This window comes from Streptomyces hokutonensis (genome assembly GCF_042751305.1).
Taxonomy (GTDB): domain Bacteria; phylum Actinomycetota; class Actinomycetes; order Streptomycetales; family Streptomycetaceae; genus Streptomyces; species Streptomyces hokutonensis_A.
On record NZ_JBHYWD010000003.1, the window covers coordinates 233,328 to 290,998 of the forward strand.

Below are 57,671 nucleotides of genomic sequence, written 5' to 3' on the forward strand. Positions count from 1 at the left end.
GCGCGGTCCGGCGGGGTCGGCCGCCTGGAGCGCTCGCGCGGGCGCGACGCCGCGAGACCGCCCACGCCCCCCCCCCCCCCCCCCCCCCCCGGCTGGAGCGCCCCGGAGGCGAACGGCAAATCAAATCGAGGTCCGGGGGCTGTCCCGTACCTTCCACACAACTGTCCGGCGCCCGGGCTTCGTCGGTGGCCTGCGCTCTCTCGTCAACCCGGAGCGCGTACCCAAGCACGCGGTCTCCGACGTCACGTTCGATGTCGCCCCGGGTGAACTCCTCGCCCTGCTGGGCCCGAACGGCGCCGGCAAGTCCACCACCATCAAGATCCTCACCGGGATTCTCACGCCCACCTCCGGGGAGGCCAGGGTCGCGGGCGTGGTGCCGTACCAGGAGCGGGAGCGCAACGCCCGTAACATCGGGGCGGTGTTCGGGCAGCGCACCCAGTTGTGGTGGGACCTGCCGGTGCGGGAGTCGTTCTCGATCCTGCGGGACATCTACGAGGTGCCGAAGGCCCAACACGCGGCCCGGCTGCGGGAGTTCGACGACCTCCTCGAACTGTCCAGCTTCTGGGACACCCGGGTCCGCCACCTCTCCCTCGGCCAGCGCGTCCGCTGCGACCTGGCCGCCGCGCTGCTGCACGACCCGCCGGTCGTCTTCCTCGACGAGCCGACCATCGGCATGGACGTGGTCGTGAAGGAACAGGTGCGCGAGTTCCTGCGGCATCAGGTGGAGGAGCGCGGCCGTACGGTCCTGCTGACCACGCACGACATGACCGAGGTGGCCCGGCTCGCCGAGCGGGTCGTCCTCATCAACCACGGCCGGCTGGTGCTCGACGGCACCCTCGACGAGATCCGCCGCAAGTTCGGCTCGACCTGGCAGATCCGCGCGACGCTGGCCGACGCGCACGCCGAGGTCGTACCGCTGCCCGGCATCGCGCTGGTGCGGCGGGACGGACCGCAGGTGGTCTTCGGCCCGGAGGGGACCGAGGGGCCGACCGTCCATCAGGCGCTGAAGCAGGTCATCGAGCGGTACGAGGTGACCGAAGTCGCCATGGACGAGGCGGAGTTGGAGGACGTGATGCGGGCCGCGTACGTCCAGGCCGGACCGCGCACCGAGGAGACCTGAGATGGCCGCCCTGCACGCCTGGCGCGCCGCCCGTGTCACCCCGCTCGGCGAACTCCTCGCCCCGCCCCGCATCACCGCCGCCCTGCTCCGGCTGACGGTGCAGATCGTGCTGGTGGCGTCCCTGTGGCGCGGCCTGTACTCCCAGACCGGCACCACCGCGGGACTCACCCGCGACCAGGCGGTGACGTACGCCGTACTGGCCGTACTCGCCTCCCGCCTGCGGGAGTTGGACCAGTACGCGGGCCGGGACACGGTCCTGCAGCACATGCACTTCGGCACGATCATCTACTGGTATCTGCGTCCGCTGCCACCCCAGCGCTACTACGCGCTGCGGGCGTTCGGCGAGCAGCTGTACGGGCTGGCCTGGGCACTTACCGGGTACGTCGTCTGCCTCGCTGCCGGTGTGGTGGAACCGCCCAAGTCCCTTTCCGTGGGAGGGGTGTTCGCGCTCAGCATGCTGCTGGGCCAGCTCGTCCTCTACTACGTCATGCTCCTCATCGACCAGTTGTGCTTCTGGACGCTCCGCAACGGGGCCGCGATGCTCATCCTGATCTTCGCGCAGAACCTGCTGTCCGGTGTGTACGCGCCGCTGTGGTTCTTCCCGGACTGGTTCATCACGATGAGCCGCTTCCTGCCGTTCCAGGCGACGCTCAGTGTGCCGCTCTCGATCTATGTGGGCCGTATCCCGCTGTCCGACGCGGGGGTCCAACTCGCCCTGCAGGCCGGCTGGGTGGCGGTCCTGTCCCTGTTCACCCGGTTCCTGTGGCGGCGCGCCGCCCGCCGGGTCGTGGCCCAAGGAGGTTGATGCGTGTGAAAGCCGTCCGGATCGCGTGGCGTATCACGCGCCTCAACTTCCGTGCCCAGCTGGAATATCGCACCGAGTTCCTGCTGATGATCGCGATCGGCGCGATCTGGCAGGTGTCGGTGATCGTGTTCGCGACGGTGCTGCTCACCCGGTTCGCCGGAATGGGCGGCTGGGACAGCTCGGACGTGCTGCTGATCCCGGCGACCCGGATGATGGCGCACGGGCTGATGGTGCTGTTCCTGGGCCGTATGCACGGCCTCGGCCGGTTCATCCAGGAAGGCCGTATCGACATCTATCTGGTGCGGCCGATGCCGGTCCACCGCCAGGCGCAGCTGGAGTACTTCCCCACCAACGCGATCGGCGACCTCACGGTGGCGGGCGGCCTCATGGTCGGCGCGCTCAGCCGCAGCCACCTGGACTGGACCGCGGGCCGCATCGCGTATCTGATCGCCGCGCTCATCGGCGGCATGCTGCTGGAGGCGGCCCTCTTCACCACCGTGGCCTCCGCCTCCCTCCGCTTCCCGTCCGCGGACTACTGGAGCCGCTGGATCGAGGACCTCCTCGGCACCTTCGGCAACTACCCGCTCAACGTCCTGCCCCGCGCGGTGGGCGGCTTCCTCACCTACGGCCTTCCGCTCGCGTTCGTCGCCTTCCTCCCGGCCGCCGTGCTGACCGGGCACGGCCACGACATCGGGGTGCCGTACTGGCTCGCGGCGAGCTCACCCCTCGTGGGCCTGCTGACGTATCTCGGGGCGCGGCTGCTGTGGCGGTGGAGCCTCAGCAACTACACGGGGGTGAACGGGTGACTTCGACGGCGGCACGGCGCTGGTCGAACTCACCCCGCACAGCCCGAAGATCGCGCTCAAGCTGAGAACCGGGTCCTGGGCGTGCGCGCGCGAGCCGCTCAGGACCGGCCGGAGCGCCGTATCGGCGTCAGCAGGGCGACGACGGCGATCAGTACGCAGCACGCGCCCGCCACGACGGCGACCGGTGCGGTGCCCCGGCGTTCGGCGGCCCAGGTGAGGACGGCGGCGCCGACAGGGGCCGCCGCGTAGTGGAGGGTCCAGAAGGCGGAGGTGACCCGGCCGAGCAGCTGTTCCGGCGTCACCTCCTGCCGCAGGGACATGGAGCACGTACCGGCCATCTGGTCGCAGCCCAGGAACGCGGCGCTCACCAGCGCCACGGTCGCCACGTCGTTCGCCCGGCTCAACCAGGCGAAGGCCGCCCCGCACACGGCCACGCCTCCGATCCAGGTCGCCCCGAAGCCGAGCCGGCGCCGCACCCGGGCCACCAGCAGGGCCCCGGCGATCGTGCCGAGCGCGCCGACCGCCATGACCGTGCCCACGGTGCCGTCGTCGTGCCCGAGGTCGTGCTTGAGGTGGTAGATCACCAGGTCGTTGAGGCCGAGGGTGAGAAAGCTGAAGCAGAAGAGGAGCGCGGTGAGAGCGCGGAGCACCGGGTGTCCGCGCAGAAAGGCGACTCCGGTACGGAGGTCCCGCCACAACCCGCCCCGCTCCGCCCGCTGTTCGAGGTCGGGGCGGCCGCGGAACCGTACGAACACCAGACAGGCGGCCGACACCCCGAAGCTGGCCGCGTCCACCCCGACGGCGGCGGCCGGCCCGCTCCAGGCCGCGACGATGCCGGCACCGAGCGGCCCGAGTACCCCCGCTGCGGCGGCACTGGCGTTCAACCGCCCGTTGGCCTCGGTGAGTTGCTCGATACCGACCAGCCCACGGACCACCGTCACATACCCGACGGAGAACAGCATGCCGACGGCTTCACACAACGGCAGCACCACGTACAGCAGCCATATCCGCGGCCCGAACACCCACACCAGCGGAATGACCCCGTACAGCACCATCCGCACGAGGTCGCACCAGATGAGCAGCCTGCGCCGGTCGACCCGGTCCACCACGACCCCCGCGAACACCGCCGCGACGACCGAGGCCGCCCCACCCACCGCCGTGAGCAGCCCCATCCGCGCGACCGATCCGGTGGCCTGAAGCACCAGCAGCGGCAGCGCGATCAACGCGAAGGAGTCACCGAGCACGGAGAGGGTCTGGGCGGTCCAGAAGGTGGCGAAGTCCCGTTGTCGCCAGAGGGGTTGGGCCATTCCGGCAACTCTAGGCAGCCAGGCGGCGACTCAGAAACGATATTCCTCACGCGTGATCTCGGCGTCGGCGTCCGGGCCCTCCCCCAGCACCCGTGTCCCCGGTATCGGCGAGGGCAGCAGCCACAGCACGCACAGCGCCCCGCCGACGGCCGCGGCGACGAGGGTCGCCCTGAGGCCGACCAGCGTGGCGAGCCCGCCTCCGACCAGGGCGCCCAGCGGCCGTACGCCGTAGTTGACCGTGTTGTACGCCCCGGCCACCCGGCTCCGCAGTCCGTCCGGAACGACCGATGTCTGGAGCGAGTTGAGGTTGATGTCGAGCAGCATGACGCCGAAGGCGGAGAGGAACTCGGACGCGCCCAGGGTGCCGAGGCGGGCCCAGGTCGGGCCGGTCGCCGCCGCGATGAGGGCGATGGGGGCCGGGTACAGGACCGCCCCGATGACGATGCTGCGGCCCACGCCGATCCGGCGGGTGATCGCGGGTGCCGTCACGGCCCCCAGGAGGCCGCCCGTCGCACCCACGCCGAACGCCAACCCGATGGCCCCTGGCGACAGTTGGAGGACCCGGTCGGCGAACAGCACCACCAGGCCCGTACTCGACAGGAACGTGAAGAAGTTGACGGTCGTGGCGCAGAGGAGACCGGCCCGCATGACGGGCTCGTGGATCACGAAGGCCAGGCCCTCTCTCGCCCGCCGCAGCAGCGAGGGGCCGGCCGCCCGGGTGCTGTTCACCGGTTCGTCCACGCGGGTGCGTGCGACGAGGATCGCCGACGTGAGGAACGACAGCGCGTCGGCGATCACCGCGACCGGTGCCGTCAGCGCCTGCACCAGACCGCCGCCGATCGCGGGGCCCGCGATGAAGGACACCGATCTGCTCGCGCTGAGCTTGCTGTTGGCGTCGACGTACGCCGTCTGCGGCACGAGGTGCGCGAAGTAGGACGAGTAGGCCGTGTTGAACACGACCGCCGCCGCGCCGGTGAGCAGGGCCACCGCGTAGAGCTGGCCGAGCGTCACCGTGTCGAGTGCGTAGGCGATCGGGAGGGTGAGGAGTACCGCGGCTCGGAACAGGTCGGCGAGCAGCATGAGTTGGCGCTTGCCGGGGCGGTGGTCGACCCAGGCGCCCAGGAACAGGCCGAGGAGGTTCGGGGTCCAGACGAGGGCGGTCAGCCAGGCGACCTGGTTCGCGGAGGCGTGCAGTGCGCCGACCGCCAGGAGGGGCAGGGCCAGTTCGGAGATGCGGTCGCCCAGCTGGGAGACGGTCTGGCCGCACCAGAACCGTACGAAGCGGCGGTCCCGCCACAGCGAGCCGGGCGCGGGCCGAGGTGTCCACCGGCCCTTCACCCGGGTATGTCCGTCTCGCTGTCCTCGTTCGCGGCGCCCTCCGGCAGGGTGTACATCAGCAGGCGGACGCCCCTGCCGTCGGGTGGCCGGCGATCCCGGTTGCGGGCGACGTACGGCGCGATCAGTTCCTCCAACGCGTCCTTCAGCGCGGCCAGTTCCTCCGCCGTCACCATGATCCGTGTGTCGCCCGTCCCGGCGAGCCGGCTCCACTCCGGTTCCAGGCCGGGCGCCGTCCCGGTCAGCCAGCGCAGGGGCACGTCCGCTCTGCGCGCGAACATCTCCCCGGCCAGCTCCTGCGCGGCCGACCGGCCCTCCTCGTCCTGTGCCGCCTCGAACCGGAAGCCCCGCGCCACCGCCGCCCAGCGCCGCTCCCGCCGGTCCGTCCCGCCCTCGGCGTCGCGGACCAGGCCGAAGCCGGCGAGATGGCGCAGATGCCAGCTGGTGACGGACGGGGTGGCGCCCACGTGCGGGGAGAGCCGGGAGGCGGTGGCGGGGCCGTGGCGCTGGAGGCGTTCGAGGATCGCGAGCCTTACGGGGTGCGCCAGTGCGCGCATCGCCTTCGGGTCGGAGATCTCCATGTCGCCGAAGCGATTGCCGGAATCCATGATGTGAGAGTGTTCTCTCAGAAAGTCCGACAGTCAACTCTCGGATCCGGCCACGCAGTTGAGCCTCATCCCATCGGCTGCGGGGTCAGGCGCTTGTGGCCCTTCCTGTCGTAGTACTGGACCATCGCGAAACCGAAGAGCAGGCCGATGGCCGTGCCGACACCGATCATGGTCCAGGCGCGGGTCAGGCCCGCGTCGCCGCGGGCGTCGAAGTAGAGGATCGCCCTTACGCCGTCGCTGAGTTGGCGCATGGGCTCGAAGTGCGAGAGGAACCGGTAGAAGCCGGGGACCGCCTGGAGGGGGACGGTCGCGCCGGAGGACGGCAGGCCCAGGACGATGAACACGAACATGGAGACCAGCTGGCCGATCCCGCCGAACGCGGCGTTGATGGCCTGCACGCCGAGGCCGACGGCGAGGGCCGCGCAGTAGGAGTAGATCCACAGCAGCGGGATGTGGGTGGCGTCCATGCCGAGGATGCTGACGCTGGCGAGCATGATCAGGGAGACGCTGAGAAGGGTGATGCCGGCCGTCATGACCATCTTCAGGATCAGGGTCTGGGTGCGGTCGATCGGGACCGTGGGGCGGCGGGTGTGCCAGGGGCCGATCTCGTTGTCGGCGTAGCCGAGGGCCGTGTCGACGCCGTTGCTGATGACGTTGCCGCCCATGAATCCGGCCAGGACCAGCAGCAGGGTGTAGTAGAAGGCGGTCAGGCCGATGCCGCTGTTGCTGCCGATGGGGTGGCCGACCTGGGTGACGACGGCGACCGGGTCGGCGAGCAGCAGTTTCTGCGTGGAGTCGGCCTTCGTGGCCGCCGCCGTGAGCTGTCTGCCGATGGTGAGGGAGGCCTGCTGGGCCGCGGTCGTGGAGATCTTGCTCGCCAGGGAGGAGCCGAGGCTGCCCTTGCCGGGGTTGGTGAGCACGGTGATCGTGGGCCGGACGGTGGCCTTCGTGGTGGTGAGCGCGGCGACGGAGTCCGTGAAGCCGGCGGGGATGACAAGAGCGCCGTAGACCTTGCCGGAGTCGAGTTCCCGCTGGGCCTGGACTCTTGTGAGTTGCCGCCAGCCGGCCGCACGGCTGCTGGTGTTCGTCACGATGGCGTGGGCGATCTGGGTGCCGATGTTCTGCTGCTGGCCGGGGAGCGGGTTGCCCGTGTCGCTGTTGACGAGGGCGATGGGCAGGTCGTGCAGCTCGCGGTTGGGGTTGACGATGCCGCCCATGTAGAGGAGGGACAGCAGAAATGCGAGGAGGCCGGTGAGCACGGTGGGGATGAGCCACAGCTTGGGGCGGCCGAGGAGTGCGGTGGCGCGGAGGCCGGTGGGGGCGGGGGTGGAGGAGTTTTCGTCCATGGTGGTCAAGTCTGGTGCCGGAGTCCGGTGGTGGCGGGGTGGAAACACGCGGGGCAGCCTTCTTGTTACTGGCTATTGTCCTGGGGTCTTCAGTTGCCGCAGGCCGGAGGAGAGGTGGAGCGCCGTGCCACGTGCGGGACTCACGGCCGACCGTGTCGTGGCGGCGGCGGCCGACCTCGCCGACGAGGTCGGCTTCGAGAACGTCAGCCTGTCCGCGCTGGCCCGCGGCTTCGGCGTGAAGGACGCGAGCCTGTACTCGCACGTCCGGAACCTCCAGGACCTGCGCACCCGGGTCGCGTTCCTCGCCGGCGGCGAGCTGGTCGACCGGATCGCCGTCGCGGTCGAGGGCCGCTCCGGCCGGGACGCGCTGGGCGCGTTCGCCGACGCCTACCGGGACTACGCCCTGGAGCACCCCGGCCGGTACGCGGCCACCCAGATCCGCGTCGACCAGGCCCTGGTCGCCGCCTCCCCCGCCCTGCGCCGCACCGCCGAGCTCACCTACGGCCTGCTGCGCGCCTACGGCCTGGAGGAGCCCGATCTCACCGACGCCGTAAGGCTGTTGCGCAGTACGTTCCACGGCTACTGCGCGCTGGAGTCCAGCGGCGGTTTCGGGGCGCCGCGTGATGTGCGGCGGTCGTGGGAGCGTGCCGTCGACGCCCTTCATGTGGCGTTGACTCACTGGCCACGTGAAGGGGAAGTGGTGTGACGGAGACGGCGGTTCCGGTCCACGCCCCAGGCGCATCGCTGACCACTTAGACTGGAAGCTTCGCGAATGCCACGTGCCACCCTGGGGGGAGGGAGCGCGACTTGTCTCAACAGCAGCTGGGACGTGGTCCCTTGAGAACGCCGGGAGCCCCGGGAGCGCCCGGTCCGGTGCCGCCCGGCGGGAGTCCGCCGGCCCGGTTCGTGGGCTGGCTGGGCCGGTTCGGGTGCCTGGCCGCCGGATACGCGGTGTTCCAGTTCCTCTTCGAGGTGCTGCCCGACTCGATCGACGGGGCAGCCGCCAAGTATCTGATCTCCGGGCTGAGCGGCCTCGCCACGGCCGGGATGACCTGGCTGGCGGCGGCCCTGCTGCGCGCCCGCACGTCCGGCCCCGCACCGCCGACCGCCCCCGCTCCCCCGGCACCGGCCGTCCCCGGCCCGCTGCCGCAGGTGTTCGGTTCCGCCTACGACACCCTCGTCGCCCAGGTCGCCGAGGTCGACGACCCGGTGCGCGGCCGTCTCATCGGGTGGCCGCACTCCCTCCAGGAGCTGGACGGCCCGGCCCGGCCGACCTCGCTGGCCACGGCGTACGGACTGCACATCGTGCTGGATCTGGGTGTGCAGGACGGACGGCTGCACACCGGCGACCTCATCGACACGCTGTGGCGGCTGCGGTTGCAGGGCGGCGGCTGGTCGGCCCGTTCGCAGGGGGCGGTGGCCCGCCCGGAGGTCACCGCGATGGTGCTGGGCGCGCTGGCGCGGGCGGGGGCCTCCCGGGAGCGGCTGGCCGACGAGGTGGCGCGCTGCGAGGCCGCCTTCACGCCCGAACTCGACAGTACGGGGCGGGCGTTGACCCACGTGGTGACCACCGTGATGCGGGGGCTGCTGCGCGCGGCGCCGGACGCGCCGATCCTTCCCGTGCTGCGGGACGCCCTGGTCGACGGCGCGTTCCCCGACCCGCAGCGCCAGCACCGCCGCTGCTGGAGCCACCGGCTGTCAGTGCTGCCGTGGCCCGCGCACCCGGACCGACCCGTCGTCCGGCAACCCGCCCAGCCCTCCGCGCTGCACACCGCGCAGGCCGTCGTCGCCCTGGACCGGGCGGCCCGGGTGCTGGGCGAGGGACCGGTGGAGCGTGCGGCGCGCGAGGACGGGGTGCGCTGGCTGCTGGCCTGCCCGGCGACCGCGCACGACACCTGCGCCGACCTGGCGAACCTGCGCGAGGAGGTGCGCCGCCGCCACCCGGACGACTCCTCGCACCACGAGGTGCTGAACGTCCGCCATTTCACCGCGAGTTGGATCGTGCGGGCGCTGCTCACCCCGGGCGCACAGGAGATCGCCCGGCAGGACGGCCTGGAGGAGGCCTGGCAGGAGCGGCTGAACGGCGCGGCGGACGCGGTGTGGGCGGCGCAGACCGACGGGATCTGGTCCTGGAGCCGGGACGGGTCGATGTTCACGACGACGGAGGAACTGCGTCAGCCGATCTGGATGACCTATCAGGGGCTTTCGGCGCTGCGCGCACATGCCGTATGGATGTATCAGCCGGATACTCGGACAAGGCCGGTGTGAGGGCGAGTTGGGGAGTGAGTGCATGGGTGGCCGGCAGATCCTGGCGGCGCGACGGCTGCTGACCGAGGCGCTGGACGGCGACCTGTCCGACGACGAGACGGTGACCTCGGCCCGTGCCGTCATCGCCGAACTGGGCTCTCCCGAGCGGCTGTTGGAGCTGGTGGCCGAACTCGCCTCCGGCGAGGGCGATCCCGAGCACTGCGCCGGGCTGTCGTACCGTCATGTCCTGGGCTTCGACAAGCTGTTGCTGATCGACGGCGGTCCCCGGCACATGCTGCGCGCGCACCTGTGGCATCCGGACGTGGCGGCGATCGGCGCGGAGGACATCCACAACCACCGTTCCCCGCTTGCCTCCTACGTGGTCCGGGGACGGCTCGCGATGGAGTTGTACGAGGCGCGCGGCGACGGCGGGATCACGGCGGACCGGTACGAGGAGTCGCTCGCCGAGCGCAGTGCCGACTGGACGCTGCGGCGCACGGGACCGGCGCGGCTGCGGCTGACGCATGTGGGGCAGTACACGGCGGGCAGCGCCTACGCCCTGCCGGCGAACATCCTGCACCGGGCCTGGTGCGACACGGACGTACCGACCGTGACGCTGTTCCTGGAGACGGGGGCCGAACGGCGGCGCCACACCGACGTGTTCACGGCCGCGGGCCCGCATCCGGGCGCGGTGGCGAAGGTGCCGCTCGATGTGAAGGACTATCTGGGCGCGTTGAACGGTCTGGCGGAGTCGCTCAGAAGTTCGTGAGGGCCTGTCGTACGACGTCCAGGTTGTACTCGTCGATGTCGAGGCCGGAGTCGGACAGCTCGGAGGGCCGGAGCCAGCGGTACGCCTGGTCGGGCTCGGGGAGGGTGATGTCCCGGGTCAGGGGCCTGACCAGGAAGTTGTCCTGCCAGTTCTTGGTCTCGCGGCCCTGGTACTCGCTGACGAAGGACGACTCGCCGATCTTGCGGACGATCTCGCCGAGCAGCCCGGTCTCTTCCTTCAGCTCGCGCAGCGCACCGTCCTCGGACCGCTCGTCCGGCTCCAGCTTCCCGCAGGGCACGCCCCACACCCGGGGCAGGAATCGCTCGGTGCCGCTGCGGCGCACGAGAAGTACGCGCCCGTCGTCGTCCATCACGACGGCAGCCGCCAGCCGCTTGTCGCCGGGGTCCATGGTCATGGTTCCTCGGTCCCTCGCCGGAGATGAGTCCAAAAGGTCTGATACCCAGGAAAGCATCCAACGTACCAGGATCGGCCCGCCCGGGCTGTGGAGCCGGTCTCACCCCCACGGCAACCTCCCGGGCGCGGGCGGCGACTTCGGGGCATGACCAACGCAAGACCCACCACTTCGCACCGTCGCCGCGACCCCCGCCGCATCGCCCGCAAGCCGCTCGCGGGCTCGCTCGCCGTCGCGGCCCTGCTGGGCGGCGCGTGGTACGCCACCGCGGCATCGGACAGCGGCGACAGCGGGAGCGGCACCTCGACCGCGGCCGGGACCACCTCGTCGGCGTTCCCGTCCAACGACGACGCCGCCGACGGCTCCGCGTCCACCGCGGCCACGACGACCCCGACCGCCTCCCCCGCGAAATCCACCCCGAAGGCGGTCGCGAAGACCCCGGCCGCCGCCAGGACCGTGACCGGCACGCTCACCCCGACCACTACCACAGTGGCGCTCACCGCCAAGTTCCCCTATCTGACGGCCGGTTACAACAACACCCGCCAGTGGACCCGTACGACCACGGCGGTGGCCCCGAACGGCACCCTGCGCGTGGCGTGGCCCGCCGCGGACGGCGTCCATGTCACCCCGCTGAACGCCGCCGGAGTGCGCTCGGGCGCCGACACGGTCGTCAAGGGTGCCAAAGAGGTCGGCGGTCTGGTCGCGCACAACGACGGGTTCGCGCTGCTCACCCGGGTGGCCGACACCAACAAGTGGAAGGAGACGGCCGCCGCGATCATCCGCTACACGAACGGCAAGCAGACCTTCCGCACCAAGCTCACCGGCACCGCCTCGAACGACACCTCCCCCGGCCTCGACGGCCAACTCGTCTGGAACGGTACGAAGTACGGCGCGTACTTCGTGGTGCACGGCGCGGGCGGCTTCGCGGACGGCCACTTCGGCGACAAGCTGGCGTACATCAGCGCCAAGGGCGCGAAGCTGAGCGGTGGTTGGAGCTGGGGCTGCAGCCACGACGAGGGCATCGCGCTGCACGCGGAGACGACCGGCGCGTTCACCTCGCTCTGCTTCGACGACTGGCGCTCGGGCCTGTTCGTCTCCACCGGGATCGGCGCCCCGGACGTCGCGCCGGTCGTGCAGCGCGAGCAGTGCTGGGCGGGGTACTGCGGTGGTACCTTCCCCGGCCGTACGGGTGACCTGGTGAAGTCGGCGAGCGGACGGTACGCCACGGCCTTCGCCTCCCGTGGCGCCGCTTCGGCCAGGAAGAACTCCGCCGACTCCAGCGGACGCGGCTGGACGGTGACGCCGAGGACGAGCACCCACCAGGTCGCCGTCGCCTTCATGGCGAACCGCAACTCCGGCCCCGGCAAGGCGGTTTACCTCACGAGCGCGGCCGGCACCGAGAACGTCGACGTGCACATCGCGCCCTACGGCAAGGACCGCCTCCTGGTCTCCTGGGAGTCCCTCAAGGTCGCCAAGTGCGCGGCCGGTACCTGCACCGGCACCTTCACGGGCACCCACCTGCGGCTCATCGACTGGAACGGCAGGTTCCAGAGCGCGGACAAGGTGGTGGGCGCCCGGATCGCCGGTGACATAGCGGTCCTGAAGAACGGCTCGCTGACCTGGGCGTACGCACCGGTCACTCCGACCTATGCGACCGCGCTCAACGAGGCGTCGCCGACCGCCACGAGCCTCCGGATCGCCCGGCTGACTCCGTGAACCGGTAGTTCATGCGCCTGCCGCCGGCCCACCGAACGGAGACACCGTGATCCCCGTCGACCTCCACGGACACCAGTTCCGCGAGGGGACGGGGGTCCGGCTCCGCGGTGAGCCGGACCAGGACGACGAACAGGGTGGGCCCGTCACCGACGACACCCTCACCGTCCAACAGCCCGTGCACGGACACGAGTTCGGCGAACTGTCCCTCCTCCGCCGACCAGCCCGTGACCCGCACCGGCGTCCCGGCAGCCGCACCCACCACCAAATGCGCCCGCACCTCCACGGCGCCCTCGGCCATCACCACGCTGGTCACCCGGGCGCCGGAAGCCGCCGTGTGCCGGGAGGCCACCAAGCCGTCCCCCACCCCCAACGGCACGATGTCCGTCCGGCTCGGATCGCCGCCCACGAACACGCTGTTGTCGTACGACGACGAGGGCGTCGTAGCCGTGGAGTAGGCGAGACGCGTGTAGTACGGGTCGTAGCGGACGTCCGCGCTGCCGTGGTTGTGGAGGCGGACCAGGCCGTCCGAACTGGTCGACTGGAGCAGCCAGTTGGCGGGCGTGATCGCGGTGACCGCGTCCGCGCGTTCCGCCGGGCCCGGTTCCTCGACCGCCGTCCACACCTCGTGGTCGGGCGGGAGCAGCAGGCCGAGGAATCCCTTGCTGGCCCAGTACGGGGACGCGGGGCCCGAATAGCCTTGCAGGACGGCCTCGTTGGGGCCGTGCCAGCCGAGGGTCAGCAGGCCTCGGTCGTCGACCGCGCCCCGGTCCAGGAAGTACTTCAGCGCTCCCGACGCCAGCCGCCGCGTCTCGCCCGGCGACAGGGGCGTACGGCCCGTCAGCGCACCGAGCCACAGCGGAGCCGTCGTCGCGAACCGATACGTGAGCGAGCGCCCCTGGTGCATCGGAGCGCCATCGGCGCCGAACAGGCGGGCGTAGTCGGCGAGATGGCGTTCCAGGCGGGTGCCGTAGAGGTCGAGGAGCCGGGGGTCGTCGGCGAGCCAGGCGTGCAGGACCGGGTAGAGGTGCATGGCCCAGCCGTTGTAGTAGTCGAACTTGCGGCCGTCGCCGTCGGTGTACCAGCCGTCGCCGACGTACCACTGCTCGATGCGTTCGAGGCCGTGGTCGATCGCCTTGCGCGAGGCCTCGGGTTCGTGGCCGATCTCCTGGAGGAAGCCGCCGACCGTGACGGGGAACAACTCCCAGTTGCAGGGCCAGGGTTCGGCGGTGAGGGCGTCGGTGAGCCAGGCCGCCGCGCGCTGCCGTACGGGCTCGTCGAGGCGGTCCCAGAGGAGGGGGCGGGTCAGGCGCAGGGCGAGGGCGATCGAGGCCGCCTCGACCAGGGGCTGGCTGCGGTCCTCGATGCGGGGCCAGACGCCCGTGACGCCTGCGGCGAGTCCGTCGGCGTAGCGCTCCAGTGCCGTCTCGTCGCGGCGGAAGGCGGCCAGGAGGAGGGTGCGGGCATAGCCCTCCAGGCCGTCGGAGAGCCTGCCGGACCAGCTGGTGTGCGTGCCGGGGAGGTGGTAAAGCGCGCGGTCCTCGGTGGCGTACGGCTCCACGGCGGCGAGGAGGGCGTCGGCGGCCGTCTCCCAGTGGGCGCGGGTGTAACCGGTACGGGGGCTCGACGCGCGGTCGTCGGCGGGCAGTTGCATCGGCTCACTCTCACGGGCGACGGGTGGAGCCTGGGGCGCCCCGGTTCCGGTCGGGACGCCCCAGGGGTCTTTCGGGTCTCAACCCACCCGTACCCGGTCCTCCGGCAGCAGATGCCGGGCGACGAGTGCGTCGCGGACCAGGCCCGCGTACACCGTGGCACCGTGCACGGAGGTGTGCGTGTTGTCCTTCTTCTCGTTGTACAGATAGATCGACTTGGAGCCTTCCACTCCCAGCGATTCCACCAGCGCCTTGGTCTGCGCCGTGAGATCGATCAGTGTTACCCCCTCGGCGGCGGCGACCGAGCGGATGACGCCCGGCAGGTCGACGCCGAGTCCGTTCACCAGCAGTGCCGTGCCGTTGTTCAGTGTGCCGTCGGCATTGAACCAGCGTCGGACGATCGGTGTCACCAGAACCGGACGACCGCCCATCTTCCGGATACCCGCTATGAGCGTTTCCAAATTCGCGCGGTACGTCGCCTCGTCGGTCGTCTTGTCGTTGTGGGCGAGCTGGACCAGGACGAGGTCACCGGGGTTGATCAGCGGCTGAACCGTCCCCCAGAGCAGGGGATTCGCCAGATAGGTGACCGTACTCTCCCCGGAATCGGCGTAGTTGGCGACGGAAACACCCTTCCGCAGGAACTGCGGGAGCTGTTGGCCCCAGCCGGAATACGGGTCGCCCGGTTGGTCGCAGACCGTGGAATCGCCGATCAGGACGATCTGATGGGCATGGTGGGCGGGGGTCACCCGGATGTCGGCGAGGGCGGGGGCGGTGCCGCCGAGGGTGAGGTCGAGGCCGGGGGTGCCGTCGGGGCCGGTGGGTTCGCCCTCGGGGGTGCGGACGTTCACGGTGAAGCTTCGGGTCACGGTCTGCCCGGCGGCGGTGGCCGTCTCGGGGAGCAGGGAGCGCCGGGTCTCGCCGGTGACGGCCGTGCTCGCCGCGCTCTCGCCGCCGAGGCGGACCGTGACGTCGTAGGTGCCGGGCGGGACGTCGAAGTGGCAGGCGGTCGCTGTGCAGTTGGCGATGCCGAGCGGAGGTGTGCGGTCGTGGGCCTGTGCGGGGGCGGCCGACAGGGCGGTGCTCAGGGTCACCGCGGCCAGCAGGGCGATGTTGAAACGTCTCATCCGTGGCTCCTCCGTCCGACGACAAGGCCTGGCGGTGGACCGTACCGCTCCGGACAAGCGCTTTCTAGACCCGTGCCGAATTTCGCATCATCTCCAGCTCCCGGGCTGCGAAAGCCCTTTCGCGAAATCGATTCAACTGTCACCCTCCAAAGCACCCGCACCCCCACCTCCCGAAGGAGGCACCCCCATGTCCGGTTCTGTGAACAGACCGGTCCGTCGCCGCACCTTCGTCCTCGGCACGGCGGCCGCGGCCGGTACGGCGGCGCTCGCCGGGCCGCTCGCCGGGACCGCCTCGGCCGCGAGCTTCGGCTACACCGACGACGGCTCGAACTACGTCGTCGACACCGGCGCGAGCCTGGTCTTCAAGGTCAGCAAGACGAACGGCGATCTGACCTCGCTGGTCTACAAGGGCACCGAGTACCAGGGCTACGGCGGCAAGAACTCGCACATCGAGTCCGGCCTCGGCACCTCCACCGTGACGATCACCCAGTCCGGCACGACGATCCTGATCTCCGTCGCGTACGGCACGCTGAAGCACTACTACGCGGCCCGCAGCGGCGAGAACAACGTCTACCTCTGGACCAACAAGGCCGACGACTCCGTCAGCGCGACCCGCTACATCGTGCGCGTGAAGGCCGGCCTGTTCCTCAACGACGAGCCGGATTCCTACACTTACGCGCCCACCACTATCGAGTCCGCCGACGTCTTCGAGAAGTCCGACGGCCAGACCCGCTCCAAGCACTACTCGAAGAAGCGGGTCGTCGACTACGACTACATCGGCTGGACCACCGGCAGCGTCGGCCTGTGGGTCGTGCGCAGCAACCACGAGAAGGCGTCCGGCGGCCCGTTCTACCGCTCCCTGCTGCGCCACCAGAGCGCGGACGGCGGCGGGTTGTACGAGATCCTGTACTACGGCGAGAACCAGACGGAGGCGCAGCGCTTCGGTCTCCAGGGCCCGTACGTCATCGCCTTCACGGATGGCGGCGCACCCTCCTCCTCGCTCTACCACGCCAACCTCACGACCTCGTGGGCGGATTCGCTCGGCATCTCCGGGTACGTGGCCTCCGGCGGCCGGGGCCGGGTCGCGGGCGTCGGCATCACCGGGCGGGACACGGCGTACGCGTACACGGTCGGGCTCGCCAACTCGGCGGCACAGTACTGGGGTTCGGCGCGGGCGTCGGACGGCTACTTCTCCATCGTCGGAGTCCTTCCGGGGACCTACACGTTGACCGTCTTCAAGGGCGAACTCGCCGTCTACACAGGGTCGGTGGCGGTCACGGCGGGCGGCACGACGACACTGAACAGCATCGCCGTCCCGTCCTCGAACGACCCGTCCAACGCGAGCGCGATCTGGCGGATCGGCAACTGGGACGGCACGCCCGGCGGGTTCAAGAACGCGGACCTGATGACGTACGCCCACCCGTCGGACGTGCGGGCGGCCTCCTGGACCGGCAATGTCGTCGTCGGCAGCGGGACGGAGACCTCGGCGTTCCCCTGCTACCTCTGGAAGGACGTCAACAGCGGCCTCATCGTGTACTTCAAGCTGACGGCCGCTCAGCTCGCCGCCGCGCACACCCTGCGCATCGGGGTGACGACGGCGTACGCGAACGGCCGGCCGCAGGTCGTCGTCAACGACACCTGGACCTCGGCCGTCCCGTCGCCGCCGACCCAGCCGAGCACCCGGTCGCTGACCGTCGGGTCGTACCGGGGCAACAACTACACGTTCACGTACAGCGTTCCGGCGTCCGCCTGGCTGACGGACAGCAGCGCGTACAACACGCTGAAGATCTATGTGGCGAGCGGGTCGGGATCGACGTCGTTCCTGAGCGCCGGTACGTCCATCGACGCGATCGATCTGCTGGCCTGAGTTGCCGCGACCGCGCCCCGGCCGGGCAGGCCGAGTTTTCGGCAGCGCCGGACGGGGTGCGGTCTGACGTGCCATCATATTTTTTGTCCGCATATGGGGGTGCGGGCGGTTCGGGGGAACGGGGGCTCCGCGATGCTCGGCATCGACTTCGGCACGACCAACTCGGCGGTGGGGGTTTTCCGGGAGGGCAAGGTACGGATCATCCCGAACCGGCACGGTGATCGGACCACACCCAGTGTGGTGGCCTTCGCCGGGGACGGCACCCTCCTCGTGGGCAGGCAGGCCCAGGCACAGGCACTGGTCCACCCGGAAACCGCCGTGCACCGGGTCAAGTTGGAGCTCGGCAACCGCTGGACCTTCCGGCACGGGAACCGGAGCTACTCCGCCGAGGAGGTCGCCTCCTGGATTCTGCGTGATCTGCGCCAGAGCGCCGAGGCTCATCTTGGCGAGGAGGTGAACCAGGCGGTTCTCACCGTGCCCGCCCAGTTCAACCACGTCCAGCGGGCCGCCCTGGCGGAGGCTGCCGGGATGGCGGGCATCGAGGCAGTCAGGATGATCAACGAGCCGACGGCGGCGGCTCTTTCCTACGGATACCTCCATGCGGAGGACGAGACGACCATCCTCGTCTTCGACATGGGCGGAGGCACCCTGGACATCTCCGTGCTGGAGGTCGGCGACGGGGTGGTGGAGACGAAGGGCACCGGCGGGGACGGCACGCTCGGGGGCGGCAACTGGGACCGGCGCATCGTCGAGCATCTCCTGAACGTGTTCGGCCACGAGCACGGCTTCCGGCCCACCGGATGGGCCGCTCTGCGGAGGCTGGAGGTCGCGGCCGAGCAGGCGAAGACCGAGTTGTCAGGGGCCGGCAGCACCCCCGTCCAGCTGCCGTATCTCGCAGAGGGCCCGAGCGGACCGGCGCACCTGGACACCACCCTGACGCGGTCCTGGCTGGAACAGTTGACAGTCGATCTGCTGGGGCGCTGCGAACAGCCCGTGCGGCAGGCGCTGCACACCGCCTTCGGCTCCCACGAGACCACGGACATCGACCACTTCATCCTGGTGGGCGGGGCCACACGAATGCCGGCGATCACCGAGTTCGTACGCCGGCTGGCGGGCGGCCGGGAGCCGAACCGCTCACTCGGACCCGAGGCGGTGGTGACCGGCGCGACAGTGCAGAGCGCGGTACTGACCGGTCGACTCCGCCACGAACTGCTGCTGATGGACGCCACCTCGCTGCCGCTCGGCATCGAGATCGAGGGCGGCGGCATGGCCTGCCTGATCGAGCAGGGCACCACCATCCCGACCCGACGGTCCGAGATCTTCACCACCGTCGAGCACTCTCAGTCCGTCGCCCGGTTCGACATCCGCGAGGGACACCACAAGCTCGCCGCGTACAACAAGAGACTCGGTGTGCTGGAGCTGCCCGTGCCACCGGCCCCGCGCGGGGAGCCAGTGATCGAGTTCAGCTTCGACATCGACGCGAACCACGTGCTGCATGCGACGGCCAAGGACCTGGGCACGGGCCGTGAGCTGACGGTTCGCATGAACCGGGAGAGCGCCGTGCGTGCCGCCCACCAGGAGTCCGACCCGCGCAGAGCGGTGATGCGGCACGAATCCTGAGGGCGGCCACACACTCGTCTCAACTACCCCTGGTCCACTGCTGGTTGGTAGCCCCGCTGCACGCGTACGTGATGATCGCGGCGGAGTTGGCGGTGGACGCTCCGGACACGTCCAGGCATTCGCCGCTGGTCCTGGCCTTCACGAGGACGTAGCTGCCGGAGGTGGTCAGGCTCCACTGCTGGGTGGTGGCGCCGGTGCAGTTCTCCTGGGTGACGTCGGTCGAGTTCTCCTGGAGGCACAACGAGCTGCCGCGGCCCATGAGTTCGTAGTAGCCGGTGCCGAGGTCCTTGAACCACCACTTCTGGTTGGTGCCGCTGTTGCAGGTGTACTGACTGATCGCGATGCCCTGCCACAGGGACTGGTTCGGTACGTCGGCGCACTTGGCGCTGTTGCGGGCGACGAGCGTGTTGTAGATCGCGCTCGTCCCGGTGATCGTGCCGGCGGCCGTGTCGATCGCCACCTCCGGGTACCAGGAGGCCATGGACATCGAGGTGGTGGTCGGGAAGGTCAACGGCAGCCAGACGTAACGGGAGTCGTTGACGGTGCCGCCGAAGGAGTTGCCCCAGCGGTCGCCCATGTAGAGGTACGAGGTGCCCGAAGTCCCCGTGATCGGGAGGACGTACGCCGTCTGCGAGTTGTACGCCGTGGAGTCGCCGACGTTCGTGAACGCCGTCCACGGTCCCGTGATGCTGGTGGCGGTGGCGTACTGCTGCTGGTTGGCGCTCCAGCCGGTGGCGGCCGAAGTCAGCATGAAGTAGACGCCGTTGCGCTTGAAGAGGGCGGGTGCCTCGCGGTGTCCGCCGACCCACGGGTTGGCGACCAGGCTGTCGATGGCGGTGTAGTCGGCGGTGAGCTTGTAGATGTGCAGGTCGTAGTTCTCGTTGGCGGCGGAGACCATGTAGGCGGTGCCGTCGGTGTCGACGAAGGTCGTGATGTCGCGGGACATGTTGTCGCCGAGCGGCTGGAAGCTGCCCTGGTAGGTGTAGCTGCCGTCCACGGTCGAGGAGACGGCGACGGCGGCCTTCGCCTCGCTGTAGTCGACGCCGTTCTCCTTGTGCATCCACATCACGAACTGGCCGGTGGAGGCGTTGTAGATGACCTTCGGCCGCTCGATGTAGGCGGTGCCGAGTTCGGAGGCGCTGGACTGGGTCAGGACGTGGTTGCGGAACTCCCAGTTCTTCAGGTCGGTGGAGCGGTAGGCGTCGACGTACCTGAAGGTGTTGTCGGCGTTGCGGTCCTCGCCGAACCAGTAGTAGTAGCTGCCGACCTTGATCACCCCGCCGCCGTGTGCCTGCAGGGCGTTGCCCGAAGTGTCCGTGAACTGCGTGCCGTTGGTGATGGTCTGGGCAGCGGCCTGGGCCGGGCCCGCCGTCACCAGGGCGGCGGCGAGGGCGCAGACCAGGGCGAGCAGGATGGCGTACACACGTCTCATCTCACACACTCTCCTTCACCGTGTCGGCCACGGGGACGCCGAAGTCGGGGGTGCCGTCGGGGTGCCAGCCGAGGAGCTGGATCCGGGTGTGGCGGTTGGGGTCGTTCAGAGGGTCGCCGGTGATCTCCTTGTACTGGCGCGCGTGGTAGACGAGGACGTCGCCGCGGCCGTCCTCGGCGACCGTGAAGCAGTTGTGGCCGGGGCCGTACTGCCCGGTGGTGTCGTTGCTGGTGAAGACGGGGGTCGGCGACTTGGACCAGTTCGCGGGGTCCATGAGGTCGGCGTCGGCGTCGGCGGTCAGCAGGCCCATGCAGTAGTGCCAGTCGGTGGCGCTTGCCGAGTACGACAGGAACAGGCGGCCGTGGCGGGCGATGACGGCCGGGCCCTCGTTGACCTTGTAGCCGACGGTCTCCCAGTCGTACTCCGGTGTGGACAGGCGTATTTGGGGGCCCGTCAGGGTCCACGGGTTCGCCATCCTCGACAGCCACAGGGCGGTGTTGTTGTCCATGCCGGGCTCGTGCTGGGCCCAGGCGAGATAGCGGGTGCCCCGGTGGGTGAAGGTGGTGGCGTCCAGGGAGAAGGTCTCCCAGGCGGTCCTGACCTGCCCTTTCTCCTCCCAAGTGCCCCGGAAGGGGGCGGGGTTGGCGTTCTCCAGGACCCAGATGCGGATGTCCCAGACGCTCTCGGCGGGCGCGGAGGCGAAGTAGACGTACCACTTGCCGCCGATGCGGTGGATCTCCGGCGCCCAGATGTGGGCGCCCATCGCGCCGGTGGCGTGCTTGGTCCAGATGACCGACTCGGCTGCGGTCGCGAGGCCGCCCAGGGTGCGGGAGCGGCGCAGAATGATGCGGTCGTACTCGGGGACGGTGGCGGTGAAGTAGTAGTGGCCGTCGGTGTGCCGGTGGATGTACGGGTCGGCACGCTGGCGGACGAGCGGGTTCACGAACGGGGCTGCTTTCGGGGACGCGGTCGCCGGGGCCGGGGTGATGGCCAGGGCGCCCGCGGCCAGAGCGGCTCCCTTCAGCACCAGCCTTCGGCCGGGGGCACGGGGCAGTTCGTCGTTGCGGCTCATACGGCTGCCTCTCGGAAACGTTCGAGATGGCGAACACCATCTGTCATTACGAACGACTTCGAACGCCGAAAAGGTAAGGGTGTGCCACCACGAGGTCAACGGGTCCGACGAGACATTGAGAGAGCGCTTTCCGTCCGATCTCGAAATTTCTGTTATCCCAGTGCGCCTCGAACCGTCTCCACTCCCGTGCGCAGCCATATCCACACGACAGCAGCAGCCGCCGGCGCCCTCGCCGCGGTCGCCGCCTTCCTTGTCTCCGCTCCCCCGGCCTCCGCCGCCGGCACCCGCGACGTGACCGCCGACGTCCTCGCCGACCGCGATGTCACGCTCACCGGCGACACGGTGGTCACCGTGCCGGCCGGGACGACGACGTACGACGGGGTGTTCCGCGGCCAGGGGACGCTGACCGTGCGCGGCGGCGGGACGCTGGTCCTCACCAAGGACAGCGACTTCACGCTCCCGGCGGCCCGGCAGCGGCAGAAGGTGACCACCCAGGGCGGCAACCACCCGTACACGACCGTCAGCAACCCGGACCCGCCCGCGATCACGGTCGCGCGCGGCGCGACTCTCCAGTACGGCACGGGCGGTGGCACCGGCCTGATCGGCCACTTCCCGTACAGCACACCGGGTTACCGGCTCAACCAGCTCAACGTCCGGGTCGACGGCACCCTCCGCCTCTCCCTGACCCGCACCTTCAACATCGGCACCATCAGCGGCTCGGGCCTGGTCACCCAGCCCCGCAACATGTGGGGCACGCTCGACCTCGCCGGAACCCACCCTTTCTCAGGGGTGATCGACAACGGCACCGGCATGGCGGTCGGCCGCCCCGAGTACCCGGTCGCGCTGCCCAACGCCCGCGCGATCCTCAACCAGGGCTCCTGGATCATCGACACCCCGCTGTACCAGACGATCACCCTGCACCAGACCTTCTACCAGCGCGAGTACGGCAGCGACGTCAACGTGCACTCCCGGCCGGGCAGCAAGGTCGTCCTCACGGGCCAGTACAGCTACAGCGACCAGGGCGGCGACACCAACCCGTCGCTCGGCGACCCCGGCCTCAACTGGCGGGCGATCGCCCACCAGTTGAACAAGCGCGGCACCAACATCGAGGGCGCGAACGTCCAGTGGGGCGACGGCACCACCCACCAGATCTTCATGCCGGGCACCAAGGACACCGTGTACATCAACCTCCACGCGGCGAGCGGGGTCCGGTCCAGGCTGACCTTCGACTACGACGGTCCGGTCACCCTCGGTGCGCCGATCGGCGGCGGCAAGTACCACGACACGCTGGCCGCGCCCGGCGCCGGTGACATCGTCGTCGCGGGAACACGCGGGAACGACGTGACCTTCGCGGCGCCGCAGTACTACGACGGGTCCACGACCGTGGAGAAGGGGGCGGTACTGCGGCTGGGGTCGGGAAAGCGGGACGGCGACGGCGGGGTGCTGACCGGCACGGTGGGGCGGCGGATCGTGGACGACGGGACGCTTGTCACGCGGAACGTGTCGCTCCCCGTGAAACTGTCGTACCTCTCCGGCAAGGGGTCCCTCGTCCAGTCCGGCGCCGCGACGACGACACTGACGGGCACGGCGGTCACGTACACAGGGACGACGACGGTCTCGAAGGGCACGCTTGCGCTCCGCTCGGGGGCAACTCTCGTGCGCAGCAGGTCGATCCGGCTCACCTCGGCGGGCGCACGGCTGGACGTGGGGACGACCGGCCTGCGTGTGGCGACTGAACTAACCGGTGTGGGCGCGGTGAAGGGTTCGGTGACGAACGACAGCGTGGTGACGACCGGGTTGACCGTGACCGGGAACTACACGCAGAGCGCGAAGGGCGAACTGATCCTGCGCGGCGAACCGTTGAAGGTCGCGGGCAAGGTCGGCCTGGCCGGCGACCTGGACCTCTCGGCCGCCGGTACGCATCCCGCGCGCACCGTGACGATCCTCGATCACACGGGCACCGCCCCAACGACCGGCTCCTTCAAGGGACTTCGCGAGGGCAGCAGGCTCAGGCTCGCCGACACGACGTACCGGATCAGCTACCGGGGCGGCGACGGCAACGACGTCGTCCTGACCGCCGTCACCGCGAGCAGCTCCTCCTCCCCCACCGCCCACCCCAAGTCCTCGTCCGGCACGACGATCGCCGAGGCCCGCACCGAGAACACCGCCCGCGGCGCCGCCTTCGGCTGGTGGCCCTACGCCCTCGGCCTCGGCCTCCTCGGCGCCCTGCTGGTCCCGGCGACCAAGCGCACACGGGGCGGGAGCAGGAGCGGAGGCGGGGGCGGGAGGCACGCGGCCTAGGCCGTGTCCGCAAAATGCCTGCCCCAGAGGGGGTACCCCCAGCGCCGCGGCGCCCGGCACGCTCCCCCACCGCCTCAAGGGCGTGGGAGGTGCCCCACTCGCCGCACCGGGCGAGAGCCCACGTACAACCAGGACGAGGACTTCCGCCCGGCACTCCCCCCAGCCTTCGGCCGGGGGGAACCCCCCAGAGCACGCACCGGACGCCGCGAGGCCCGCCCTCCGGGCGGACGACGTGACTTCGCGGACACGACCTAGAGGCCGACAGGCGCTCGCACGGCCGTATCGACTAGCGTCGAGACATGACCAGCGACACCGCCCCCCTCCTCGCCGACGCCCTCGCCGCCGGAACGCTCGTTCTCGACGGCGGGCTGTCCAATCAGCTCGGGGCGGCCGGGCACGATCTGAGTGACGAGCTCTGGTCGGCGCGGCTGCTCGCGGACGAGCCCGAGGCGATCGCCGAGGCGCATCTCGCGTACTTCGAGGCGGGCGCCGACGTGGCGATCACCGCGAGCTACCAGGCCACCTTCGAGGGCTTCGCGAAACGCGGGATCAAGCGCGAGCGGGCGGCCGAACTCATGGCCGGGAGCGTGGAGTTGGGCGTGGACGCGGCGGTGGAGGCCGGGAAGCGGGGGATCGAGCGGCCGCTCTACGTGGCCGCCTCGGTCGGGCCGTACGGCGCGATGCTCGCGGACGGGTCCGAGTACCGGGGCCGGTACGGGCTGAGCGTGGCCGAGCTGGAGGCCTTCCACCGGCCCCGTCTGGAGGTGCTGGACTTCGTCGGTCCTGACGTGCTGGCCTTCGAGACGATCCCGGACGCCGTCGAGGCCGAGGCGCTGCTGCGGGCGGTGCGCGGGCTGCGGACGCCGGCCTGGCTGTCGTACTCGATCGCGGGCGACCGGACGCGTGCCGGACAGCCGCTGGCGGAGGCGTTCGCCCTGGCCGCCGACGTGGACGAGATCATCGCGGTCGGGGTGAACTGCAGCGCCCCGGAGGACGTCGACGGCGCGGTCGAGATCGCGGCCCGGGTCACCGGGAAGCCCGTCGTCGTCTATCCGAACAGCGGTGAGACCTGGGACGCCGACGCCCGGGCGTGGGCGGGTCGTTCCACCTTCACCGCCGAGCAGGTCGAGGGCTGGCGGGAGGCAGGCGCGCGGCTGATCGGCGGCTGCTGCCGGGTGGGGCCCGAGGCGATCGCGGACATCCGGCGGACGCTCACAGCGTCGTGATCGAGTTCCGTACGACCACGTGTGTGCCCAGCAGCAGGTGCTCGTCCGGGGACTCCGCTGTGCGGCCGAGCGCGGTGCGTACCGCGAGGCGGCCCAGCTCCTCGTAGGGGACGTGGACGGTGGTCAGGGCCGGGTACAGATCGCGGGCGAAGGGGATGTCGTCGTAGCCGGCCAGTGAGACGTCGCCGGGCACGTCGAGGCCCGCCTCGTGCAGCGCGGTCAGGGCGCCCGCCGCGACCATGTCGGTGGCGGCGACCACCGCGGTGAACTCCAGTTTCCGGCTCAGCGCCCGGCGCATCAGCCGGTGGCCCGAGTCGCGGGTGAAGTCGCCGTGGAGCAGGAGTTCGGGGTCGGGTTCGAGGCCGCGGGCGCGATGCGCGGCGAGGTAACCGCGTTCGCGGCCCTGCGCGGTCGCGTGGTCGGGCTTGCCGCCGAGGAACAGGACACGCTGGTGGCCCTGGGCCAGGACGTGCGCGACCAGGGCGTAGGCGCCGCCCTCGTTGTCGTACTCGATGACCGTGACCGGTGCGCCCGGGCCGAGCGGCGGGCGTCCGCACAGCACGAGCCGCGAGCCGGCCGCCGCGAGCGAGTCGGCGATACGGCGGGTGCGGGTGCGGTACTCGGGGGTGTCGGCGGTGCCGCCTACGAGGATCACGGCGGCGGTGCGCTGGGCGCGCATGGTCTCGATGAAGTCCAGTTCGCGCTGGACGTCGCCCTCCGTGCTGCACACCAGGCAGAGATGGCCGAGCCGGGTCGCCTCGCGCTCCACACCGTGTGCCATCAGGGCGAACGACGGTCCCGTGATGTCCTCCAGGACGAAGGCGAGGGTCGGTGTCCCGACGCCCGCCACGGCCTTGGCGCGGGCGTCGGCGACGTAGTCCAGCTCGCGTACGGCCCGCAGCACGCGGGTGCGGGTCGCCGTGCTCACCGGGTACTCGCCGCCGAGCACCCGCGACACCGTGGAGGCGGACACCCCTGCGCGGGCCGCCACGTCCCGGATGGTGCTCCCGTTCGCGTCCTGGCTCTTCCTGGTCATGCGCCGCCCCGCCCCTCCCCTGCCTGCGGGAACACGTCCGGCAACCGGTTCCCTGCGCGGAGGTTAGCAGCGAGCGGCGGTCGGGAGGAGGGGCACGGTTCGGCCAATTCACCTACGTCAGTACGGCGGTCGTCGGCGAACCGCGTTGAGCAACCGGTTTCCGCCCCGTATCCGCCCGCTCACGACGACTTCGGCACATCCCCGGTCCGCCGCAACCGCCTTACGACCGACCGCAGTTCCACGGCACCGCGTGCGGGTGTGCCCACGACCGGGACCGCCGGCTCGCGGGTCGCCGTGTCGGCCGCCCAGAGGGCGAACTCGGGGTCGCGGGGGCCGTCGGCGACGTAGGGCGGGCCCTCGCCGAAGATCCGGACCGGGTGCGAGTCGTCCCAGGCGCGCCAGCCCGGGTCGCCGTCCACGGCGAACCGGACCCAGGCCGCGTGCATGGTGTCGGCGAGTTCCTGGGGCGCGCCCTCGCCCGCGAGTTTGGCGGCCTCGGGGATGTCGCCGGTGTCGAAGACGAAGCCGAGTTCGAGGGCGTGGCAGGAGCCGAGGTCGGGGAGGTTGGAGGGCCAGGCGAACTCGTAGAGGTAGGAGCTTCCGGGGCGGGCGTCGGCGAGGCGGTGCAGCGGGTAGCGCAGCAGGTGGTCGGTGACGAGCTGGCCGACGGTCTCGGCGGTGCCGGCTGCGGGGTGCAGGGCGCGGTAGCCGCGCGGGACCTCGACTCCGCAGTGGCAGCGGGCCATCGCGCCGGCCAGGGCGACCGCGCCGAGCCGGTCCACGCGCTCGTGGAGGCCGCCGGGGACCAGCCACAGCCGGTACTCGTCGCGGGTCCAGCCCATCAACAGGTCGACGTCCTGGGCGACTTGACCGTCGATGAGCGCCTCCAGCGGGTCGCGGGGCACCAGTTCGCCGTCGATGACGATGCCGAACGTGGGCCCGCCGAGCACCGGGCTGCTGAGCCTGCCGACTTCGGCCTGGGTGCGCAGCAGCAGTTCGCGGTCGACGGCGGCGAAGGCCTCGGCGGTGGCGGGAACCTTCAGCCGGGTCGCCATCCGGCGCACCATCCGCCGTACCTTGTCGCGGTCGAAGGCCTCCGGGGGTCCGCTCTGCAGAACGGCCCGCCGCAGGAGCCCCTGGGCCTGCGGGGCGGCGAGCAGGGCGCCGGCGCTGATGGCGCCGGCGGACTGACCGGCGAGGGTGATCCGGTCGGGGTCGCCGCCGAAGGCACTGATCGACTCGTGCACCCAGCGCAGCGCGGCCAGCTGGTCGCGCAGGCCGGGGTTGGCGGGCGCGTCCGGGAAGAGGCCGTAACCCTCCACGCCCAGGCGGTAGTTGACCGAGACGAAGACGACTCCGTCGCGGGCGAAGGCGTGTCCGTCGTAGACGGGGACGGCCGAGGAACCCCGGGTGAGCGCGCCGCCGTGCAGCCAGACCATGACCGGCAGCCGGGCGCCCGGGCCGGGGTCCGGGGTCCACACGTTGAGGTTGAGGCAGTCGTCGCCCGGCACGACGGGGTCGGAGAGCAGTTTCGCGAAGGCTTCGGAGTACGGCGGTTTCGGCGGGGTCGGGCCGAAGGTGAGCGCGTCGCGCACTCCGGTCCAGGGCTCGGGCGGGACGGGCGGGCGGAATCTGCGCGAGTCGAAGGGGGGCGCCGCGTAGGGGATGCCTCTGAAGACCGCGATCCCGTTCTCGTACCGGCCGCGTACCGCCCCGTAGGGGGTGGCGACCACGGGGTTCATCCGCTCTGCCGTCATCTGCCCACCAGCTCCTCACCGCGCTCGTGAACCATGCTCATCAGAGCATCACATCGCGCCCGGCTATTCCGGCGGACGAGCGCGGCTGGACGGGTTATCCGGACGGGCGTGCGGACGGGCCGCGCGGAACTGCGTGTTCTCCGACCGATTGACCCCCGCTCCCCGGCAGATCTACGGTAGAAGACGCTTTCAGAAAACGTTTCCGAAGCAGCATTCCACGCCGCACTACTGGAGGGTCATGCCCAGCGCCCAGCCGCCGAGGGCCGTGTTCGCCATGGATCCGGTGCACCTGCCCCTGCTCTTCCCCCCAACCCTGATGGCACGGCTCCGGCAGACGGCCGAGATCGACCCCGGGCTCGTCGTCCGCGACTTCGCCGCCCCCGAGGCCGCCGGGGCGCTGGCCGGGGCCGAGGTCCTGATCACCGGCTGGGGCTGCCCGCACCTCGACGCCGACGCCCTGGCTGCGGCACCCCGGGTGCGGGCCGTACTGCACGCGGCGGGCTCGGTCCGCTCGCTGGTCGGCGAGGCCCTGTGGGAACGCGGGGTAACCGTATCCAGCGCGGTCACCGGCAACGCGCTGCCGGTCGCCGAGTACACCCTCGCCATGATCCTGCTCGCCGGGAAGGACACCTTCGCGCAGCGGGAGCGCTTCCGGCACGCGCACACGTACCCGACGCCCGCCGAGACCGCCGCGATCGGCAACCTCGGCCGCCGGATCGGCGTCATCGGCGCCTCCCGGGTGGGCCGCCGGCTGCTCGAACTGCTGCGGCCCCACGACTTCGAGGTCCTCCTCCACGACCCCTACGTCGGCGTCTCCGAGGCCAGCGAGCTGGGTGCCGAACTCCTGCCGCTGGACGCCCTGTTGAGCCGCAGCGACATCGTCAGCCTGCACGCCCCCGACATCCCCGAGACCCAGCGCATGCTCGACCGCGGACGGCTCGCCCTGATCCGGGACGGAGGGGTGCTGATCAACACCTCCCGGGGCGCCCTGATCGACCACGACGCCCTCACCGACGAGCTGCTGTCCGGCCGGCTGGCCGCGATCCTGGACGTCACCGAGCCCGAGCCGCTGCCCGCCGCGTCCCCGCTCCACCAGCTGCCGAACGTCTTCCTCACCCCGCACATCGCGGGCTCGCTCGGCAACGAGCTGGCGCGGCTCGGCTCCATCGTCGTCGACGAGCTGGAGCGGCTGGCCGCGGGCCTGCCGCCGGCCCACGAGGTGCGGCACGCGGACCTGGCCCGTGTCGCCTGATCCGGGCCGTCCACAGGGCCTGCTGCCTGGAACAACGATGGGATACGGTTTCCGGACCGGCGCGGGAGCAGGGCCTCGCGCGCCCGGTGGGGAAGCCGATACCGCGAAGGAGTCGCCACGGTGAGTCAGCGCAAGACGTCGGGCGACGTCGGCCGGGCCACGATCCGGGACGTGGCGGAGCGCGCCGGGGTCTCGGTGGCGAGCGTCTCGCGCGTGCTGTCCGGCAACTATCCGGTGTCGGAGGAGCTGCGCCGCCGGGTGATGAAGGTGGTCGGCGACCTGGACTACGTCACCAACGCCCACGCCCGCTCCCTGGCCGGCGGTGGCACACCGACGGTGGCGATCCTCATCAACAACATCACCGGCGCGGCATTCGCCCATGTGGCCAAGGGAGTTGAGGGCGCGGCCACGCTGCGCGGCTGGCTCTCCCTGGTCGGCACCACCGGTGACGACCCGGAGCGCGAACTCGCGCTGGTCAACCTCATGCGCCAACAGGGCGTCGCCGCCGTGGTGTTGCTGGGCGGCGCCTACGACGTCGACGAGTACCAGCTGCGCATGGCCCGCTTCGCCCGCTCCCTCGACGCGGCCGGCTCGCACCTCGTGCTCGTCGGCCGCCCGCCACTGGAGGGCGACGTCCCGGCCACGACGGTCGACTACGACAACGAAGGCGGCGCCTACGCCATGGCGAGCCACCTCCTGTCGGCCGGCCACCGCCGGGTCCTGCTGCTGCCGGGGCACGCCGAACTCACCACGGCCCAGGGCCGGTTGAGGGGGGCGCAGCGGGCCTTCGAGGCGTACGGCGTGCCGTTCGACCCGGGGATGGTGCGGCACGGTCCGTACGACTACGAGCACGGGTACGAGGCGGTCGAGGACAGCCTGAAGAAGGGAGTGGACTTCACCGCCGTCCTCGCGGGCACCGACGTGGTCGCCGCGGGTGCCATGCAGGCGCTGCGCGCGGGAGGCCTCAGGGTGCCCGAGGACGTGTCGATCGTCGGCTACGACGACATCCCGCTGGCCTCCCAGCTCACCCCGCAGCTGACCACCGTGCACGTCCCGTACGAGGAGATGGGCCGGGTCGCGCTGCGCGCGGTGGCGGACCGGCGCGAGGGCGGCGGCACGGGCCGGCGCAGGGGCAGCGACGGCGACCATCTGGTGCTGGGCACCCATGTCGTCGTACGGAACTCGGTGCGACCGCCCGCCCGGCGGAACTAGTTCAGAGAGACGGCACACCGGCCGTCGCAGCACACGGAACCAGGGCGTTACGTAACCGGTTTCTCTTCAAATTCCCAGGCCAGACGGGGTCTGTTCAGGGCTGTCGAAACAAGGCGCTGCACACCTCTTGCTCCGAACAGCCCTCGATGTCTACCTTCCAAGCAACCGGTTTCTACCTCTTCTCTTCCGAAGGAACACGGTCTGATGAACTTCACCAGCCCCCGGAGAAGGTTCGCTCGGGCAGCCGTCGCGGGCCTCGCACTGACAGGTCTGCTCTCCGCCTGCGGCGGATCCGGCTCGGGAGACAAGACGTCCTCCGGCCCGGTCACCCTCCCCTTCTGGGGCTGGGCCAACGGCCAGGACGCCGTAGTGAAGGCGTTCAACGCCGCTCACAAGGACATCAAGCTCAAGTACACCAAGGTCACCGACCAGTTGACGATGCAGAAGCAGCTCACCAACGCGGTCAAGGCCGGCAACGCGCCCTGCCTGGTGCAGAACACGGCGGAGTACGTGACCACCTGGGTCTCGCAGGGCGCGCTCGCCGACATCTCGCAGTACGTCTCCGCCGACAAGGACAAGTTCAACGCGGGCGCGTGGGCCAGTGCGCAGGTGCAGGGCAAGTCCTATGGCGTGCCCACCAGTTCGGCCCCCGCGTTCACGATCTACCGCACCGACATCTTCCAGAAGTACGGCCTGAAGGCGCCGACGACCTGGGACGAGTTCGTCGCCGCGGGCAAGGTACTGAAGAAGCATGGCATAAAGATCACCAACTACGCCGGTGAGGACCCGAGCACCCTGGAGGTGCTCTCCATGCAGGCCGGTGCGCACTGGTACGCCATCGACGGCAACTCCTGGAAGGTGGACTTCCAGGACGCGGGCAGCCTCAGGGCGGCCAAGGTGATCCAGGACATCGTCGACAACGACCTCGCCTCCAAGCTGTCGTTCGCCGACTACGCGGCCGTACAGCGCAACTACGACAACGGCGGCACCGCGACCCGGCAGATCTCCACCTGGCAGATGGCGGGCATGGTGCAGAACTTCACCAAGTCCGACGGGAAATGGGCCCTTTCACCCTGGCCGACCTTCGCGGGCGAGGCTGCCAAGACACCCGCCGGGACCAACCAGAGCGGTGGCGTCACCCTGGTGACCAAGCAGTGCGCACACCAACAGCAGGCAGCCGAGGCCGCGTTGTGGATGTCGACCGACACGGGCGCGGTGAAGACGATGGCGAGCCCGACCACCGGCAACGGTGTGATGCCGGCGCTGGCCGACAGCAACGCGTATGTCGCCGAGGCGATCTCCGACAGACTGCTCGGCACGAACTACGAGCCCGCGAAGAAGGTCGTGACCGACAGCCTCGACACCGTGACCTCGGACTGGGTGTTCGGCCCGGACTGGACCGCGATGTTCACCGAGCTCCAGACGGGCTGGGCGAAGGTGATGAACAAGCAGGAGAAGGTCACCGATCTGCTGGCCCACATGCAGGAGTGGACGGTCAAGGACCTGAAGTCCCGCGGTATCAGCGTCAAGGGCTGAGGCAGCGCCGATGATTCGCTCCCAGCGCTGGAAGGGCGCCGCGTTCACGGTGCCCTTCCAGCTCGGTTTCGTGTTCCTCTACCTGATACCGATCGGGTACGCCGTCTACGAGTCGCTGTTCGTCGAGCACCAGTCCGGGCTCGGCCTCGGCGGCTCCACGGAGAGGTTCTCCGGCCTCCACAACTACCAACAGGGCCTGACCGACTCGGTGTTCATGAACTCGGTGCTGCGCGTGGTGCTGTTCGCGTGCGTGCAGATCCCGGTGATGCTGCTCGTCAGTCTGCTCCTTGCGCTGTTCCTGGACGCGCTGTCCTCGAAGGTCGCGGGCCGCTTCCGCATCCTGCTCCTCGTGCCGTACATGATCCCCGGGGTGGTCGCGGCGATCGTGTGGATCAACCTGTACAGCCCGGACGTAGGCCCGTTGACCCCGTTGGGCAAGGTGTTCGGCCTGTCCTGGAACTTCTTCGCGCCCTCGATGGTGTGGCCGTCCATCGGCAACCTGCTGACCTGGCACGGCATCGGCTACAACATGGTCATCATCTACTCGGCGCTCCAGGGCGTGCCCCGCGACCTCTTCGAGGCGGCCCGGCTCGACGGTGCCTCCGAGTTCCGGGTCGCGACGAGCATCAAAATCCCTTATGTGCGAGGGGCGTTGGTGCTCACCGGGATGCTCTCGATCATCCAGATGCTTCAGATCTTCAACGAGCCGGCGCTGTTCCGGAACGTCACCCCGCAGACGGTCGACGACAGCTTCACACCCATCATGATCATCTACAACCAGGCGTTCAACGCGGGCAACTACCACTACGCGGCGGCTCTTTCGGTCCTCCTCGCCCTCATCCTCGGCCTCGCCTCCTTCCTCTTCTACCGGCTCACCGCGAAGGAGGCCGACTGATGACTCTCACCGAGGAGCGCCGGAAGGCACAGCAGATCCGGCGCCTCAACAAGCCTGATCCGGCGGCCCGTTCACGCGGCGGCCAGCGTTTCCTGCTCGTCGGACTGGTCCTGGCGAGCGCCTACAGCCTGTTCCCGGTGTGGTGGCTGATCGTCGCCGCGACCAAGAACCGCACGGGGCTGTACCAGAGCAACGGCCTCTGGTTCTCCGGCATGCACCTGTGGGCCAACCTGCGTCAGGTCTTCACCTACGAGAACGGGATCTTCCTGCGCTGGACCGCCAACTCGTTCCTCTACGCGGGCGTCGGCTCCCTGGGCGGCACCCTCATCGCGCTCGCCACCGGCTACGGCCTGGCGCGCTTCGAATTCCCGGGCCGCAGCGCGGTGTTCGCGTGCGTGGTGGGTTCGTTCCTGATCCCGATCGCCCTGCTCACGCTGCCGCTGTACCTGATGTTCTCGAAGATCGGCCTGGTCGACACCCCCTGGGCGATGCTGATCCCCTGCCTGATCAACCCGTTCAGCGTCTACCTCGCCAAGGTCTACACCGAGGCCACGATCCCCTTCGAACTCCTGGAGGCGGCCCGCCTGGACGGCGCCGGCGAACTCCGCATCTTCTTCAGCATCGTGCTGCGGATGATGACGACGGGCGGCGCCACGGTGTTCCTGCTCGCGTTCGTGAACACCTGGAACGCCTTCTTCCTCCCGCTCACCGTCCTGCGCGGCGAGAACAACTGGACCCTCAACATCGGCCTCTACAACTGGTCCGGCAAGCGCCTGGAGTCGGGCGTCGACCTCACCGGCCTGGTCCTGACCGGCGCGCTGCTCTCGATCGTGCCGATGGCCGTGATGATGGTGGCGATGCGGCGGTACTGGCGTACGGGCGTCACTCTGGGAGCCCTCAAGTGACCTTGCTGCACAACCCCGTTGTCCGCGGCTTCGCCCCCGACCCCTCCATGGTCGGGGTGGGCGACTGGTACTACGTGGCGACCAGCTCCTTCGAGTGGTTCCCGACGATCCCGATCCACCGCTCGCTGGATCTCGCGCACTGGGAGTACGCGGGCCATGTCCGGGGCGCGGCCCCAGGCGGCTCCCTCGCCGGTGTCCCCGACTCGGGCGGCATCTGGGCACCCTCGCTGAGCTGGGACGGTGAGCGCTTCTGGATGACGTACTCGATCGTCCGCTCGGTCGGCACGCCGTACTTCGACGCCGACACCTACGTCACCACGGCCACGGACATCGGCGGGAAGTGGACCGCCCCGCAGCGGGTCGTGAGCCACGGCTTCGACCCGGCGCTGTTCCACGACGAGGGCCGGCTGTGGCTGCTCAACCTCCAGAACGACCACCGCCCCGGCGGCCGGCGCTTCGCGGGCATCGTCGCGACCGAGCTGGACCGCGACACGCTCACTCCGGCCGGCCCGACCCATCTGCTGCTCCAGCACGAACGGCTCGTAGAGGGACCGAAGTTGGTGCGGCGGGGCAACTGGTACTACCTGCTGCTCGCGGAGGGCGGGACCGGGTTCGAGCACGGAGTACTGGTGGCGCGCGGCCGTACGGTCACCGGTCCGTACGAGGTCGACGACCGTCCGCTGCTGACGTCCCGGGACGATCCGTCGCTGCCGTTGCAGAAGGCGGGACACGGCGAGCTGGTCGAACTGCCGGGTGATGAGTGGGTGTTGAGCCACTTGGCGGCACGGCCTGTCGCGACTCCCGCGGGACCTCGTTGCACCCTGGGCCGGGAGACGGCGATCCAGTCGGTGACGTGGGACGCGGACGGCCGGCCGAGGCTGCGGCACGGGGGCCGGCACCCGGCGGTGGAGGTCGCCGTGTCGACGCACCCCGCTGCACCACCGGATCAAGTCGCGTACTCCGAAGGGCCGTTGGGGTGGCCTTGGAACGGTCCACGCGGATACCCCGACCCGTCCTGGGCCGACGCCACCTCCCGCCCCGGCTGGATCCGGCTGCGCGGGCGGCACGGGCCGGAGTCGCGGTGGGCGCACAGTCTGCTCGCCCAGCGGCTCACGGAACATCGGGCGGAGGCCGAAGTCACCGTAGAGGCAAGGCCGTTGACGTTCACGCAGGCGGCGGGGCTGGTGCTCTGGTACGGCGCCGAGGCGTATCTGAGTCTGGACCTGACGTGGGCGGAGCCCGAGGGTGAGGGGCAGCGGGGGCAGCAGTGGAGGGACGGCGGCGGGCGTACGGTGCTGAGGCTCGTCGAGCGGGACGAGGACGTCACGCGTGAAGTGGCCGTCGTCGAGGTCGCGTTCGGGGCGCCGGTGACGCTGGGGGCGACGGTCGACGGAGCCGACGCGCGCTTCTGGTACGTCCGTGACGGTGAACGCGTGCCGGTGGGACCGGTGTTGGACTTCAGCAGGCTCTCGGACGACCACGGCTCGCGGCTGCGCTTCACCGGGGCGATGGCCGGGATCCATGCCGTGGATCTCGTCGGGGCGGAGTTCACCGCCGACTTCGGCGGCTTTCGCCTGGAGTGCACCCCGCCCCGCTGAGCCGTTCGAGGTTTCGAAAGCTCGGGTCGCCGTCATCGCGTGAATTCCCTGGTCTTCCCGCCGTGTTGACGCGCACCTATCGTAGGAAGCGCTTTCTGATCGGTTGGTGGTCGGGCCGCGGAACAGCGCTGGTCGAAACTTTCGATGGCCCTCGGGCGGGCTGGAGAGGTGGTTCCCGATGGTCCGTGCGGGGAGCGCGAGCATGACGGCAGGGCCGACGCTGGCGGTCGTGGCCCGTGAGGCCGGGGTGTCCGTGCCGACGGCGTCGAAGGTGGTCAACGGCCGGGAGGACGTGGCGCCGGAGACGCGGCGACGGGTGACGGAGGCGCTGGAGCGGCTCGGTTATGTGCGCAGGCCGCGCTTCGACGCGAACAAGGCTCCGGGGCTTGTCGACCTGGTGGTGCACTCGTTGGAGAGTTCCTGGTCGGGGGCGGTGCTGCACGGGGTGGAGGAGGCGGCGTACGAGGCCGGTCTTGAGGTGGTGGTCTCGGCCGGGCTGACCCGGACGCGGGCGGACCGGCCCGAACGGGGCTGGCTGGACAAGCTGGTTGGCCGGGGTTCGTCCGGAGTCCTGTTCAATCTGGCGGAGTTGACGGCGTCTCAGTACGCGTGGCTCGACCAGCATCGCATTCCGTTCGTGATGATCGACCCGGTGCAGGAACCGCCGCCGGGTGTGGTGTCGGTCGGTGCGGCCAACTGGCACGGCGGGGTGACGGCGACCGAGCATCTGCTGTCGCTGGGCCATGAACGGATCGCCGTGATCGCCGGTCACCGGCACAAGATGTGCAGCAGTGCCCGCGTCGCCGGTTACCGCTCCGCGCTCGCCTCCGCCGGGGTGGCCGCGCGCCCCGGCTACATCCGCCACGGCGGTTTCGACCAGACCATGGCCCGCACCCGGATGCGCGAACTCCTCGACCTCCCCGAACCGCCCACAGCGGTCTTCGTCTGCTCCGACCGCATGGCACTCGGCGTCTACGAGGCCCTGGCGGAACGGGAGTTGACGGTCCCGGTCGACATCAGTGTGGTCGGCTTCGACGACCTGCCCGAGGCCCGCTGGGTGACTCCGGCGCTGACCACGGTCCGGCAGCCGCTGTCGGAAATGGCCGCCACGGCGCTGCGTCTCCTGGTCCGCATGATGGACGGGGACCGTCCGGAGAGCACTCGGACGGAGCTGTCGACTCGGTTGGTGGAGCGGGCGAGTACGGGGGTGCCGAGAAACAGCTCATAGGTGCGGGTGCCGCGGCTGTAGGGCTGCTCCGGTTGGCGGGGTGGGCGGCGAAGGAACAGGGTCGGCTACCCACCGAGTTCGGCGTCGGCCCGGTCGGCGGTTCGGTCCCGGCCGTCCCGGCCCCGGCCGGATGAGCGGACAGCACCGCAGGCGCCTTCCTCACCCCACGGTCGCCCCCGGCCGCGCCGCCCAGCTGATCCCGCCCAGCAGATGCGCGCGAAAGTCCGGGTCCTCGTAGGCCTCCGACGCGTGCCCGAGGGCGGTGTAGAAGACCCGGCCCTCGCCCTTCTCGTGGCACCACGCCAGGGGGTGGTCGGTGCCCATTCCGCCGCCCTCGTAGGAGGATTCGTCGGCGGCGAGGAGGACGTGGGTCGAACTCCGCGGGTTGGTGCGGAAGTCGTACCACTCGTCGGTGAACTGCCATACGGCGGGCAGGTGTTGGGTGGCCGGGTGGGTGCGGTCCTCGGTTACGGCCCTGCCGGGCTGGTGGGCGGGGTGCCGGGCGAAGCGGGCGCCGAGGAGGTCGCCGTAGTACGGCCAGTCGTACTCGGTGCAGGCCGCCGCGTGGACGCCGACGAAGCCGCCGCCCGACTCGACGTGGGCCGCGAGGTGTTCGCGGCCCGCCGGGGTGAGCACCTCGCCGCTGGTGGAGAGGAACACCACGGCCGCGTAGTCGTCCAGGGGGTGTTCGAAGGCGGTCGGGTCCTCCGTGGCGGTCACCTCGAAGGGGCCGAGGGTGCGCAGGGCGGTCACCGCGGCCGGGATGGAGTCGTGGCGGTAGGCGGTGGTGCGGGTGTAGGCGAGGAGGCGGGGGGCGGCGGCCATACGGGGCAGCCTATTTCACTCCTTGGGCTCACCCTCCGTTCCCCGTACCGCGTAGCCTCGGCGGGGATGAATGCCGTTCCCGCACGCCTGGACCATCTCGTCCTCGCGACCCCCGAACTGGCGGCCACGGTCGCCGACTTCACCCTGCGCACGGGTGTCGCACCGGTGGCCGGCGGTGCCCATGTCGGGCTCGGTACCCGCAACTACCTGGTCTCCCTTGGTGGTTCGCGTTACCTGGAGATCCTCGGTCCCGATCCGGAACAGGCCGAGCCGTCCGAGCCACGCCCGTTCGGTGTCGACGCGCTGTCCGTCGCCCGGACCGTGACCTGGGCGATCAGTCCGCCCGATCTGGACGCGGCGGCAGCGGCGGCGCGGGCCCAGGGGTACGACCCCGGGCCCGTGCGCGCGATGAGCCGCCGCCGGCCCGACGGCACGCTGCTGGAGTGGCGGCTCACGGACGGGAGCACGGCGCACCCGTCCGGTCTGGTGCCGTTTCTGATCGACTGGAGTTCGTCGCCCCATCCGACGACCACCTCGGGTCTGCCCGTCGCGCCCCTGGTGGAGCTGACCGCGACGGCCCCGGCGCCGGACGAGATCCGCCCGCTGCTGTCCGCCGTGGGCGTGGAACTGCCGCTGGCTCAGGGGCCGGTGGGCCTCTCCTTCACGGTGAACACGCCTCGTGGAGTGGTGACGTTCTCTTGAAGCGTTCCGGTGCGCCTTTCTCCGTAGGCACTCTCGACGAGGTGCGGCGGATGCCCTGGCGGGCCAGGAGGCGCCTGCGCGGAGTGCGGAGGAGCGGCAGGACGGGGGTTCTGCTGATCGCCGAGATCAGGGAGCCGGTTCGCAGCTTCACCGACAGGGCAGGTGTCGTGTCCCTTCGCGAAAACGGCCTGGAGATCTGCTCCTGGAGCCGCTTTGCCACGGCACCGAAGTTCGTCGGCGTCGCACCTGGGCTTCACGACATGGAGTTCACGGTGAGGCGTTGGAGGGCGAGCAGGACCAGCTCGTTCCGGAGAGCCGTGGAGCTGCGGGAGGGCGACGTGCTGGTCGCGTTGTGCGAGCCGGTGCAGCCGAACACCTTCTACAGGAAGAGCTCGTCTGCGGACTCGTGGTTCGTCGGGGTCCTCTCACCGGGCGAGGACGTGTCCGATTCGTTCAAGACCCGCCGCCCTCCCCGGCCTACCGTGGCCCCATGACTCCACGATTCGACGCGATCGGCCTGGTCGTCTCCGACATGGCCGCCTCTGTCGCCTTCTACCGTCGGCTCGGGTTCGGTTTCCCCGAGGGTGCCGAGGACCAGCCGCACGCCGAGGCCCAACTCCCCGGCGGGCTGCGGCTGTTGCTGGACACGGAGGACACCGTCCGCTCGTTCCACGCGGGTTGGCAGCCGCCCACCGGGGGCAGTGGCCGGGCCGCGCTCGCCCTGCTCTGCGAGGATCCCGACGAAGTCGATCGGGTGTATGAGGAGTTGGTCGGGTCCGGGTACCACGGTGAGCTCAAGCCGTGGGACGCGTTCTGGGGGCAGCGGTACGCCGTCGTGCACGATCCCGACGGCAACGGGGTGGATCTCTTCGCGCCGCTGAACCCTGCCTAACCGGCCCGGCCGAGCAGCTCCCCCAGCGGCTTCCCCGCCAACTCCCTGACGTCCCGGGCGAGATGGGCCTGGTCCGCATAACCGGACCGGGCCGCCGTCTCCGCGAAGGAGACTCCGGCACGGGCCAGTGCGAGGGCCCGTTGCAGGCGCAGCACCCGGGCCAGGGTCTTGGGGCCGTAGCCGAAGGCCGTCAGTGAGCGGCGGTGCAACTGGCGCGCGCCGAGGCCCAGTTCGTCGGCGGTGGCGGCCACCGGGCGGCCGGTGTCCAGGGCCGCGACGAGGTGTCGTAGCAGCGGATCGGGGGGCGGTGCGTGCGCGGCGCGTTCCAGTGCGAGGTCCTCCAGTGCCGTCGCGGGGTCGGGGGCCGTGGCGAGGCGGGCGTGCAGGCGCCGTACCGTCGCGGCGGGCCACAGGTCGGTGAGGTCGACGCGGCGGTCGCGGAGTTCGTGGGCCGGGACTCCGAGGAAGGTGGGGGCGGTGCCGGGGTAGAAGCGGACGCCGGCCCAGTGTGCGGGCTCCGCCTGGGGGATGTACGCGCGGGTGTCGGGGCCGGCGACCAGCAGGCGGCCCTCGTTCCAGAGCAGGTCCATGCAGCCGTCGGGCAGGACGGGCCGGACCGGGCCTACGGCGGGGTCCTCGACGGTCCGGCTCCAGACCACCGCGCCGGGCAGCCGGGACGGCCTCTCCACGTACACACGGGAAAGGCTACGCCGACCATCAGGAGGCCTGCGGAGTCACCGCCCGACCGGCATCGGGAACGGCTGCGGGCTCACCTCGTAACCCCGCTTCACCGCGACCGAAGTTCCTGTCCCACCCGCGTTCGTGCTTCCGCGAGCCCGCGCCCCACGCCCAGCCCAACGCCCCCGCCCCTACCCCACCCGCGTCCGGTGCTCCTGCGGGCTCACTCCGTAGACCCGCTTGAAGGCGCTGGACAGCGCGAACGCGCTGCCGTAGCCCACATCCCTCGCTATCGCGGCGATCGTGTCGTCCGTGTCGCGGAGGCGGTCAGCGGCGAGGGCGAGGCGCCAGGCGGTGAGGTAGGACATCGGGGGTTCGCCGACCAGGTCGGTGAAGCGGCGGGCCAGGGCCGCGCGGGAGACGGCGGCCTTGGCGGCGAGTGAGGCGACCGTCCAGGGGTGGGCGGGGTCGTCCTGGAGGAGGCGCAGGGCCCTGCCGACGACCGGGTCCGCCAGGGCGCGGTACCAGGCCGGGGCCTCCGCCTCCGGGCGGGAGAACCAGGCCCTCAGCGCGGCGATGACCAGAAGGTCCAGGAGGCGGTCCAGGACGACCTCCTGGGCGGGTTCGTCGCGGACGATCTCCTCCATGAGGAGGGGGGTGAGCGGGCACTCCCAGACCTCGGAGGGGAGGGAGAGGAGGGGCGGCAGGGCGTCCAGGAGGCGGCCGTTGATCTCGCCGCGCATGAGGTAGGTGCCGATGAGCATCACCGTGGAGCCGTCGAGGCGGTCGCCCCAGGTGCGGACGCCCAGGTCCATCGAACCCCTCAGGGACGTGCCGTCGGGGTAGCTGCACTCGCCGCCGGGCAGGATCAGCGCCTGTGGGGGTGTGTCCGGGTCGTCTCCGCAGGTGTACGGGGCGGGGCCGCGTGCGATCGCGAGGTCGCCGGCCCGGAGCCGTATCCGCTCGCCCGTCTCGGGAGTGATCCAGGCGTCGCCGCGGACCATGAGCATGACCGTCAGCGGGGCGCGGTCCTCGATGCGGAGGGCCCACGGCGGGTCGAAGCACGCGCGGATCATGAAGGCGCCACGCGCGCGTGGACCCTCAAGAAGGCCTGACAGGGCGTCCATACGGCCAGCGTAGACGCGCGCTCATGGGAATGAGCCGTTCAGCGATGGTCCGTGCTCGGGCACGGGCGTTGACTGGACGGCATGACAGAGAACGCACGGGACATGACGTTGGTGGTGACGGGCGCCTCGGGTCGTACCGGGCGCCGGGTGACGGAGGCCGCGCGGGCCGCGGGGCTGACCGTACGGGAGGCCTCGCGGGCGCAGGGTTTCGACCGGGCGGACCGGTCCACGTGGGCGGACACGCTGCGGGGTGCCGATGCCGCGTACCTGGTGTACCCGTCGGATGTCGGGGCGCCGGACGCGCCCGGCGCGGTGGGGATGCTCGCGCACGAGGCGGTCTCGCTGGGCGTACGGCGGCTGGTGCTGCTGTCGTCCCGGGGCGAGGAGCGGGCGCGGCCCACCGAGGAGGCGCTGCGCGGGTCGGGCGCGGACTGGACGGTCGTACGGGCGGCGTGGTTCGCGCAGAACTTCAGCGAGGGGCCGTTGGTGGAGGGGCTGCGGGAGAGCGGGGAGCTGGAGTTTCCGGCCGGTGAGGTAGGCGAGCCCTTCATCGACGTGCGGGACATCGCGGACGTGGTCGTGGCCGCGGTGACGGCCGGGGACCGGTATGCCGGGCAGGCGCTCACGGTGTCGGGGCCGCGGTTGCTGACCTTCGGGGAGGCGGTCGCGGAGATCTCCGCGGCGGCGGGGCGGGAGTTGACGTACCGGGCGGTGTCGGCCCGTCAGTACGGCGACGATCTGGCCGGGTTCGGAGTGCCGGACGGGGAGGTCGAGTTCCTGGTGGAACTGTTCGAGTCGCTGCTCGACGGGCGGAACTCGTATCTCTCGGACGGGGTTCAGCAGGTGCTGGGGCGCGAGCCGCGCGACTTCTCGGAGTTCACGCGGGACGCCGGCGCGGCGGGCGTCTGGAAGGTGTGAGCGGACGTCCGGAAGCGGTAGCGGAGCGTTACTTCACCGGTCCCGGTGTGTCCCCGCCGTTCTTGTGGGTGCTCTTCACATGCGTGCGCAGCCGGGAGGTGACGTCCTCGGGGGGCAGGAAGCGGGACCAGCGTTCCGGGAACTCGGAGGGCATGTCGCCGTCGTCGGGGTCGTCGAAGTCCTCGTCGTCCTCGCCGCCGTGGGTGCGGGCGGCGGCCATGCGGGCGACGTACTCGGCGGCCTGCTCCTCGTGCCGCCGTTCGTTGGCGGCTCGGGCGGCGGCCGTCGCGGCGGCCGGCCAGACCCGGTCGATGGCCGCGTTGACGGCGGCCCCGACGAGTACGGCGAACGCGGACACGCCGATCCACAGCAGTACGGCGACGGGCGCGGCGAGGGAGCCGTAGATGGTGGGGCCCTCGACCGTGCCGGTGAGGTAGATGCGCAGCAGGTAGCTGCCGAGGACCCACATGGCGAGGGCGACCAGGGAGCCGGGTACGTCCTCGATCCACGGGGAGCGGACGGGGACGGAGACGTGGTACAGCGTTGTGAGGAAGACGACGGACAGGACGATGACGACGGGCCAGTACAGGACCTGTACGACCGTCTCCGACCAGGGCACCACGTTCACCACGGCGTCCGGTCCCGCGACCATGAGGGGCAGTGCGATCGAGCCGATCAGCAGGGCCGCGATGAACAGGGCGAAGGACACGATCCGGGTCTTGACGATGCCGCGTACGCCGTCGAGGCCGTACATCACGGTGATGGTGTCGATGAAGACGTTGACCGCGCGGGAGCCCGACCAGAGGGCGAACAGGAAGCCGATGGAGATGACGTCGGGCCGGCCGCCCTTCATGACGTCGTGCAGGATCGGCTGGGCGATCTCGTGGACGCCCTTGTCGGACAGGACGGTGCGGGACGCCTCCAGGATGTTGTTCTCCAGGCCGGCGATGCTGTGGGCGCCGGTCCAGCTGTCGACGTAGCCGAGCAGACCGATGAGGCTCAGCAGGAGCGGCGGGACGGACAGCAGCGTGAAGAACGCGGCCTCGGCCGCGAGGCCCAGGATGCGGTACTCCATGCAGGAGTTGACGGTGTCCTTGACCAGCAGCCAGGCGGTCCTGCGCTTGGAGACGTTCCGGTAGAGGGCACGCGCCCGGTGGAACCGGCCGGTGGGCCGCTCGGGGGTTTCACTTGCTGACTGCACGCCCTAAAGGTATCCGTCGTGCCGGGATGCACTCATCCCCCGGGGGCGTCGGCCGCGACGGGACGCCTGCTGGAGCGCCGTGTCATGCCCGCGCTGGCCGAAACTTTTCGGTCCGGAATTCGAATTGGCATTCGAGATTTTAATGGTTGTTTTGGAGAGCTTCCCGGTGAGGACTTCGTACGTCAATCCTTATTGACCTTGTCCGTACCCCACGAAGTCGAAAAAGCGCCATTGCCCAGAACAGCCTTGACCCGTTCCGGAATGTCCAGAAATAATCCGGACTGCATTCGTTGCGCGCGTTGGGACGACGTCAGCGCACACGACTCGGGGGAAATCACATTGGGTCCATGACCGGGACCCCGTCCCAGAAATTCACTTTCACCCCACCCGTTTCGCGTGTGCCGTTTTCGTCTTTGGCGATTTTGGCAATTCAAAGACAATGATCAGCACCAAGGAGCCACGTGGTGGGAAAACCCGGCACCGGCACCGAGACCGTTCTCGCAGAGGTCCTGGCCGGTGTCGTACGCAAGGAAGCAATACCGCTCGACAGTCACTTCTTCGACGACCTGGGCGCCAACTCACTGGTCATGGCGCACTTCTGCGCCCGGGTCAGGAAACGCGACGACCTCCCGTCGGTCTCGATGCGGGACGTCTACGGCAATCCGACGATCCGTAGTCTCGCGGCGGCACTCGCCGACACTTCCGAGCCTTCCGCGCCGGCCGTCGCCGAGCCTCCGCCACCCGGCAGCACGGCCCGCTATCTCTTGTGCGGGCTGCTCCAGTTCCTCGTATTCGCGGTCTACTGCGCACTCGCCGGACTTGTCACCGGGCGCGGCTACGAATGGGTTTCCGGCGGTTCCGGAGTGGTACAGGTCTATCTGCGTTCCGCGATATTCGGCGGCGCGGTGTTCATCGGTGTGTGCACGGTGCCGGTGGTGGCAAAGTGGATACTCGTGGGCCGCTGGAAGGAGACCGAGTTCCCGGTCTGGAGCCTCGCCTATGTCCGGTTCTGGACGGTCAAGGCGCTGCTGCACGCCAACCCGATGATCCTGTTCGCCGGCAACCCGCTGTACGTCCTCTATCTGCGCGCCCTCGGCGCCCGCATCGGCAGGGGCGTCACGATCCTGTCCCACTCCGTCCCGGTCTGCACCGACCTGCTGACCGTCGGCGACGGAACGGTCATCCGCAAGGACTCCTTCTTCCTCTGCTACCAGGCGCACGCCGGCCGTATCCGCACCGGCCGGGTCACGCTCGGCAGCGGCGTGTACGTCGGCGAGAAGACGGTCCTCGACATCGGCACCGTCATGGGTGACGGATCCCAACTCGGCCATTCCTCCGCCCTGTACGACGACGCGCGGGTCCCGGCGGGCGGGCGCGTGCACGGCTCTCCGGCTCAGGCAACGGACGTCGACCACGTCCGCGTCCCGGCGGCGGACTGCTCCACGGCGCGCCGCTTCGGCTACGGCCTGGCCGCGCTCCTTCAGATGGTGCTGGTCTACGTTCCGCTCGCGGTCGGCGGCACCTACCTGGTGCTGACGGTGGTGCCGGCCCTCGACCACCTCCTCGACCCGAACAGGAAGGACCTCGACTCGGCCCGCTTCTACGGCGAGGCGCTGGGTCTGTCGCTGGTGGCGTTCGTCGCCTTCGTCGTGCTCGGCCTCGCCTCCGTGTCCCTGCTGCCGAGGCTGCTCCGTCCGCTGCTGCGCCCGGACCGGGTGTATCCGCTGTACGGCTTCCACTACTCGGTGCAGCGCGCGGTGGCCCGGCTGACCAACCTGAAGTTCTTCAAGTGGCTGTGCGGCGACAGCTCGTTCATCACCGGCTATCTGAAGGCCATCGGCTACGACCTCGGCGAGGTGGAGCAGACCGGCTCCAACTTCGGTACGGAGGTGCAGCACGAGACGCCGTATCTGGCCAGTGTGGGAAGCGGCACGATGGTCGCGGACGGTCTGTCGATCGTCAACGCGGACTTCTCCAGTACGTCGTTCCGGCTGTCGCGCGCCTCGATCGGGCCGCGCAACTTCCTGGGCAACAACATCGCCTACCCCTCCGGGGGCCGCACCGGCGACAACTGCCTGCTCGCCACGAAGGTGATGGTGCCGCTCGACGGCGAAGTCCGGGAGGGCGTGGGCCTGTTGGGCTCGCCGTGCTTCGAGATCCCGCGCTCGGTGGAGCGGGACAGCCGCTTCGACCATCTGCGCGAGGGCGACGAGCTGAAGCGCCGGCTGACCCTGAAGAACCGCGCCAACCTTCGCTCGATCGGCCTGTATCTGTTCGTGCGCTGGCTGCACTGGTTCGTGCTGACCGTGCTCGGCTTCGCCGCAGTCGACCTGTACGGGGGCGAGGGGATCGGCGGGGGGCTGCTGATCGGCGCGTCCCTGATGCTGGGGCTCGGCTTCACCGCCGGGTACTACGTGCTGGTGGAGCGCCTGGTCGGCGGATTCCGGCCGCTGGAGCCCAAGTTGTGCTCGATCTACGACCCGTACTTCTGGTGGCACGAGCGGCTGTGGAAGGTCCCGGACCACTACATCCAGGTGTTCAACGGGACGCCGTTCAAGAACCTGATCTGGCGGCTGCTGGGCGTGCGCATGGGCCGGCGGGTCTTCGACGACGGCGCCTACATCACCGAGCGCACGCTGACCGCGATCGGCGACGACTGCACGCTGTCGGCGCACACCAAGGTGCAGTCGCACTCGCAGGAGGACGGCACGTTCAAGTCCGAGCTCATCACCATCGGCAACGGCTGCACCCTCGGGGTGGGTGCGCTTGTGCACTACGGGGTGTCGATGGGCGACGGGGCGGTACTCGCCGCGGACTCGTTCCTGATGAAGGGCGAGGAGATGCCCGCGCTGTCGCGGTGGGGCGGCAATCCGGCGGTGGCCCAGCGCGGCGCCGTTGTGCACATGACTCCCTGACGGCGTGGCCGCAGGGGGAAGGAAACAGGGGGGAAGAGAACGATGGAGATCATTCCGCGGTGGACGCTCGCTCCGGTGCCCGGTGTGGCGGAGTACGAAGTGTCCCTGCCCGAAGGGCTGTTGATCGAGCTCGCCGCTGTGAAGGCCGCCCACGCGACCGTGCTCGCCGCGCTGTCCGGGGAGAGTGCCGAGGAGGACCCGGCGCTGCAGGTGAGCGTCACGGGCCGCACGCTGCGCCTGCGGTACCGCACCGACGTCCTGGACGCCGGGGCCGCCGCCCGTATCGCGGGCTACCACCTCACCGTCCTCACCGATCCGAAGCGGACGAGCCTGCTGTCCGAGGCCGAAGTCCGTTACCAGCTGGAGGAGTTGGCGGGCCCGCGGCGCGAACTGCCGGACCGGCGGGTGCACGAGCTGTTCGAGGACATGGTGGAGGTGTGCCCGGACGCGGTCGCCGCCGTGCGGGGCGACCGGGAGTGGACCTACCGGGAGCTCAACTCCCGGGCGAACCGGCTGAGTCGGGCGCTGCTGGCCCGCGGCCTGACCCGCGAGGGTGTGGTCGCCGTGGTGCTTGAGCGCGACCTTGACTGGATGGCCGCCGTGCTCGCCGTGTTCAAGGCGGGCGGGGTCTATCTGCCCGTCGAGCCGCACTTCCCGGCGGACCGCGTGGCGCGGGTGCTGGAGCGTGCCGGGTGCGAGCTGGTGCTGACCGAGCGCGGCAGCGACGGTTCTGTGGACGCGCCGGGCCGGACGCTCTACGTCGACGAGGCCTACGCCGAGGGACATCCGGACGGCGACCTCGGGATCGAGGTCTCGCCGGGTCAACTCGCCTACATCTACTTCACGTCGGGCTCCACGGGTGAGCCCAAGGGCGCGATGTGCGAGCACGCGGGTTTCCTCAACCACGTCTTCGCGAAGCTCGACGATCTGGGGATCGGCGCCGGGCAGGTGGTCGCGCAGACCGCTCCCCAGTGCTTCGACATCTCGCTGTGGCAGCTGGTCTGCGCGCCGCTCGTGGGCGGGCGGACACTGCTGGTGGAGCAGGACGTGATCCTGGACGTGCCGCGGTTCGTAGAGACGATCGGGGCGGGGCGGGTCAATGTGCTCCAGGTCGTGCCGTCGTATCTGGAGGCCGTACTGGCCGAGTTGGAGCGGCGGCCGCGCCAACTCCCGGACCTGCGCTGTGTGTCGGTGACCGGGGAGGCCGTGAAGAAGGAGCTCGTGGAGCGCTGGTTCGCGGCGCGGCCCGGGGTACGGCTGGTCAACGCCTATGGCCTGACCGAGACTTCGGACGACACCAACCACGAGGTGATGGACCGGGCGCCGGACGGACCCCGGGTCCCGCTCGGCCGGCCGGTGGGCAATGTGCGGGTGTACGTCGTCGACGAGGACCTGGTGCCGGTGCCGCTGGGGGCGCCCGGCGAGATCGTGTTCTCCGGCGTGTGCGTGGGCCGGGGGTACGTCAACGATCCCGAGCGGACGGCGGCGGCCTTCACCGAGGACCCGTACCGGCCCGGTGAGCGGCTCTACCGCAGCGGCGACCACGGGCGCTGGCGGCCCGACGGCAAGCTGGAGTTCCTGGGGCGCCGGGACAGCCAGGTGAAGATCCGCGGCTTCCGCATCGAGATCGGCGAGATCGAGAACGCGCTGCTGCGGGTGGACGGGGTCAGGGACGGCGCGGTGGTCGTCGTACGCGGGACCCAGCTGGTGGCGTTCTGCACGGGTGCGCGGCCGGTGGCGGCCGATGCCGTGCGGGCGCGGCTGGCCGAGTCGCTGCCCGCGTACATGGTGCCGTCGGTCGTGCACTGGCGGGCCTCGCTGCCGCTGACCGCCAACGGCAAGACGGACCGCCGGACGCTCACCGCGCTAGCCGGTGACCTGGACGCGGTCGGCGAGGGGCCCGGCACGCCCGCCGAACGCAGGCTGGCCGCCGCCTGGGCGGTGGTGCTGGGCATCCCGGCCGACCGGATCGGCCGCCAGGACCACTTCTTCGACCGCGGCGGCACCTCGCTGGCCGCGGTGAAGCTGGCGGTCGCCCTCGACCGGGCGATCAGCCTCAAGGACGTCACCCGACACCCGGTCCTCGCGGACCTGGCCGGACTGCTGGACCCGCCGGTCTCCTCCTGAGACCCGCCGCACCCCCGGCCGAACGATCGACAGCACCACCGAAAGGAACACCGAGATGTCGCTCTCATCCGCGACCCTTCTCCACGCAGTGAACCTGAGCCCGGACGGTCCGCCGCTGCTGCACGCCGACGCCGGCGCGGACCCGGTGGGCTGGGCCGACCGGCACCGTACGGCGCTGCGGGCCGTCGTCGCCGAGCACGGCTGCGTCCTGGTCCGCGGCCTCGGCCTCGCCGACCCGGCCGGCGCCGAGACCGTCTTCCGGCGGCTCACCGACTCCCTGATGGCCGACCGGGAGCCGTTCGCGCCGCGCCGCACCTACGCGGAGGGCGTGTACTCCGCCACCAAGTGGCCGACCGACCAGCCCATGTGCCTGCACCACGAGTCGAGCTACGCGCTGGACTTCCCCGGACTGCTGCTCTTCGCCTGCCTCGACGCGCCGACCGAGGGCGGCGCGACCCCGGTCGCCGACGCCGAGGCCGTCCTGGCCTCGCTGCCCAGCACGCTGGTGGACCGCTTCGAGCGGGAGGGCTGGCTGCTGACCCGGACCTACCACGAGGAGATCGGGGCGTCGGTCGCCGAGGCCTTCGGCACCGAGGACCGCACCGTCGTGGAGCGCTACTGCCGGGCCCAGGGCATCGACTTCGCCTGGCAGTCCGACGGTTCGCTGCGCACCCGGCAGCACCGCGCCGCCGTGCTCCGCCACCCGGTCACCGGCCGCCGCTGCTGGTTCAACCAGATCGCGTTCCTGAACGAGTGGACCATGGAACCCGAGGTCCGCGAGTACCTGATCGACGTCTACGGCGCCGACGCGCTGCCCTTCAACACCCGCTTCGGGAACGGCGATCCGGTCGGCGCGGACATCGTGTCGGCCATCAACGGGGCCTACGACGCACACGTCCGGCGCACGCCGTGGCGCTCCGGGGATCTGCTGCTGGTGGACAACATCCGTACCGCGCACGGCCGCGACCCCTTCGAGGGCCCGCGCGAGGTGCTCGCCGGACTCGGCGACCCGGTACGGCTCACGGACTGCGCGCCGACGGGAGGGGCGAGGGCGGCATGAGCGACTTCACCATTCCCACGTTCTCGGTCGTCAGCGGCGAACAGGTCCAACAGGCCCTCGCCGGGCGGGAGTCGGAGATCGGCGAGCTGGTGGAGGCCACCTACCGGCTGCACGGCGCGGGCGACTCCGTGAACCCGCCGTCGTACTTCCTGCGCTTCCCGGACCGCCCCTCGTCCCGGATCATCGCGCTGCCCGCGTCGCTGGGCGGGCCGCTGCGGGTGGACGGCCTGAAGTGGATCTCCAGCTTCCCGGGGAACACCGGGTCGGGGCTGCCCAGGGCCTCGGCGGTGCTGATCCTCAACGACCCCGACACCGGCTATCCGTACGCCTGCCTGGAGAGTTCGGTGATCAGCGCGACGCGTACGGCGAGTTCGGCGGCGCTCGCGGCCGAGAAGCTCAGCCAGGGGCGGACGCGTCCGCTGCGGGTCGGGTTCGTCGGGACCGGTCTGATCGCCCGCTACATCCACACCCATCTCCGGGCCACCGGCTGGGAGTTCGAGGAGACGGGCGTGTACGACCTGTCCGCGGACAGCGCGGAGGGGTTCCGGGGATATCTGGAGCGGTCGGGCGCGCGGGGCCGGATCACCGTGCACGACAAGGCCGAAGGGCTCGTCCGCTCCAGCGACCTGCTGGTCTTCGCGACGATCGCCGGCGCGCCGCACATCCACGATCCGGCCTGGTTCGACCACCATCCGCTGGTCCTGCACGTGTCGTTGCGGGATCTCGACCCGGCGATCCTGCTCGCGTCGGCGAACTTCGTGGACGACGTCGAGCACTGTCTGAAGGCCGACACCTCACCGCATCTGGCCGAACAGGCCACCGGTGGCCGGGAGTTCATCGACGGCACGCTGGACGACGTGCTGACCGGTCGGGTGGGCGTACCGGCGGACCGCACGGTGGTGTTCTCGCCCTTCGGCCTGGGGGTGCTGGACCTCGCGGTCGGCAGGTTCGTCCACGACGAAGTGGCTCGGCGGGGCGAACTGCGCGTCGTCGACGGGTTCTTCCACGAGCTGCGCCGGTACGGCTGACGGCGATCGTGGCGCACCACTAGGGGGGAAATACATGGCTGTGATCTCCGATCCCGCGGAGTTCAACGAGGACGAGCTCTACGTCGATCTGCGGGCCTCGCTGGGGCTGCCGCTCTATCTGAAGTGCGAGGGGTTCAACTTCGCCGGCTCGATCAAGCTGAAGGCCGCCACCGAGATGGTGGACGCCGCCGAGCGGGACGGTGTCCTGCGGCCCGGCTCGGTGCTGGTCGAGTCGTCGTCCGGGAACCTGGGGGTGGCCCTGAGCGTGATCGCGGCGAGCCGCGGCTACGGCTTCCTGTGTGTGACCGACAGGCGGTGCAACCTGCCCACGGTGCGGCTGATGGAGACGCTCGGCAGCCGGGTCCACATCATCGACCAGCCGGACGGGCACGGCGGTTTCCTGGGCGCCCGGATCGCGTACGTGCGCGCGCTGTGCGCCTCGGACGAGCGGTATGTGTGGCTCAACCAGTACACCAACCAGGGGAATTGGCGGGCGCACTACCGCACCACGGCACCCGCCATCGCCCGCCGGTTCCCGCAGCTCGACGTGCTGTTCGTGGGGGCCGGCACCACCGGGACCCTGATGGGCTGCGCGCGCTGGTTCTGGCAGTGGCGGCGCCGGGTGCGGATCGTCGCCGTGGACGCCGTCGGCTCGGTCACCTTCGGCGGGGAGGCCGGGCCCCGGATGATCCCGGGACTCGGCACCAGCGTGGGCTCGCCCTTCCTGGACGAGTCGTACGTCGACGACGTGATCCATGTCGAGGAGTCGGACACCGTGGGAACCTGCCGGCGGCTGGCCGCGCGGGGCTTCCTGTTCGGCGGGTCCACCGGCACGGTCGTCAGCGGGGCGGGACAGTGGCTCGCCCGGAACGGCGGGCCGGACCGGCGGCACGGCACGACCGCCGTGGCGATCGCCCCTGACCTGGGCGAACGCTATCTGGACACCGTGTACCGCACGGGCTGGCTCGAGGAGGAGGCAGCGGGGACCGAGATACTGGCGGCCATGTCCCGGTCGGCCTGACGGCGGCGGCGGTGGCCGTTTCACCGCGGAGATCCGGACCACCGCCGTCCGCACGGGTAGGTTCCAGCCATGGCACGCACCACCCACACCGTGACGAACCAGCCTCCCCCACTGACCGGCTACGACGTCTTCGCCGCCGACCGCGTCCTGACCTCGGCGGTCGAGCGGCACACGCCGCCCGACCTGCTCGCCGAGGTGCGGGGCGACCTCTCCGCCCTGGGCCGGGCCGCCGGCTCGGCCCAGGTGCAGGAGTGGGGTGCGCAGGCCAACGACAACCCCCCGGGCCTGCGCACCCACGACCGTTTCGGCAACCGGATCGACGAGGTCGAGTTCCATCCGGCCTGGCACCGGCTGCTCGGCAAGGGCGTGGCGGCGGGACTGACCGCCGCCTGGAACCGCCCGGCCGGGCACGTCAGGCGCGCCGCCGGTTTCCTGGTCTGGACGCAGGTCGAGGCCGGCAACGGCTGCCCCCTGTCGATGACCCACGCGGCGGTGCCCGCCCTGCGCGCCGACCCCGCGCTCGCCGCCGAGTGGGAGCCCCGGCTGACGTCCATGGTCTACGACCGTGAGCTGCGGCCCGCCCACCTGAAGGCCGGGGCGGTCTTCGGGATGGGCATGACGGAGAAGCAGGGCGGCAGCGACGTCCGCGCCAACACGACGGCGGCGACACCGCTCGCCGAGGACGGGACGTACGCGCTGACCGGCCACAAGTGGTTCTGCTCGGCGCCCATGTCCGACGGCTTCCTGGTGCTGGCGCAGGCGCCCGGCGGACTCACCTGCTTCCTCGTCCCCCGGGTGCTGGCGGACGGCACCCGCAATGTGTTCCTCCTTCAGCGCCTCAAGGACAAGCTGGGGAACCGGTCGAACGCCTCCGCCGAGGTCGAGTTCGACGGCACCTGGGCGCGCCGGGTCGGCGACGAGGGGGCCGGGGTGCGGACCATCATCGGGATGGTCGCGGCGACCCGGCTCGACTGTGTGCTCGGCTCGGCCGGTCTGATGCGGCAGGCCGTCGCGCAGGCCGTCCACCACGCCACCCACCGGGAGGCGTTCGGCGGCCGGCTCCTCGACAAGCCGCTGATGCGCAATGTGCTGGCGGATCTCGCCCTGGAGTCGGAGGCGGCGACCACGCTCGGGCTCAGACTCGCCGCCGCCTACGACGACGGCGGTGAACAGGAGCTGGCGTTCCTGCGGTTGGCGGTGCCGGCCGCCAAGTACTGGGTGACCAAGCGCTGTTCGACGGTCGCGGTCGAGGCGGCCGAGTGCCTGGGCGGCAACGGCTACGTGGAGGAGTCCGGACTGCCGCGCCTGGTACGGGAGTCACCGCTCAACTCGGTCTGGGAGGGCGCCGGGAACATCCAGGCCCTCGACGTACTGCGGGCGTTGCAGCGCGAGCCAGGGGCGCTGAACGCCTTCCTGGTCGAGGTCGGCCGGGTGCGCGGCGCCGATCACCGGCTGGACGGCGCCATGAAGAACCTGCTCGTCGAACTCGCCGATCTGGACGGCATCGAGGGCCGCGCCCGGCGCCTGGTCGAGCGGATCGCCCTCGTACTCCAGGGGGCGCTGCTCGTGCAGCACGCGCCGCCCGAGGTCGCCGACGCGTTCTGCGCGTCCCGGCTGGGCGGCGACTGGGGTGCCACCTTCGGCACCCTGCCGCCGAGCCTGGACCTGACGTCGATCGTGGAACGCGCCCGGCCCACGGCCTGAACGGCACCGGCACAACGCGAGGGTGGTGCTGCGCCGACACGGCACCACCCTCGCAGCGTGGGACAAGTTTCAGACACCCCAGGACCGTTCACCAGGGTTGCAGAGGGTTGCAACTTGGTGGCCTCTGTGTCCGGAGTGTCTCCCTCCGTCACCGAGGGACGGCACTATGAGAACAACAGTCGATACGGGACCGGAGAGAAGGACCCATGGTGAACCCGCCGGCCTCCCCGACACAGCACGCCACCGCCGACGCGGCGCGGACGGCACGGATGCTCAGCGACGCCCGGCACACCACGCTCTCCGGACAGCGCGCCCGCACCGCGCCGCGCCCGGTGATCGAGGAGTCCTGGGAGCGCGCGTTACGCGGCGGGACCCACCCCGACCACGATCTGCGCACCGGACTGCTCTCCCGCGAGGAGGTCGAACGGCGGCGCGGCGCGAGCCCGCTGCGGCACGTCCTGCCGGTGCTGCGGGAGGGCCTGGTGTCGGTCGCGGACGCCGCCCACCACATCGTGCTGATCGCGGACGACGAGGGCCGCGCGCTGTGGCGCGAGGGCAGCGCGGCCGTGCTGCGCAGGGCCGACGAGGTCGGCATCGAGGTCGGCACCGACTGGCGCGAGGACGTCGTCGGCCCGAACGGCGTGGGCACCCCGGCGGTCGTACGGCGGCCCGTGCAGGTCTTCGCCGCCGAGCATCTCTCGCGCGCGCTGGCCGCGTTCACCTGCGCGGGCGCCCCGATCACCGACCCCAGGGACGGCCGGCTGATCGGTGTCGTCGATGTCAGCGGTCCGCTGGAGACCCTGCATCCGGCGACCCTCGCCTGGGTCGACTCGGTGGCGAAACTCGCCGAGGCGCGGCTGCGCGAGCTGCACATGACCTCGCTGGAGCGGCTGCGCGCGGTGGCGGCGCCGGTCCTGCCCCGGCTGGACGGCCAGGCCCTGGTGGTGGACCGGGACGGCTGGACGGCGGCGGTCACCGGAATGCCGTACGTGAAGCGGATCGCGTTGCCCAAGTCACCTTCGGCGGGCCGTCGTTGGCTGCCCTCGCTGGGGCTGTGCTCGCTGGAGCCGCTGGCCGGGGGCTGGTTGGTCCGCGTCGCCGACGAGCCGGGGCCGCGTGCCGCCACCCGGATCGTCCTCGATCTCGCGCTGCCGCGCCGCTGGTCGGTGACAGTGTCCGGCTGCGCCGGCTCCTGGACCCACGAACTCAGCCCCCGGCACGCCGAGTTGCTCTACCTCCTGGCCCTGCACCGCACCGGCCGCAGCGCGGCGGGCCTGGCCGAGGACATGTTCGGCGACCCGGGCCGCACGGTGACGGTGCGTGCCGAGATGTCCCGGGTACGGCGCTATCTCGGGGGGTTCCTGGAGCACCGGCCGTACCGCTTCTGCGAGGACGCGGAGGTCGAGGTGCTGCTCCCGGACGACCCGCGGAAGTTGCTGCCGTACTCGACCGCACCGGCGGTGGTCAGGGGACGGAGGCCGGTCCCGGCGCCGTAGGGCCTGTCCGGCGGATCATGCCGCAGACACGGGGCGCGGCACGCACTCCCCCACTGCCTTAGAGGCGTGGGGGACCCCCAGCCGCGTTGTCGTCGGTCGCCGACATCCCCCAGCCTTCGGCCGGGAGGTGCCCCCACCGCGTCACCTCCCTGCTCCGACATGCAGCCGCACGCACCACGCCCTGCTCGCCGGTGCTGATCACTCGCCGTTTCCTTCCTGCGACTTGATCCGCCGGACGGGCCCTGGCGGACAGGTGGCGCAAAAGACACGTCGAGCGGCATCTTCCGCATAATTGCAGGGTCTTGCCCATGGGACGGCCTTGACTGCCGTAGCATCCCTCTACGGGCCACCCCACCTGCTCCCTGGTCAACGCACGGATCACCAGGCGCAGTTGGCTCGCTCCGGGAGGACACTTATGGGTGCACGTGGGCGACATCGCCGGCGCAAGCGGGGCAGGGCACTGCGTGCGGCGCTGGCCGGGGCCGCACTCGGCCTCACCGCCGCCGCGACGATGATCAGCGCCTCGCAGGCGACGGTCGGTTCCGATCCCGGGGGGCTGAAGCCGCTCACCTCGGCTTCCGAGCTGGGGAAGTTGGAGCTGCGGGAGACGCTGGAGCCGCAGCGGTCGCTGGACCGGCTGGCCTCCGCGATGGGACGTCCGGTGGGCGTCGACACCGTCCTGAAGAGCGCCGACCACACCCTGCGCGACGCCGCCGACTGCACGACCGACGAGAAGGCGGCGCTGCCCGTCGAACCGGCGGCCACCCGCGCGTACTGCTGGGACAGCGGCGACGCGGCCGACCCCGCGTGGACGCCCCGCTCGGTCACCACCTCGGGCGACGCCGACGAGGACGGCTGGTGGGGCTCGAACCGGGTGATCCTCTCCGGCTGGACCGCGAACAGCAGCGGCCTGGCCAAGGTCGCCTTCGTGAACGCCGGCGACCCCGCCCGTCTCACCTACACCTGGGCCCTCCTCGCCGTACCGACCGACGGCGGGCGCGACTACCGCGGGCTCGTCTCCAAGGTCTCCGGCATGGTCTGGTACCAGGACAAGCTCCTGGTCACCACGAACAGCGGGAACCGCGAAGCGCTGTACGTGTACGACATGAACCGCGTCCAGCGCGCCACGGTGACGGCCTCCGCCGTCGGCCGGGTGCGCGAGGGCTGGTCGGCCGCCGGGTACCGGTATGTGCTGCCCGCGGTCGGGTCGTACCGGCTGACCGGTGGCAGCTCCGCCACCGGGCCCGTCGGACTCTCGCTGGACCGCAGCACGGTGCCGGACAGTCTGGTCGCGAGCGGCGGGAAGCTGCTGTGGCGCTACCCGTTCAGCCGCGATCCCTCACGGACCGGGCTGCTCGCCACGGACTCGGCGGGGCGCGCGGTGCCCGAGGAGGCGTACGCGACGAAGGTCACCGGCGTCGGGGGCGTGCTCGCGAACGGCGCCTCCTGGTACCTGGGCGGCGCGGCCGGGGAGCAGAGCGGGCACGGTTCGCTGTGGCGGCAGGACCCGAAGGACGCGCAGGCCACCGAATGCGGGGCGGACGGGACGCATCAGTGCTGGAGCGCGGGGACCGGCTCCCTCTCGTACTGGCAGGAAACGGGCGAGCTCTGGTCGGTCTCCGGCCGGATGCTGTTCGCTCTGCCGCTGACCTCGATCGACCGCTCCCTCGATTGATCCACTGATCGACAGATCCCCCGGCCGGATGATTCCCTGACGGGCATGACGAACACCCCCGTGACCACCTGGTCCCTGGAGCAGACCGACCCGCGCGACCTCCTCCCGGCCATCACGCCGGACGGAGACGTGCGGATCGTCCGCGCCGAGGTGCCCTCCCCCGAGTTCAGCCGCTTTCTGTACGCGTCCGTGGGCGGGGACATCCTCTGGATCGACCGGCTCGGCTGGACGTTCGCGCGGTGGCAGGAGCACCTGGACCGGCCGGGCGTGGAGACCTGGGTCGTGTACGACCGGGGCACGCCGGCCGGGTACGTGGAACTGGAGCCGCAGGACGACGGTGTCGTCGAGATCGTGTACTTCGGACTGATCCCCGCCTTCCGCGGCCGCCGTCTCGGCGGCCACCTCCTCTCCTACGGCACCGCCCGCGCCTGGGACCTCGCGGACCGCTGGCCGGGACGGGCGCCCACCAAGCGGGTCTGGGTGCATACCTGCAGCCTGGACGGGGTGCACGCGATGGACAACTACCAGCGCCGGGGCTTCAGGCTCTTCGACACGCAGGTCGAGGAGATGGCGCTGGTGACCACGCCGGGCCCGTGGCCGGGGGCCTACCCGGTCTGACCTGCGCCGACAAGACCGCGCGCACGTCATGTGACTGATGACACCCTCGTCTCACATATCGGGACCAGGGTGTCCGCATGGCGGACGAAGCTGGACTGTGTCCAGATCGCCGTGACACGCTTCCGTCATGTCTGGAACTGGGATTGCCTTGGTGAGTCGGCGGCACGTCGACCTCGGCCGCATGTCCAGCGCCATCTGTCCGGCGGGCTAGCCGAGCCGCAAGCCCCCGGAATTCCCGTATCTGCCCCACCCTGCGCAAAGACGCGCACGTATGCCCGCATGCGCCCGTACGCGCAGGTCAGAGCCGATCACCCGCCTGTCCCGGAGGACGTAGAACCATGGCCGCCACCCCCGAGAACCCTGCATCCGCAGCGCCCCGCCGCAAGGTGAGCCGTCACCGCGGTGAGGGTCAGTGGGCCGCCGGACACTTCACTCCGCTCAATGGCAACGAGCAGTTCAAGAAGGACGACGACGGTCTCAATGTGCGGACACGCATTGAGACGATCTACTCCAAGCGCGGCTTCGACTCCATCGACCCGAACGACCTGCGCGGCCGTATGCGCTGGTGGGGGCTGTACACCCAGCGCAAGCCCGGGATCGACGGCGGCAAGACCGCGATCCTGGAGCCGGAGGAGCTGGACGACAAGTACTTCATGCTGCGCGTCCGCATCGACGGCGGCCGGCTCACCACGGACCAGCTGCGGGTGATCGGCGAGATCTCGCAGGAGTTCGCGCGCGGCACGGCGGACCTCACCGACCGGCAGAACGTGCAGTACCACTGGATCCGCATCGAGGACGTGCCGGAGATCTGGAACCGCCTGGAGGCGGTCGGTCTCTCCACCACCGAGGCCTGCGGCGACACACCCCGCACCATCCTCGGCTCCCCGGTCGCCGGTATCGCCGAGGACGAGATCATCGACGGCACCTCGGCGATCGACGAGATCCACCGCCTGTACATCGGCAACAAGGAATTCTCCAACCTGCCGCGCAAGTTCAAGACGGCGATCTCAGGATCCCCGCTCCTCGACGTCGCCCACGAGATCAACGACATCGCGTTCGTCGGCGTCAACCACCCCGAGCACGGCCCCGGTTTCGACCTCTGGGTCGGCGGCGGCCTGTCCACCAACCCGAAGATCGGCGTCCGGCTCGGCGCCTGGGTCCCGCTGGACGAGGTCCCGGACGTCTGGGCCGGCGTGATCGGCATCTTCCGCGACTACGGCTACCGGCGGCTGCGCACCCGCGCCCGCCTCAAGTTCCTCGTCGCCGACTGGGGCCAGGAGAAGTTCCGCCAGGTCCTGGAGGACGAGTACCTCAAGCGCAAGCTGATCGACGGCCCCGCCCCCGCGCAGCCCGTCCAGCGCTGGCGCGACCACGTCGGCGTCCACCGTCAGCAGGACGGCCTCTTCTACGTCGGTTTCGCGCCGCGTGTCGGCCGCGTCGACGGCACCACACTCACGAAGATCGCCGAGCTGGCCACGGCGCACGGCTCGGGCCGGCTGCGCA

Annotated in this window: 48 protein-coding genes (1 of these 48 only partly in view); 32 read left to right on the forward strand and 16 right to left on the reverse strand. The window is 70.7% G+C overall.

The window, feature by feature from the left end; all coding sequences use genetic code 11:
* Positions 1–124: 124 nt before the first annotated feature.
* The 3 genes from ACFXC1_RS10975 to ACFXC1_RS10985 are packed head-to-tail and all read left to right on the forward strand — an operon-like array spanning position 125 to position 2,731.
* Positions 125–1,120 (forward strand): ABC transporter ATP-binding protein, encoded by a 996-nt coding sequence (locus tag ACFXC1_RS10975; protein ID WP_381241914.1) that lies wholly within the window; start codon positions 125–127, stop codon positions 1,118–1,120.
* 1 nt (position 1,121) lies between these two features.
* Positions 1,122–1,925: an ABC transporter permease gene (locus tag ACFXC1_RS10980; protein ID WP_381241473.1), complete on the forward strand. Its 804-nt coding sequence runs from the start codon at positions 1,122–1,124 to the stop codon at positions 1,923–1,925.
* Positions 1,925–2,731 (forward strand): ABC transporter permease, encoded by an 807-nt coding sequence (locus ACFXC1_RS10985; RefSeq protein WP_381241474.1) that lies wholly within the window; start codon positions 1,925–1,927, stop codon positions 2,729–2,731. Before ACFXC1_RS10980 ends, ACFXC1_RS10985 begins: the two co-directional genes overlap by 1 nt.
* A 98-nt stretch (positions 2,732–2,829) precedes the next feature.
* Here ACFXC1_RS10985 and ACFXC1_RS10990 read toward each other — a convergent pair whose 3' ends face one another.
* The 4 genes from ACFXC1_RS10990 to ACFXC1_RS11005 form a co-directional block, all read right to left on the reverse strand.
* Entirely contained in the window at positions 2,830–4,038 is a 1,209-nt protein-coding gene (locus ACFXC1_RS10990; protein WP_381241476.1) for an MFS transporter, read from the reverse strand.
* Positions 4,039–4,068: 30 nt separating this feature from the next.
* Positions 4,069–5,376 carry an MFS transporter gene (locus ACFXC1_RS10995; RefSeq protein WP_381241478.1) on the reverse strand — a complete coding sequence of 436 codons (1,308 nt, stop codon included), beginning with the start codon at positions 5,374–5,376 and terminating at the stop codon, positions 4,069–4,071.
* Positions 5,373–5,981: an ArsR/SmtB family transcription factor gene (locus ACFXC1_RS11000; protein WP_381241479.1), complete on the reverse strand. Its 609-nt coding sequence runs from the start codon at positions 5,979–5,981 to the stop codon at positions 5,373–5,375. Before ACFXC1_RS11000 ends, ACFXC1_RS10995 begins: the two co-directional genes overlap by 4 nt.
* Before the next feature lie 65 nt (positions 5,982–6,046).
* On the reverse strand, positions 6,047–7,327 hold the full coding sequence (locus ACFXC1_RS11005; RefSeq protein ID WP_381241481.1) for a YhgE/Pip domain-containing protein: 1,281 nt from the start codon (positions 7,325–7,327) through the stop codon (positions 6,047–6,049).
* Positions 7,328–7,451: 124 nt separating this feature from the next.
* On the opposite strand from ACFXC1_RS11005, the gene ACFXC1_RS11010 reads away from it, so the two are divergent.
* The 3 genes from ACFXC1_RS11010 to ACFXC1_RS11020 all read left to right on the forward strand — a co-directional run bounded on the left by ACFXC1_RS11010 (position 7,452) and on the right by ACFXC1_RS11020 (position 10,343).
* On the forward strand, positions 7,452–8,033 hold the full coding sequence (locus ACFXC1_RS11010; protein ID WP_381241483.1) for a TetR-like C-terminal domain-containing protein: 582 nt from the start codon (positions 7,452–7,454) through the stop codon (positions 8,031–8,033).
* 131 nt (positions 8,034–8,164) lie between these two features.
* Complete coding sequence (locus tag ACFXC1_RS11015; RefSeq protein ID WP_381241484.1) at positions 8,165–9,595, forward strand: hypothetical protein; 1,431 nt, start codon at positions 8,165–8,167, stop codon at positions 9,593–9,595.
* A gap of 22 nt (positions 9,596–9,617) precedes the next feature.
* On the forward strand, positions 9,618–10,343 hold the full coding sequence (locus ACFXC1_RS11020) for a hypothetical protein (protein ID WP_381241486.1): 726 nt from the start codon (positions 9,618–9,620) through the stop codon (positions 10,341–10,343).
* Here ACFXC1_RS11020 and ACFXC1_RS11025 read toward each other — a convergent pair.
* Positions 10,330–10,752 carry an NUDIX hydrolase gene (locus tag ACFXC1_RS11025; protein WP_381241916.1) on the reverse strand — a complete coding sequence of 141 codons (423 nt, stop codon included), beginning with the start codon at positions 10,750–10,752 and terminating at the stop codon, positions 10,330–10,332. The two genes, ACFXC1_RS11020 and ACFXC1_RS11025, sit on opposite strands and share 14 nt — an antisense overlap.
* A 150-nt stretch (positions 10,753–10,902) precedes the next feature.
* Here ACFXC1_RS11025 and ACFXC1_RS11030 point away from each other — a divergent pair, with 150 nt between their 5' ends.
* Positions 10,903–12,471, forward strand: a complete 1,569-nt coding sequence (locus ACFXC1_RS11030) for a hypothetical protein (protein ID WP_381241488.1) — start codon at positions 10,903–10,905, stop codon at positions 12,469–12,471.
* Here ACFXC1_RS11030 and ACFXC1_RS11035 read toward each other — a convergent pair.
* A complete protein-coding gene (locus ACFXC1_RS11035; protein ID WP_381241490.1) occupies positions 12,416–14,122 on the reverse strand; it encodes a DUF2264 domain-containing protein in 1,707 nt (568 codons plus the stop codon). The two genes, ACFXC1_RS11030 and ACFXC1_RS11035, sit on opposite strands and share 56 nt — an antisense overlap.
* Before the next feature lie 78 nt (positions 14,123–14,200).
* Positions 14,201–15,244: a rhamnogalacturonan acetylesterase gene (locus ACFXC1_RS11040; RefSeq protein WP_381241491.1), complete on the reverse strand. Its 1,044-nt coding sequence runs from the start codon at positions 15,242–15,244 to the stop codon at positions 14,201–14,203.
* 187 nt (positions 15,245–15,431) lie between these two features.
* Here ACFXC1_RS11040 and ACFXC1_RS11045 point away from each other — a divergent pair, with 187 nt between their 5' ends.
* On the forward strand, positions 15,432–17,111 hold the full coding sequence (locus ACFXC1_RS11045) for a rhamnogalacturonan lyase B N-terminal domain-containing protein (protein ID WP_381241493.1): 1,680 nt from the start codon (positions 15,432–15,434) through the stop codon (positions 17,109–17,111).
* Positions 17,112–17,243: 132 nt separating this feature from the next.
* Positions 17,244–18,731, forward strand: coding sequence for an Hsp70 family protein (locus ACFXC1_RS11050; protein ID WP_381241494.1), 1,488 nt, complete (start codon positions 17,244–17,246; stop codon positions 18,729–18,731).
* 19 nt (positions 18,732–18,750) lie between these two features.
* On the opposite strand, the gene ACFXC1_RS11055 is transcribed toward ACFXC1_RS11050, so the two are convergent.
* Together ACFXC1_RS11055 and ACFXC1_RS11060 are read right to left on the reverse strand one after the other, a co-directional pair.
* A complete protein-coding gene (locus tag ACFXC1_RS11055; RefSeq protein ID WP_381241495.1) occupies positions 18,751–20,163 on the reverse strand; it encodes an RICIN domain-containing protein in 1,413 nt (470 codons plus the stop codon).
* 1 nt (position 20,164) lies between these two features.
* Positions 20,165–21,235, reverse strand: coding sequence for a glycoside hydrolase family 43 protein (locus ACFXC1_RS11060; RefSeq protein WP_381241497.1), 1,071 nt, complete (start codon positions 21,233–21,235; stop codon positions 20,165–20,167).
* A gap of 186 nt (positions 21,236–21,421) precedes the next feature.
* On the opposite strand from ACFXC1_RS11060, the gene ACFXC1_RS11065 reads away from it, so the two are divergent.
* On the forward strand, positions 21,422–23,536 hold the full coding sequence (locus ACFXC1_RS11065; protein ID WP_381241499.1) for an autotransporter: 2,115 nt from the start codon (positions 21,422–21,424) through the stop codon (positions 23,534–23,536).
* Between the two features lie 299 nt (positions 23,537–23,835).
* Complete coding sequence (mmuM, locus tag ACFXC1_RS11070) at positions 23,836–24,762, forward strand: homocysteine S-methyltransferase (protein WP_381241500.1); 927 nt, start codon at positions 23,836–23,838, stop codon at positions 24,760–24,762.
* Here mmuM and ACFXC1_RS11075 read toward each other — a convergent pair.
* On the reverse strand, positions 24,749–25,798 hold the full coding sequence (locus tag ACFXC1_RS11075) for a LacI family DNA-binding transcriptional regulator (RefSeq protein ID WP_381241501.1): 1,050 nt from the start codon (positions 25,796–25,798) through the stop codon (positions 24,749–24,751). The two genes, mmuM and ACFXC1_RS11075, sit on opposite strands and share 14 nt — an antisense overlap.
* 179 nt (positions 25,799–25,977) lie before the next feature.
* Positions 25,978–27,555 carry a carboxylesterase/lipase family protein gene (locus ACFXC1_RS11080; protein ID WP_381241503.1) on the reverse strand — a complete coding sequence of 526 codons (1,578 nt, stop codon included), beginning with the start codon at positions 27,553–27,555 and terminating at the stop codon, positions 25,978–25,980.
* 238 nt (positions 27,556–27,793) lie between these two features.
* Between ACFXC1_RS11080 and ACFXC1_RS11085 the strand changes: the two genes are divergently transcribed.
* From ACFXC1_RS11085 to ACFXC1_RS11115, 7 genes are all read left to right on the forward strand, one after another.
* Entirely contained in the window at positions 27,794–28,807 is a 1,014-nt protein-coding gene (locus ACFXC1_RS11085; protein WP_381241504.1) for a hydroxyacid dehydrogenase, read from the forward strand.
* A gap of 120 nt (positions 28,808–28,927) precedes the next feature.
* Positions 28,928–30,019 (forward strand): LacI family DNA-binding transcriptional regulator, encoded by a 1,092-nt coding sequence (locus ACFXC1_RS11090; RefSeq protein WP_381241505.1) that lies wholly within the window; start codon positions 28,928–28,930, stop codon positions 30,017–30,019.
* A gap of 204 nt (positions 30,020–30,223) precedes the next feature.
* Positions 30,224–31,555, forward strand: coding sequence for an ABC transporter substrate-binding protein (locus tag ACFXC1_RS11095; protein ID WP_381241506.1), 1,332 nt, complete (start codon positions 30,224–30,226; stop codon positions 31,553–31,555).
* Positions 31,556–31,565: 10 nt separating this feature from the next.
* A complete protein-coding gene (locus ACFXC1_RS11100; protein WP_381241507.1) occupies positions 31,566–32,450 on the forward strand; it encodes a carbohydrate ABC transporter permease in 885 nt (294 codons plus the stop codon).
* Positions 32,450–33,355, forward strand: a complete 906-nt coding sequence (locus ACFXC1_RS11105) for a carbohydrate ABC transporter permease (protein WP_381241509.1) — start codon at positions 32,450–32,452, stop codon at positions 33,353–33,355. The genes ACFXC1_RS11100 and ACFXC1_RS11105 overlap by 1 nt, the downstream gene beginning before the upstream one ends.
* A complete protein-coding gene (locus ACFXC1_RS11110) occupies positions 33,352–34,953 on the forward strand; it encodes a glycoside hydrolase family 43 protein (RefSeq protein ID WP_381241511.1) in 1,602 nt (533 codons plus the stop codon). The genes ACFXC1_RS11105 and ACFXC1_RS11110 overlap by 4 nt, the downstream gene beginning before the upstream one ends.
* A 178-nt stretch (positions 34,954–35,131) precedes the next feature.
* The gene (locus tag ACFXC1_RS11115; RefSeq protein ID WP_381241513.1) at positions 35,132–36,181 is read left to right on the forward strand and encodes a LacI family DNA-binding transcriptional regulator; all 1,050 of its coding nucleotides are present in this window, start codon (positions 35,132–35,134) and stop codon (positions 36,179–36,181) included.
* Between the two features lie 159 nt (positions 36,182–36,340).
* Here ACFXC1_RS11115 and ACFXC1_RS11120 read toward each other — a convergent pair whose 3' ends face one another.
* Entirely contained in the window at positions 36,341–37,006 is a 666-nt protein-coding gene (locus ACFXC1_RS11120) for a ThuA domain-containing protein (RefSeq protein WP_381241514.1), read from the reverse strand.
* A gap of 66 nt (positions 37,007–37,072) precedes the next feature.
* On the opposite strand from ACFXC1_RS11120, the gene ACFXC1_RS11125 reads away from it, so the two are divergent.
* Positions 37,073–37,708, forward strand: a complete 636-nt coding sequence (locus ACFXC1_RS11125; RefSeq protein ID WP_381241515.1) for a VOC family protein — start codon at positions 37,073–37,075, stop codon at positions 37,706–37,708.
* Positions 37,709–37,961: 253 nt separating this feature from the next.
* Here ACFXC1_RS11125 and ACFXC1_RS11130 read toward each other — a convergent pair whose 3' ends face one another.
* Entirely contained in the window at positions 37,962–38,084 is a 123-nt protein-coding gene (locus tag ACFXC1_RS11130; RefSeq protein WP_381241517.1) for a hypothetical protein, read from the reverse strand.
* Between the two features lie 114 nt (positions 38,085–38,198).
* Here ACFXC1_RS11130 and ACFXC1_RS11135 point away from each other — a divergent pair, with 114 nt between their 5' ends.
* Positions 38,199–38,600, forward strand: a complete 402-nt coding sequence (locus tag ACFXC1_RS11135) for a VOC family protein (protein WP_381241519.1) — start codon at positions 38,199–38,201, stop codon at positions 38,598–38,600.
* Here ACFXC1_RS11135 and ACFXC1_RS11140 read toward each other — a convergent pair.
* On the reverse strand, positions 38,597–39,295 hold the full coding sequence (locus ACFXC1_RS11140) for a DUF6597 domain-containing transcriptional factor (protein ID WP_381241520.1): 699 nt from the start codon (positions 39,293–39,295) through the stop codon (positions 38,597–38,599). The genes ACFXC1_RS11135 and ACFXC1_RS11140 overlap by 4 nt on opposite strands.
* Before the next feature lie 174 nt (positions 39,296–39,469).
* Positions 39,470–40,405, reverse strand: a complete 936-nt coding sequence (locus ACFXC1_RS11145; protein ID WP_381241522.1) for an AraC family transcriptional regulator — start codon at positions 40,403–40,405, stop codon at positions 39,470–39,472.
* A gap of 81 nt (positions 40,406–40,486) precedes the next feature.
* On the opposite strand from ACFXC1_RS11145, the gene ACFXC1_RS11150 reads away from it, so the two are divergent.
* A complete protein-coding gene (locus tag ACFXC1_RS11150) occupies positions 40,487–41,323 on the forward strand; it encodes an NmrA family NAD(P)-binding protein (protein WP_381241523.1) in 837 nt (278 codons plus the stop codon).
* Positions 41,324–41,351: 28 nt separating this feature from the next.
* Here the strand turns inward: ACFXC1_RS11150 and ACFXC1_RS11155 are convergent, their stop codons facing one another.
* Positions 41,352–42,524 (reverse strand): YihY/virulence factor BrkB family protein, encoded by a 1,173-nt coding sequence (locus ACFXC1_RS11155; protein WP_381241525.1) that lies wholly within the window; start codon positions 42,522–42,524, stop codon positions 41,352–41,354.
* A 464-nt stretch (positions 42,525–42,988) separates the two neighbouring features.
* On the opposite strand from ACFXC1_RS11155, the gene ACFXC1_RS11160 reads away from it, so the two are divergent.
* The 11 genes from ACFXC1_RS11160 to ACFXC1_RS11210 form a co-directional block, all read left to right on the forward strand.
* Positions 42,989–45,439: a Pls/PosA family non-ribosomal peptide synthetase gene (locus ACFXC1_RS11160; RefSeq protein ID WP_381241918.1), complete on the forward strand. Its 2,451-nt coding sequence runs from the start codon at positions 42,989–42,991 to the stop codon at positions 45,437–45,439.
* 42 nt (positions 45,440–45,481) lie between these two features.
* Entirely contained in the window at positions 45,482–47,566 is a 2,085-nt protein-coding gene (locus ACFXC1_RS11165) for a non-ribosomal peptide synthetase (protein WP_381241526.1), read from the forward strand.
* Positions 47,567–47,621: 55 nt separating this feature from the next.
* Positions 47,622–48,626, forward strand: a complete 1,005-nt coding sequence (locus ACFXC1_RS11170; RefSeq protein ID WP_381241528.1) for a TauD/TfdA family dioxygenase — start codon at positions 47,622–47,624, stop codon at positions 48,624–48,626.
* A complete protein-coding gene (gene sbnB, locus ACFXC1_RS11175; protein ID WP_381241530.1) occupies positions 48,623–49,654 on the forward strand; it encodes a 2,3-diaminopropionate biosynthesis protein SbnB in 1,032 nt (343 codons plus the stop codon). Before ACFXC1_RS11170 ends, sbnB begins: the two co-directional genes overlap by 4 nt.
* A gap of 34 nt (positions 49,655–49,688) precedes the next feature.
* Positions 49,689–50,675, forward strand: a complete 987-nt coding sequence (gene sbnA / locus ACFXC1_RS11180) for a 2,3-diaminopropionate biosynthesis protein SbnA (RefSeq protein ID WP_381241532.1) — start codon at positions 49,689–49,691, stop codon at positions 50,673–50,675.
* Positions 50,676–50,744: 69 nt separating this feature from the next.
* Complete coding sequence (locus ACFXC1_RS11185) at positions 50,745–52,379, forward strand: acyl-CoA dehydrogenase family protein (RefSeq protein ID WP_381241534.1); 1,635 nt, start codon at positions 50,745–50,747, stop codon at positions 52,377–52,379.
* 206 nt (positions 52,380–52,585) lie between these two features.
* Positions 52,586–53,875, forward strand: a complete 1,290-nt coding sequence (locus tag ACFXC1_RS11190) for a GAF domain-containing protein (protein ID WP_381241536.1) — start codon at positions 52,586–52,588, stop codon at positions 53,873–53,875.
* Positions 53,876–54,290: 415 nt separating this feature from the next.
* On the forward strand, positions 54,291–55,550 hold the full coding sequence (locus tag ACFXC1_RS11195) for a hypothetical protein (RefSeq protein WP_381241538.1): 1,260 nt from the start codon (positions 54,291–54,293) through the stop codon (positions 55,548–55,550).
* 45 nt (positions 55,551–55,595) lie between these two features.
* On the forward strand, positions 55,596–56,168 hold the full coding sequence (locus ACFXC1_RS11200) for a GNAT family N-acetyltransferase (protein ID WP_381241539.1): 573 nt from the start codon (positions 55,596–55,598) through the stop codon (positions 56,166–56,168).
* A 127-nt stretch (positions 56,169–56,295) separates the two neighbouring features.
* Positions 56,296–56,379 carry a putative leader peptide gene (locus tag ACFXC1_RS11205; RefSeq protein ID WP_309500612.1) on the forward strand — a complete coding sequence of 28 codons (84 nt, stop codon included), beginning with the start codon at positions 56,296–56,298 and terminating at the stop codon, positions 56,377–56,379.
* Positions 56,380–56,506: 127 nt separating this feature from the next.
* A protein-coding gene (locus tag ACFXC1_RS11210; RefSeq protein ID WP_381241540.1) for a nitrite/sulfite reductase crosses the window boundary here: on the forward strand, positions 56,507–57,671 show its 5' portion. 533 nt of this gene lie beyond the right edge of the window; 1,165 of the gene's 1,698 nt are visible here — the first part of the coding sequence; the start codon lies at positions 56,507–56,509; the stop codon falls past the right edge of the window.

Coding starts and splice junctions, on each gene's coding strand:
- ACFXC1_RS10980 (WP_381241473.1), top strand. CDS start 1,122: ATGGCCGCCCTGCACGCCTGGCGCGCCGCCCGTGTCACCCCGCTCGGC.
- ACFXC1_RS10985 (WP_381241474.1), top strand. CDS start 1,925: ATGCGTGTGAAAGCCGTCCGGATCGCGTGGCGTATCACGCGCCTCAAC.
- ACFXC1_RS10990 (WP_381241476.1), bottom strand. CDS start 4,038: ATGGCCCAACCCCTCTGGCGACAACGGGACTTCGCCACCTTCTGGACC.
- ACFXC1_RS11000 (WP_381241479.1), bottom strand. CDS start 5,981: ATGGATTCCGGCAATCGCTTCGGCGACATGGAGATCTCCGACCCGAAG.
- ACFXC1_RS11005 (WP_381241481.1), bottom strand. CDS start 7,327: ATGGACGAAAACTCCTCCACCCCCGCCCCCACCGGCCTCCGCGCCACC.
- ACFXC1_RS11020 (WP_381241486.1), top strand. CDS start 9,618: ATGGGTGGCCGGCAGATCCTGGCGGCGCGACGGCTGCTGACCGAGGCG.
- ACFXC1_RS11025 (WP_381241916.1), bottom strand. CDS start 10,752: ATGGACCCCGGCGACAAGCGGCTGGCGGCTGCCGTCGTGATGGACGAC.
- ACFXC1_RS11030 (WP_381241488.1), top strand. CDS start 10,903: ATGACCAACGCAAGACCCACCACTTCGCACCGTCGCCGCGACCCCCGC.
- ACFXC1_RS11035 (WP_381241490.1), bottom strand. CDS start 14,122: ATGCAACTGCCCGCCGACGACCGCGCGTCGAGCCCCCGTACCGGTTAC.
- ACFXC1_RS11040 (WP_381241491.1), bottom strand. CDS start 15,244: ATGAGACGTTTCAACATCGCCCTGCTGGCCGCGGTGACCCTGAGCACC.
- ACFXC1_RS11045 (WP_381241493.1), top strand. CDS start 15,432: ATGTCCGGTTCTGTGAACAGACCGGTCCGTCGCCGCACCTTCGTCCTC.
- ACFXC1_RS11050 (WP_381241494.1), top strand. CDS start 17,244: ATGCTCGGCATCGACTTCGGCACGACCAACTCGGCGGTGGGGGTTTTC.
- ACFXC1_RS11055 (WP_381241495.1), bottom strand. CDS start 20,163: ATGAGACGTGTGTACGCCATCCTGCTCGCCCTGGTCTGCGCCCTCGCC.
- ACFXC1_RS11060 (WP_381241497.1), bottom strand. CDS start 21,235: ATGAGCCGCAACGACGAACTGCCCCGTGCCCCCGGCCGAAGGCTGGTG.
- mmuM (WP_381241500.1), top strand. CDS start 23,836: ATGACCAGCGACACCGCCCCCCTCCTCGCCGACGCCCTCGCCGCCGGA.
- ACFXC1_RS11075 (WP_381241501.1), bottom strand. CDS start 25,798: ATGACCAGGAAGAGCCAGGACGCGAACGGGAGCACCATCCGGGACGTG.
- ACFXC1_RS11080 (WP_381241503.1), bottom strand. CDS start 27,555: ATGACGGCAGAGCGGATGAACCCCGTGGTCGCCACCCCCTACGGGGCG.
- ACFXC1_RS11085 (WP_381241504.1), top strand. CDS start 27,794: ATGCCCAGCGCCCAGCCGCCGAGGGCCGTGTTCGCCATGGATCCGGTG.
- ACFXC1_RS11095 (WP_381241506.1), top strand. CDS start 30,224: ATGAACTTCACCAGCCCCCGGAGAAGGTTCGCTCGGGCAGCCGTCGCG.
- ACFXC1_RS11100 (WP_381241507.1), top strand. CDS start 31,566: ATGATTCGCTCCCAGCGCTGGAAGGGCGCCGCGTTCACGGTGCCCTTC.
- ACFXC1_RS11105 (WP_381241509.1), top strand. CDS start 32,450: ATGACTCTCACCGAGGAGCGCCGGAAGGCACAGCAGATCCGGCGCCTC.
- ACFXC1_RS11115 (WP_381241513.1), top strand. CDS start 35,132: ATGGTCCGTGCGGGGAGCGCGAGCATGACGGCAGGGCCGACGCTGGCG.
- ACFXC1_RS11120 (WP_381241514.1), bottom strand. CDS start 37,006: ATGGCCGCCGCCCCCCGCCTCCTCGCCTACACCCGCACCACCGCCTAC.
- ACFXC1_RS11125 (WP_381241515.1), top strand. CDS start 37,073: ATGAATGCCGTTCCCGCACGCCTGGACCATCTCGTCCTCGCGACCCCC.
- ACFXC1_RS11135 (WP_381241519.1), top strand. CDS start 38,199: ATGACTCCACGATTCGACGCGATCGGCCTGGTCGTCTCCGACATGGCC.
- ACFXC1_RS11145 (WP_381241522.1), bottom strand. CDS start 40,405: ATGGACGCCCTGTCAGGCCTTCTTGAGGGTCCACGCGCGCGTGGCGCC.
- ACFXC1_RS11150 (WP_381241523.1), top strand. CDS start 40,487: ATGACAGAGAACGCACGGGACATGACGTTGGTGGTGACGGGCGCCTCG.
- ACFXC1_RS11165 (WP_381241526.1), top strand. CDS start 45,482: ATGGAGATCATTCCGCGGTGGACGCTCGCTCCGGTGCCCGGTGTGGCG.
- ACFXC1_RS11170 (WP_381241528.1), top strand. CDS start 47,622: ATGTCGCTCTCATCCGCGACCCTTCTCCACGCAGTGAACCTGAGCCCG.
- sbnB (WP_381241530.1), top strand. CDS start 48,623: ATGAGCGACTTCACCATTCCCACGTTCTCGGTCGTCAGCGGCGAACAG.
- sbnA (WP_381241532.1), top strand. CDS start 49,689: ATGGCTGTGATCTCCGATCCCGCGGAGTTCAACGAGGACGAGCTCTAC.
- ACFXC1_RS11185 (WP_381241534.1), top strand. CDS start 50,745: ATGGCACGCACCACCCACACCGTGACGAACCAGCCTCCCCCACTGACC.
- ACFXC1_RS11190 (WP_381241536.1), top strand. CDS start 52,586: ATGGTGAACCCGCCGGCCTCCCCGACACAGCACGCCACCGCCGACGCG.
- ACFXC1_RS11195 (WP_381241538.1), top strand. CDS start 54,291: ATGGGTGCACGTGGGCGACATCGCCGGCGCAAGCGGGGCAGGGCACTG.
- ACFXC1_RS11200 (WP_381241539.1), top strand. CDS start 55,596: ATGACGAACACCCCCGTGACCACCTGGTCCCTGGAGCAGACCGACCCG.
- ACFXC1_RS11205 (WP_309500612.1), top strand. CDS start 56,296: ATGTCTGGAACTGGGATTGCCTTGGTGAGTCGGCGGCACGTCGACCTC.